We start from the raw sequence: 55016 nt of genomic DNA on the forward strand, positions 1-55016 counted from the left end.
TGGTCGGCGCCTTCGCCCTCGGCCTTGAGCGTCACCACGGTTCCCTTGGCAGCGCCGAGGCCCATGAGCGACAGGATGCTGCCGGCGTTCAGGTCGGCGCCACCGGCGACGGCGATCGTCACGGGGATCTTCTTCTCCTGGACCGCCTGCACGAAGAGCTTCGCGGGTCGCGCGTGCAGTCCGGAGCTGCTGGCGATGGTGGCCTGACGTTCTGCCATGGTGGTTCCTTCCGATGGGTGTATATCGATCATGCCGGAACGGCGGCGAGTTCCGGCGCTTCGGCGTCCTTCAGCTCCTTGCGGCCGACCCACTTCTTCAGCGCCACCACGATCAGAGCCGACACCACCGTGCCCGCGACGATCGAGATGAGGAAGCCCCAGATCGGGTTGATCGCGAAGAACACGAAGAGCCCGCCATGGGGGGCGTACGACTGCACCGAGAAGGCCATGCTGAGCGCGCCCGTGACAGCGCCGCCCACCATCGAGGCGGGGATGACGCGCAGCGGATCTGCGGCGGCGAACGGGATCGCACCCTCGCTGATGAACGACGCACCGAGCAGCCACGCCGCAACGCCGTTCTCGCGCTCGACAGGGGTGAACTCCTTGCGCGCGAGAACCGTGGAGGCGAGAGCCATGGCGAGCGGGGGCACCATACCTGCCGACATGACAGCCGCCATGATCAGGTACGGGGCGGTGTTGTCCACCGTGGCGGCGGCGAGTCCGGCCGTCGCGAAGGCGTAGGCGACCTTGTTGACCGGTCCGCCGAGGTCGAAGCACATCATGAGCCCGAGGATGACTCCGAGGAGCACGGCGCCGACGCCGCTCTGCGACATCGAGGTGAGCCAGTCGGTCAGCACGGTCATGAGCGCGGCGATCGGGCGACCGAGGAAGAGCACCATGAGTCCCGAGGCGAAGATCGATCCGAGGAGCGGGATGATCACGACGGGCATGAGCCCCCGCAGGAAGCGAGGCGCATTCAGGCGGCCGAGCCACCAGGCGATGAAACCGGCGAGCAGACCGCCGATGATGCCGCCGATGAAACCGGCGTTCATCAGCACGGCGACCGCACCCGCGACGAATCCGGGGGCGATACCCGGGCGGTCGGCGATCGCGAACGCGATGTAACCGGCGAGGGCGGAGACGAGGAAGCCCATCGACGTCGCACCGATCATGAACGCCACCGAGCCGAGGTACTGCCCGAGGGGTCCGAGCGGCGAGGTGATGTCGGTCGTCGGCAGGTCCCACAACGAGTTCTGGGTGATGACCGTCGCGGCGTTCGTGGTGACCTCGAAGCCGCCGAGCAGGAAGCCGAGCGCGATGAGCAGACCGCCGCCCGCGACGAACGGGATCATGTAGCTCACACCGGTGAGCAGGATGCGCTGGATGCGCGCACCCCACGACACCGGGGCGGTATCGGCTGCGGAGGTCGTCGCCTCGCCCGTCACGCGCGCGGCGTTCGGGTTCTTCGACGCGGCGATCGCTTCGGCGATGAGCTGCTTGGGCTGCTCGATGCCTCGCTTCACTCCGGAGCGCACGACCGGCTTACCGGCGAAACGCTGCGGTTCGCGCACGTCGACGTCCGTGGCGAAGATGACCGCATCGGCGTTGTCGATGACGCTCTGCGGGAGGGCCTTGTAGCCGCTGGAACCCTGCGGCTCGACGATCAGGTCGACGCCCTCCTCCTTGCCCGCCGCCGTCAGAGCGTCGGCCGCCATGAAGGTGTGCGCGATGCCCGTGGCGCACGCGGTCACCGCGACGATCCGGGCCGGCGTGGATCCCGTCGACGACGTCTGCGTGCGCGCTTCCGCGCGGGTCGCCGCCGGTGCGGGCTCGACCGCCGGGGCGGGCGCGGGCTCGATCGCGGCGCTCACGATACCGACGGCTTCCTCGGGCGTGGACGCCGACCGCAGGCCCGCCATGAAGTCGGGGTTCATGAGGCTCCGAGCCAGCTGCGACAGCACGGCGAGGTGCGCCTCGTCGGCCCCCGCGGGGGCGGCGATGAGGAACACGATGTCGGCCGGGCCGTCGGGGGCGCCGAAGTCGACCCCGGGCTTCAGCCGCGCGAAGGCGAGCGTGGGCTCGGTCACCGACGCGCTGCGCGCGTGGGGAATGCCGATGCCGCCGGGGAGACCGGTCTCGTCCTTCTCCTCGCGCGCCCAGGCGTCGGCGAAGAGCTCGTCGGCGTCACGCGCCCGGCCGTTCGCGACGACCCGTTCGGCGAGGGCCCGGATGACGTCGGCTTTGCCGTCGCCCAGCGGCTCGTCGAGGCTGACGAGCTCAGGTGTGATGATGCGGGACATGTCATGACCTCCGTGGTCAGGGGTGGATCAGGTTGTGGGGAGGAGAGGGACGACCCGGACGCTGCCGGGAGGCAGGTCTGCGGGGGTGGGCGCCTGGGTTCCGGGCAGCATCGCGGCGGCGGCACCGTACGCGACCGCGTTGGCGAGTCGCTCGGCGGGCGCCCCGCCGGCGACATCGGCGAGGAGGTACCCCGCCAGCGAGCTGTCGCCCGCACCGACGGTGCTGGCCACCGTGATCTTCGGAGCGACGGCGCGCAGCACATCGTCGCCGGTGACCAGGAGGGCTCCCGCACCGCCGAGGGTGACGAGGGCCGCACCGACGTTCGAGGGGACGACCGTGCGCGCCCGCCGCACGGCCTCCGCGACGAGATCGACGTCGTCCGAGGGGTCTTCGCGGACGAGCGCGGCGAGCTCTTCGTCGTTCGGTTTGATCAGGTCGGGACGCCCGTCGCGGACGACGGCCTCGAGCGCGGCTCCGGAGGCGTCCACGGCGATGCGCGGGGCGCGATCGCCCCATGCCTCGCGCACGGCGCGGATGACGTCGGTGTAGAACGTCGCGCCCGCACCGGGAGGAACCGATCCGGCCAGCACGAGCCAGTCGGCGTCGGCGCAGGCCTCGACGACCGCCGACGTGAGCTCGGCGGCGCCGGCAGCATCCATCACCGGCCCCGGCAGATTGATCTTGGTCGTCGTGCCGGCCGGGTCGGTGACCGTCAGGTTCGCACGCACGCGCCCCGCAGAGGCGACCGCTCGGACGGGGATGCCGGTGGTCGCGAGCAGCTCGCTGTAGGGATCGTGGTCGCCGACGGGGACGACGGCGAGCGTGGCGCGGCCGGCGGCCGCGATGACCCGCGCGACGTTGACGCCTTTGCCCCCGGCGTCCTCCCGTGCGTCGTTCGCGGACTGCACCTCCCCGACTTCGAGCGGTGCCGCCAGCGTGACGGCACGATCGATCGACGGGTTCGCGGTGAGAGTGACGATCATGCGACCCACACCTCCGCACCGGCGTCGCCGAGGGCGTTCGCGAGTCGACTGTCGGGAGCCGCATCGGAGACGAGATCGTCGATGTCGGTGAGCCCGCCGAACCGGACGAGGAGCTCTGCTCCGAACTTCTCCGCGTCGGTCACGACGACCACTCGCCGCGCCGCCGCGATGATGGCGGCCTTCACGGCCGCTTCATCGGGATCGGGGGTGCTCAGTCCGAAGCCCTCGCTGAGGCCGTTCGTACCGACGAAGGCGACGTCGGGTCGCAGGTGCGAGATCGCGTTGACCGTCTCCGCACCGACCGCGGCGGCCGTCAGACCGCGGATGCGCCCGCCGATGACGGTGAGTCCGAGGTCGGACCCCGCGAGATCGTGCGCGATCGTCATCGAGTGCGTGACGATCTCGGCACCGCCGCGGGAGTTCGCGAGATGGATCGGGAGCGCGGACGCGACGGCAGCGACGGTCGTTCCTGCGTCGAGGTAGACCGATCCGCGGAATCCGGCGTCGAGCAGCGCGGCCGCCCGCCGGCCGATGGCTTGCTTCGCATCGCCCTTGCGCAGCGCACGTTCCGAGACCGGGGTCTCGACGGTGCTCCCGCGATCGGTCGCGACGGCGCCGCCGTGGACGCGACGAAGGGTACCCGCCTCTTCGAGGAGCGCGAGGTCGCGACGGATCGTCTCGGTCGTCACACCGAAGCGAGCAGACAGATCCACCACGCCGACGCGGCCTTCTTCACGCAGCAGTCGCTCGACGAGCTCTTGTCGCTCCATTGCGTACATCGTGGTCCTCCCGATGGAATTCCCACACAGTACAACAGATACGCAGGTAAAGCCACACTCAGGTGACGAAGGCGACGACGGCCGAGCTCAGTCCTGAACTCCGATCGCCGCGCGTTGCTGCACGAGCGGGCACGCGAAGGCATCCCGCTCCCCCAGCCCCACGCGGTTGATGTAACGCGTGACGATGGCGTAGGAGGCGAAGAGCCCGACGCTCGTGTACGGCACTCCCTTCTCCGCGCAATACGCCGCGATCAACGGCGCGGCCTTGCGCAGATGGGGCCGCGGCATGGACGGGAACAGGTGGTGCTCGATCTGGTAGTTGAGACCCCCGAGCAGCACGTCGACGAACCTTCCGCCACGGACGTTGCGACTCATCAGCACCTGGCGCCGAAGGAAGTCGAGGGTCACGGTGCGCGGCACGATCGGCATCCCCTTATGGTTCGGCGCGAACGACACACCCATGTAGAAGCCGAACAGTCCGAGCTGGACGACGAGGAAGACGGCGGCGATCCCGGGGGAGAGGACGAGGAAGACGATCGCAGCGAAGCCCCCGAGCCGCACGACGAGGAAGGCGATCTCGACCCAGCGACGGGCGAGGTGTTCGCGGGTCGTGACTCGACGCACCCCCGACGCATGCAACGAGACACCCTCCAGCAGCAGGATCGGGAAGAAGAAGACCCCCTGATGCGAGCGGAGCCAGCGCACGATCGGCCCCCTCGGAATCGCCGCCTTCTCCGCCGTCACAGCGATGACCGGAAGGTCGATGTCGGGGTCGGCGTCGATCTTGTTCGGATTCGCGTGGTGCCGCGTGTGCTTGTGCTGCCACCAGCCGTAGCTCATGCCGACGAACAGGTCGCCGAGGATGAGGCAGATCCAATCGTTCCACTTGCCGGAGACGAAGATCTGACGGTGCGCGGCATCGTGACCGAGGAAGGCGATCTGCGTGAAGAGGATGGCGAAGCCGGCCGCGGTGAACAGCTGCCACCACGTGTCGCCGATGAAGAAGAACGCCACGATGAACCCGGCGAGGATCACCGGTGCGAGCACGAGCTTCGTCCAGTAATAGCCGTAGCGGCGTCGGAGGAGCCCGCTCTCACGGACCCGCTGTGCGAGTTCGGTGAACTCGCTGGTTCCTCGGCCCGCGCGGTCGCGGAGCGGGGAGGGACTGACCGTTCGTATGCCGGTCATGAGGGATCCCGTGGGCGTCAGGCGGCCGTGAAGCGCGTCGGGCGCAGCCTCTCCGGGGAGATATCCGAGGTGTTCATGAGGGAACGGTACGCCCACAGCCTGGGCGCCTCACAGGATTGGCGGCGCGCACGCCCTCCACGAACGAAAAAACCCCGCCTGAGCGGGGATTTTCATAAAGCTGGGGTACCTGGACTCGAACCAAGAACAACGGTACCAGAAACCGCCGTGTTGCCAATTACACCATACCCCACCAGGCTGCGACCTAAGCCGTGCCGAGGATCAACTCTAGCCGACGGCGGCGGTCGCGCCAAACCGAGACGCTACTGCGCCAGGTGATCCACCAGTGCGCCGAGACGCCGGATCGACTCGGCCTTGCCGAGCAGCTCCATCGACTCGAAGAGCGGAGGCGAGATCCGGCGCCCCGTCAGCGCGACGCGCGGAGGACCGTAGGCCACCCGCGGTTTCAGCCCGAGTTCGTCCACCAGCGCGTGCGACAGGGCCTCCTGCACCCCCGCGGCGGTGAACTCCTCCGCCGGAACGAGCTCGAGCGCACCGACGCACGCCACAAGCACGTCACCGGCGTTCGCGGGCAGACCCTTGAGTGCGTCCTCCTGGTAGGAGATCTCGTCGGTGAAGAGGAACCCGAGCATGCCCGGCACTTCACCGAGCATCTGCACGCGCTCCTGAACCAGAGGAGCGGACGCCGCGATCTTCGCGGTCTCCTCGGGAGTCGGGATCGCATCGATCACACCCGCCTGGGCGAGGTAGGGCACGATCCTCTCGGCGAAGTCCGAAGCATCCAGCATGCGGATGTGGTCGCCGTTGATGGACTCGGCCTTCTTCTGGTCGAACCGGGCCGGGTTCGGGTTGACGTCGGCGATGTCGAAGGCCGCGACGAGCTCGTCGAGCGAGAAGACGTCACGATCCGGAGCGATGGACCATCCGAGGAGAGCCAGGTAGTTCAGAAGCCCTTCGTGGATGAACCCCTTCTCACGCTGGAGGAAGAGGTCTGCCTTCGGGTCGCGCTTGGAGAGCTTCTTGTTTCCCTCCTCGCCCAGAACGAGCGGCATATGGCCGAAGCGCGGCATGAAGTCGGTGACGCCCGCCTCGAGGAGAGCCCTGTACAGCGACAACTGGCGGGCGGTCGACGGCATCAGATCCTCGCCGCGGATGACGTGCGTGATCCCCATGAGGGCATCGTCGACGGGGTTCACGAAGGTGTAGAGCGGCACTCCCCCGGCGCGGACGATCACGAAGTCGGGGAACGATCCGGCGGGGAAGGTCACCTCGCCGCGGATCAGGTCGACGTAGGTGAGGTCTTCGTCGGGCACCCGCAGCCGCCAGGCGGGCTCGCGTCCCTCCGCGCGGAACGCGGCCTTCTGCTCGTCGCTGAGCGTGCGGTCGTAGTTGTCGTAGCCGAGCTGCTTGGCGCGCCCGTTGGCGGCGTTGCGCTCGTCGATCTCCTCGGCCGTCGAGTAGCTCTCGTACACGACGCCGGCTTCGACGAGCTTCGCCAGCACGTCACGGTAGATGTCGTGGCGCTGCGACTGCCGATAAGGAGCGTGCGGGCCGCCGACCTCGACGCCCTCGTCCCAGTCGATCCGCAGCCAGCGGAGCGCGTCGAGGAGCTGCGCGTAGCTCTCCTCGCTGTCGCGCGCGGCGTCGGTGTCTTCGATGCGGAAGATGAGCTTGCCGCCGTGGTGCCGGGCGTACGCCCAGTTGAACAGAGCCGTGCGGACGAGGCCGACGTGCGGCAGGCCGGTGGGGCTCGGGCAGAAGCGGACGCGGACGTCGGCTCCCGTGGCGGTCGTGGTGCGGGGATCGGGTGTAGACATCGCCCTCCAGCCTAGTCGCGCGAGGGGCGCCCCCATCGAGCGAGCACCGTCACCAGCGCGACGAGCACCAGTGCGCACCACGCCAGTCCGTCGTAGCCGATCGTGGCCAGAGCGACGCCGGCGAGCACCGAGCCGACGGCTGCGCTGAGAGTCATGACCGTATCGCTGAGCCCCTGTCGGCGCGGGCGCCGATCGGTGGGCGTTGATTCGGTTAGGAGCGCGGCACCGGCGACGGTCGCAGCACTCCAGCCGAGGCCGAGGAGCAGGAGAGCGACGGTCACCCCCACCTGCGAGTGGGTGAACAGCGCCGCGCACACGAGGGATGCGGCGAGGATCGCCTGCCCGAGCAGAACGACGGGCAGCCTTCCGACACGATCGGCGAGCCACCCGAACAGCGGCGACAGGCCGTACATGCCGAAGACGTGGACGGCGATGGTGATGCCGACGGTCGCAGTCACCGCGCCGTCCGGCGACATGTGAGCCAGGTGCACCGGGGTCATCGCCATCACCGACGCCATCACCACGTGGCTGCCGGCAACGGCGAAGATCGCGTACCGCGCGACGCGCGGGCGGTCGACTGCGTCGATCCGCGTGGCCCCCGCTCCCCCGGAGCGCTCCAGCCTCTGCGCCCACAGCAGCGGGTCGGGCCGCAGGGCGACGAGGTACAGCGCGAGTGCGGCCGCCTGCGCGCCGAAGGAGAACAGGTACGAACCGGTGAGCTCGGGCATGCCGAGAATCCGGCCGAGGCTCTCACCCGGACCGACGAGCAACGGCCCGGCGACGCCGCCGACGGTCGTCGCCCAGACGACGACGGACAGGTCGCGCGCGCGCCTGCGGTCGGTGGCGAGATCGGTGGCCGCGAACCGGGACTGCAGATTCCCGGCGTTACCCATCCCGATGAGGACGACGCCCGCCAGCAGAAGCGGGAACGACCTGACGACCGCCGACGTCACGACGATCGCGATCCCGATGAGGGCGAGCGCATTGCCGAGGGTCAGCGCGAGTCGCCGCCCGCGCCGGGCCGCCAGACGAGCCAGGGGGATCGCAGCGAGGGCAGCACCCAGGGTGACCGACGCCGTCGCAAAGCCCGACAGGCCGTCCTGGCCCGAGAGATCGGCCGCCAGCAGAGCGCCGAGCGATACGGTCGCGCCGAACGCCACACCTCCGAGCACCTGCCCGGTCGCGAGCACGCGCACCGTCCGGCGCTGTGCGCGCTCGATGTCTCCCGTGAGCGGCGTCGCCGCCGCTGCGCTCACGCGTCGCGCGCGGGGTTCCGGAGGATGCCGAGGCCCGTGATCTCGACCTCGACCACGTCGCCGGCTCCGAACGCACCGATCCCGGCCGGGGTGCCGGTGAGGATCACGTCGCCGGGGAGCAGGGTGAACGCCGCCGAGGCGTAGGCGATGACGTCGGGGATCGAGTGGATCATGTCCGAGATCGGCGCCTGCTGCACGACGTCGCCGTTCAGGCGCGTCGTCAGAGTGGCGGATGCCGCGTCGAACTCCGTCTCGATGGCGGGACCCAGCGGGCAGAAGGTGTCGAAGCCCTTGGCCCGAGCCCACTGGCCGTCGCTCTTCTGCAGGTCGCGGGCGGTGACGTCGTTGGCGATCGTGTACCCGAAGACGTAGTCGAGCGCCTGGGCCGCCGGTACGTTCTTGGCGATGCGTCCGATGACCACGGCGAGCTCGCCTTCGTAATCGGTTCGCTCGGACTGCGGTGGACGGACGATCGAGTCGTTGGGGCCGATCACCGCGGTGTTCGGCTTGAAGAAGAGCAACGGCTCCTTCGGAGCCTCACCGCCCATCTCCGCCGCGTGATCGGCGTAGTTCTTGCCGACGCACACGACCTTCGAGCGGGGGATCACCGGTGCGAGAAGGGCGACGTCGGCGACGGGCACGCGCTCCCCCGTGGTCTCGTACCCGGCGAACATCGGATCGCCCGCGAGGACGACGAGCTCCGTCCCGTCGACGATGCCGTAGCGAATGGCGTCCTGGTGGCTGAAGCGTGCGATTCTCACGCGCCCAGCCTACCCAGCCCCGCGGGAGGGCCGAAGACCCCCGGCGCAGGTCAGGCGTCGAGGCGCAGCATCCAGCCGTGCTTGTCTTCGGCGCGACCGTACTGGATGTCGGTGAGCTCCTGTCGCAGCTCGAGGGCGAGGGTGCCCGTCGGCTGCTCGTCGAAGAAGTCGCGGCCCTTGAGCACCCCGATCGGGGTGACGACGGCGGCGGTGCCGCAGGCGAACACCTCGGCGATCTCACCGGATGCGACGCCCTCGCGCCACTCGGTGAGAGAGACCGCGCGCCCCTCGACCTTGTGACCGCGATCGATGGCGAGCTGCAGGATCGAGTCGCGCGTGATGCCCTCGAGGATCGACTCGGACTGCGGCGTGACGATGCGGCCGTCCTTGTAGACGAAGACGATGTTCATTCCGCCGAGTTCCTCGACGTTGCGTGCCTCGTCGAGGAAGACGACCTGGTCGCACTCGTGCTCGTAGGCCTCCGCCTGCGGCAGCAGGCTGGCGGCGTAGTTGCCACCGGTCTTCGCCGCACCCGTTCCGCCCTTACCGGCGCGGGCGTAGTCCTCGCTGAGCCAGATCGACACCGGCTTCACACCGCCGGTGAAGTAGGCCCCCGCGGGGCTGGCGATCACGTAGTAGTTGACCTTGTGCGCGGGCCGCACTCCGAGGAACGCCTCCTTGGCGAACATGAACGGACGCAGGTACAGACTCTGGTCGGCACCCGAGGGCACCCATGCTCCGTCGGCGGCGATGAGTTCGCGCAGCGACTGGATGAAGTACGGCGCGGGCAGCTCGGGAAGCGCGAGGCGTCGAGCGCTGCGCTGGAGGCGGCGGGCGTTCTGGTCGGGGCGGAAGGTGTGGATCGACCCGTCGGCGTGGCGGTACGCCTTGATGCCCTCGAAGACCTCCTGGCCGTAGTGCAGGACGGCTGCGGCCGGGTCGAGGGCGATCGGGCCGTACGGCGAGACGCGCGGGCGGTGCCATCCGCCGCCGACCGACCAGCAGATGTCGACCATGTGATCGGTGAAGCTCTTGCCGAAGCCCGGGTCGGCGAGGATCGCCTCGCGCTCCGAGTCGCTCTTGGCGTTCAGATTGCGGCGCACGAGGAACTCGAGCGGGTCGAGGCCGGTGTCGAGATCGGTGTCGATGGTAGTCATGTGACGTCTGCTTTCATGCCGGGGTACCGCGGCGGAGATCGGCGGGCGGACCCGCGCATTCAGGTTACGCCCGCAGGCGTTCGACGATGGCGTCGCCGATCTGCATCGTGGTGCGAGGAGAGTCGTCCCTCGCCGCGATATCGTCCTCGGCCGCGCGGGTGACGCGGGCGGCCTGCTCGGCGAGCCCGAGGTGATCGAGCAGAAGCGAGACGGAGAGGATCGCGGCCGTGGGATCGGCCTTGTGCTGTCCTGCGATATCGGGCGCTGATCCGTGAACGGGCTCGAACATCGAAGGGAACGCGCCGTCGGGGTTGATGTTCCCCGATGCGGCGAGACCGATGCCACCGGTGACGGCGCCGGCCAGGTCGGTGAGGATGTCTCCGAAGAGGTTGTCGGTGACGATCACGTCGAAGCGGCCCGGGTTCGTGACCAGGAAGATCGTCGCCGCGTCGACGTGCAGGTAGTCTACGGCCACGTCCGGGTGCTCGGCCCCGACGGCATCGACCAGGCGCTTCCAGAGGCTGCCCGAATTCACCAGCACGTTCGTCTTGTGCACGAGCGTCAGTTTCTTCCGGCGGCGCTCGGCGAGCTCGAACGCATAACGCACGACGCGCTCGACACCGAAGGCGGTGTTCACGGAGGTCTCGTTCGCGATCTCATGCGGCGTACCGACACGGATCGAACCGCCGTTGCCGACGTACGGCCCCTCGGTCCCCTCGCGCACGACCACGAAGTCGATGTCGCCGGGCTCGGCGAGCGGCCCGGGAGCCCCGGGGTAGAGCTTGGACGGGCGGAGGTTGACGTAGTGGTCGAGCGCGAAGCGCAGACGCAGCAGCAGGCCGCGCTCGATGTTGGCGTCCTTGAGGCGCGGGTCTCCGGGGGTGCCCCCCACCGCGCCCAGGAGGATGGCGTCGTGCGACGCGATCGCGGCGAGGTCGGCGTCGGTGAGGGTGTCACCGGTCTCGAGGAAACGCCCCGCTCCCAGGGCGAACCGCGTGCGTTCGAACGTGACGCCGGAGCCGGCGGTCACCGCATCCAGCACCTTCTCCGCCTCGGCGATGACCTCGGGACCGATTCCGTCACCGGGGATCACGGCGAGCTTCACGACACGCGACGGCGTAGTTTCCACGGGGGTGTGCTCCTTCGACAGGGAGCCGCGCCCCTCAGCCCTTGCGGCTGCGGGACGGTGCGGCTTTCGACCCCTTCAGAGTAGTAGCCGCCACGACGCCTGCCACGACGATGAGCGCAGCGCCGATGAGGGAGGTCACGACCACGCCCGAGTCGAACGCGTGCGCCGCCGCCTGACGCAGAGCCTCCGCGATCTCGGGCGAGAGCCCGTCGGCCGCGCTCATGGCACCGGCGAGCGTCTCGCGCGCCGCGTCACCCGCCTCGGACGGAAGACCCGCCGGCAGCACGAGCTGGGCACGATAGGCAGCAGTGAGGATGCCTCCGAGCACGGCCGTGCCGAGCACCGCGCCGAGTTCGTACGCCGTCTCCGACACCGCGCTCGCGGCTCCGGCCTTCTCCCCCGGCGCACTGGCGAGGATCAGCTCGTTGCTGACGGTCTCTGCCGCGCCGATGCCGAGCCCGAGCGCGGCGAACGCGGCGATCAGCAGACCGAGCTCCGCCGTGGACACGGCGACCAGGACGTATCCGAGTGCCGAGAACGACAGTGCGATCGGCACGATGATCCGCGGCGGGAACCGCTTCGCGATCGGCACGACCACCAGACCCGACACGATCATCGCCGCGAGTCCGGGGACGAGCGCGAAGCCCGATTCCATGGGGCTCAGGCCGACGATCAGCTGAAGGTGCTGGGCGACGAAGTAGAGGAACCCGACGAGCCCGACGACGCTGAGGAGGTTCACCACGATGGCGCCGCTGAAGGTGCCGCGCCGGAAGAGCGACATGTCGAGCATCGGCGTCGTCAGCCGCTTCTGCCGGCGCACGAAGAGGGCGCCGAAGGCAAGACCGATCACGAACAGAACCGGAACGGCCGGAACGAGCCCTTCGACCGCGAACTCCTTGATGCCGTAGACGATCGGCACCATGGTCGCCAGTGACAGAAGGACGCTCAGCAGATCGAATCGGCCCGGGTTCGGGTCACGGCTCTCGGGGACGAGGATCGGCGCGAGGACGAGCAGCGGGATCAGCACGGGCACCGACAGGAGGAAGACCGAGCCCCATTCGAAGTGCTCGAGCAGGAAGCCGCCGACGATCGGGCCGAGGGCCGACCCCGCGGAGAAGCCTGCCGCCCAGATGGCGATGGCGATGCGCCGCTGATCGCGGTTCGCGAAGATCGTGCGCAGGAGCGACAGGGTCGAGGGCATGAGCATGGCGCCGAAGACGCCCATCCCTGCACGTGCGGCGATGAGCAGCGCGGCAGTAGGGGCGAAGGCGGCCAGCACCGAGACGACCCCGAAGCCGGTGGCGCCGATCAGCAGCATCCGACGCCGCCCGAACCGGTCGCCGAGCGTGCCCATCGTGACGAGCAGCGCGGCGAGCACGAGGGCGTACGAGTCGACGATCCAGAGCTGCTCGATGCTCGTCGGGGCGAGATCGGAGGCGATCGACGGCAGCGCGAAGCTCAGCACCGTGTTGTCGACGGAGACCAGGATCACCGGGAGCATCAGCACCGCGAGTGCGAGCCATCCGCGCCAGCTGGCGCGGGGCACGTCCAGGGTCGAGGTGGGCTGGGTGAGGGTGGAGCTGGCCATGGGTGTTCGTTTCCGTTTCTAAACCGTCTAGCCGGTATAGTATCAGAGGATCGTCACCGCCCCCTAGCTACGATCGGAACCATGAGCCGCCCACCCCGTGCCCGCGAAAGCGTTCTCGACGCCTTCGCCCGCATCCTCTCCGACGACGGGGAGCGTGCGGCCACCATGGACGCGACCGCGCGGGAAGCCGGGGTCTCGAAGGGCGGGCTGCTCTACCACTTCGGGTCGAAGGAAGCGCTCGAAGCCGGGCTCATGGAGCGCATGGAGGCGCTCGCCGTCGACGACATCGAGGAGATCAAGCGCGCACCCGAGGGCCCGGTCGCCGCATTCATGCGCACGTCGATCCACACCGGATCCGTGCTCGATCAGGCGATCGTGGCCGTCTCACGCCTCGCCCAGAACGGCAGCGCCCCCGCCGTCGAGGCGCTCCGTCGCGTTCGCGTGCTCTGGGAGGAGGCCCTGCGGCCGCTGGCGAAGGACGAGACCGCGCTGCAGCTCATCCTGCTCGTGAGCGACGGCCTCTACTTCAACAACGCCCTCACGGTCGGATCGGTCCCCGGGCCGCAGCTGGACGCCGACGACATCGCCGCGCTGATCCGGCTGGTCGAAGCGTCCACCACCCCCGACGCCGCCGCTCGCTAGCGACGACGCCGGAACGGCGGATGCTGCGTGGCGCAGCGCGCGGCTCAGGCCTCGGTGATCTCGATCTGACGGAACAGGTCGGCGCCCACGGCCTCGCCCATCTCGGCGAGCAGCTCGTCGGGCACGGGCGAATCGACGGTCAGCACCGAGAGGGCGCGCCCGCCGGCGTCGGCGTGGGCGACCTGGAGTCCCTCGATGTTGATGTCGACATCACCGAGGGCGCGCGCGTAGATCGCGACGATCCCCGGGCGATCGGCGTAACGCATCACGACGTGGTGACGCTCGATCGGCACCTCGATCTCGTAACCGTTGATCCCGACGATCTTCGGCACCATGCGGGTGCCGGCGAGCGTGCCCGAGACGGTGAGCACCGAGCCGTCGGACAGCGTGCCGCGGAGGGTCGTGAGGTTGCGGTAGAGCGGGCTCTCGGCCTCGACGACCAGACGGGTCTCGATGCCGCGCTGCTCGGCGAACAGCGGCGCGTTCACGTAGGAGACGGTCTCGCTCACGATGTTCGTGAGGATCCCCTTGAGAGCGGCGAGACGGTAGACGCTCACGTCGTAGCCGGCGAGCTCGCCGCGCACCTCGATCTCGAGGTTCGTCAGTGCGCCCTGCGCGAGGCCGGTGAAGAACTGCCCGAGCGACTCGACCAGAGCGATGCCGGGCCGCACGAACGGGTCGATCACACCGCCGGCGACGTTCACCGCGTCGGGCACGAGGTCGCCTTCGAGCGCGAGCTTGACCGACTTCGCGACCGAGACGCCCGCCTTCTCCTGGGCCTCGTCGGTGGAGGCTCCGAGGTGGGGCGTCACGACGACGTTGGGCAGGTCGAGCAGACGAGCCGCGGTGCCGCCGGCGACGGGAGGCTCGGTGGTGAAGACGTCGAGGCCCGCGCCGGCGATCTCTCCCGTCGTCAGCGCGACGAACAGTGCCTCCTCGTCGATGAGACCCCCGCGCGCGACGTTCACCACGTAGGCCGTCGGCTTCATGCGACGCAGCTGCTCGGTGCTGATCATGCCGGTGGTCTCGGCTGTCTTGGGCATGTGGATGGATACGAAATCACTCTGCTCCAGCAGCTCGTCGAGGCTCAGCAGCTCGACGTCCAGCTGCTGCGCGCGAGCGCTGGTGACATAGGGGTCGTAGGCGACGACGCGCACGTCGAACGCCTGCAGACGGGCGGCGATGAGCGCGCCGATGCGGCCGAGCCCGATGATGCCGACGGTCTTCTCGTAGAGCTCGGTGCCCGTGAACGAGCTGCGCTTCCAGGCGCCCGCCGCGAGCGACGCGTGCGCCGCGGGAATGTGACGGGCGAGGCTCAGGATGTGGCCGACCGTCAGCTCGGCCGCGGAGATGATGTTCGAGGTCGGGGCGTTGACGACCATGACCCCGGCCGTGGTCGCCGCTTTGATGTCGACGTTGTCGAGTCCGACGCCGGCACGCGCGACGACCTTCAGCTTCGGCGCGGCGGCAAGAGCCTCGGCGTCGACCTTCGTCGCGGAGCGCACCAGGATCGCGTGCGCATCGGCCAGAGCGGCCAGAAGCGCGGAGCGGTCGGTGCCGTCGACGTTGCGGATGTCGAAGTCGGGCCCGAGGGCCTCGACCGTGGCGGGAGAGAGTTCTTCGGCGATGAGGACGACGGGCTTCGTCACAGACAGATCCTTCGGCGGTACGCGAGTGCGGTGGATGCGGCGGACCGTCGGTCGCACGACCGAGGGCACGGGTTCGGCCAGCTTATCGTGGCCCGACACCCACGCCCGATCGTGTGACGGGCCGCTCGATTCCGTCGGCAGGGGCGACGTGCGTCAGCCCAGCAGCTCCGCGCCCTTCGTCGCCGCGTACGCCAGCACGTTGAACCAGAACACCGCCGACAGCCCGAGCCCCGTCAGGAGCACGAGCGCGAACTGACCGGCGCGGCGACGGTACCCGACGGCGAACGCGACCCCGAAGGCCAGGAGAGGGAAGACGGCTGCCGAGAGCAGCAGCGCCCACCCCGCGACGTTGATCCCCAGCGGCCCGGTCGCCTGCGACACCAGCAGCCCCACCGCGTTCCAGACGATGTACGCGTAGAGCAGACCGAAAGCGCCCGCGATGGCAACGACCATCCACGTCGGGTTCCGGCGCATCGTCGGCGACTCTTCGACAGCGGTCATACGCCGACTCCCGTCTGCAGGAAGGGCCACGGAACAACGAGCACGAGCCCGATGAGAAGGGCGACGAAGCGCACCCAGGTGCGCGACCCGCGCGTCAGCAGGAACGCGGTGAGGAACCAGATCGGTCCGGCCAGCGTCGCGCCCCAGGTTCCCGCCGCGTACATCACGGGGTCTACGAGGAGTCCCGAGACCGCCTGGAGTCGCAGCCCCGCGATGAACCATCCGATCGCGAAGAAGATGTAGGCGCCCGCGATCAGACCGATCGAGACGAGCGCGACGTTCCCCATGCCGGCCTGTTCGGCGGACCGCTCGGGTTCGACCTCCACGAGCTCCACCGGCTCGGGTTCGGCCGCCGCTCGCGCCGGCTGCTCCCCGGCGGCGGCGGGCGCAGCATCCGGGACCGGCTCGTCGATCGGCGATCGGGACGTGTCGACGCCGATGTCGAGCGTGGGGTCGTCGTCTCCGTCCCAGCTCAGGGCGTCATCGTCACGGCGGCTGGTCACTCCCCCAGCGTAATGCGCGGGCTCGCGTCAGATGCCCGACACCGCCACGCGGATGGCGTCGATCTCCTCCCGTACCCGCCGGCCTCGCTCGCCGACCTCGTCGACGCTCACGAGCGGCGCGTCGTCGTCTCCCTCGGACGCGTGCTTACGCGCCAGACGGACGTTCGCGTGGAGGTTGATCAGCGCCGCGCCGAGTCCGGCGGCCAACGCTTCGGCGGCAACGCCCGTGTCGGCGACCACGCTCGGGTTGCCGACGTCGGCGACCACCCGCAGCTCGGCGGACAGCGCGATTCCGACCTCGGCGAGCTCTGCGGACGACACGGATGCTGCGACGGCTTCGCGGTGCAGCGGGATGCTGCGATCGGGATCGCGCGAGGCGAGGGCGGCGCCGAGCGCGCGCGAGCGGATGCCGTCGTCGTTGGCCGCGCGGAGCGCTCTTTCGCGCAGCTCCGCAACCCGCTCGCCCGCCGCGACGGCGGCCGGCTCGTCGGGCGTGTAGCCGCACACCATGTGGAGCAGTGCCGCGGCGAGCCCCATCATCACCCCGGCAGCCGATCCTCCGCCCGGGGCCCCGGTGGGCTCGGCGAGCTTCGCCAACCAGGTGTCGAGGGCGATCGATGTGGGTACGTCTCCGTCGGCGTTCATCCGGCCACCCTAAACGGCGAGACCCGCCCCCCGCAGCGAGACCTCGACGTGAAGTCGGGGTCTCGCCGAGAAGAACGGGTCTCGTAGTCGACCGGCGAGATCAGCGCGCAGCGCTGCCTTCGGTGATCGCGAAAGCGATCACGTCAGACGACCCTGCCTCCGGCGAGGTCAGCGCGCAGCGCTGCCCGCGATGATCGCGAAAGCGATCACGTCAGACGACGTTGCCTCCGGCGAGGTCAGCGCGCAGCGCTGCCCTCGGTGTAATCGGTGTCGGTCTGCTTCCAGGCGAAGAGAGAACGCAGCTCCTTGCCCGTGGCCTCGATCGGGTGCCCGGCGGCCTTCTCGCGGAGGGCGAGGAACTCGGGGGCTCCGGCGTCCTGGTCGTCGATGAAGCGCTTCGCGAACGCACCCGACTGGATGTCGGCGAGAACGGCCTGCATGTTCTCCTTGACGTGCGCGTCGATCACGCGCGGGCCGGAGACGTAGTCGCCGTACTCGGCCGTGTCGGAGACCGACCAGCGCTGCTTGGCGATGCCACCCTCCCACATGAGGTCGACGATGAGCTTGAGTTCGTGGAGCACCTCGAAGTAAGCGATCTCCGGCTGGTAGCCGGCCTCGCTGAGGGTCTCGAAGCCGTACTGCACGAGCTGCGAGACGCCGCCGCAGAGCACGGCCTGCTCGCCGAACAGGTCGGTCTCGGTCTCTTCGGTGAAGGTGGTCTTGATGACGCCGGCGCGGGTGCCGCCGATCGCCTTCGCGTACGACTTGGCGATGTCCCACGCCTGGCCAGACGCGTCGTTCTCGACGGCGATGATGTCGGGGATGCCGCGGCCGGCGACGAACTCGCGCCGGACCGTGTGACCGGGAGCCTTGGGGGCGACGAGGATCACGTCGACGCCCTCGGGGGCGTCGATGTAGCCGAAGCGGATGTTGAACCCGTGCGCGAACGCGAGGGTCTTGCCGGGGGTCAGCTTGTCCTTGATCGACTCGCTGAAGATCGACCGCTGGTGCTGGTCGGGCGCGAGGATCATGATCAGGTCGGCCCACTCGGCCGCGTCGGCGACGGACTTGACCTCGAAGCCGTCCTCCTGAGCCTTCGGAGCGGACTTCGAGCCGTCCTTGAGCGCGATGACGACGTCGACGCCCGAGTCGCGCAGGTTCTGCGCGTGGGCGTGGCCCTGCGAGCCGTAGCCGACGACCGCGACCTTCTTGCTCTGGATGAGCGACAGGTCGGCGTCGTCGTCGTAGAAGATCTCTGCCATTTCGGTGTTTCTCCTTGTTTGAGGAATGCGTCGCTGAGCGAGTGTCAGCGAAACGAAGGGGGATGTGTCAGCCGCGCAGGACGCGTTCGGTGATGCTCTTGCCCCCGCGACCGATGGCGAGGAGCCCGGACTGGGCCTGCTCCTTGATGCCGAACGGTTCGAGTGCACGCAGGAAGGCCTCGACCTTGCCGTGGTCGCCGGTGATCTCGGCCACGATCGCGTCGGGGGCGTAGTCGACGACCGAGGCGCGGAAGAGCGCGACGACCTCGAGCACGTTCGACCGGGTGGCGTTGTCGGCGCGCACCTTCACGAGCATGTGCTCGCGCTGCACGGATGCTGCGGGGTCGAGCTCGACGATCTTGATGACGTTGATGAGCTTGTTCAGCTGCTTCGTCACCTGCTCGAGCGGGAGCCCTTCGACGTCGACGACGACGGTGATGCGGGAGAGGCCGTCGACCTCGGTCACGCCCACCGCGAGCGACTCGATGTTGAACCCGCGACGGGCGAACAGCCCCGCCACGCGGGTGAGCAGGCCCGGCTTGTCCTCGACGAGGAGGCTCAGCACGTGTCTTGCCATGACGATCCCCTCAGTCTTCCTGGTCGAACGCCGGAGCGTGTTCGCGGGCGTACTGGACGTAGCTGTTGCTGACGCCCTGCGGCACCATCGGCCACACCATCGAGTCGGCGCTCACGACGAAGTCGATCACGACGGGGCGATCGTTCGTCTCGAGCGCCAGCTTGATCGCTGCATCCACCTCGTCTTCCCGTTCGACGCGGATCGCGAGGCAGCCGTAGGCCTCGGCGAGCTTCACGAAGTCGGGAATGCGGGCGCTGCCGTGCCCGGTGTTCAGGTCGGTGTTGGAGTACCGGCCGTCGTAGAACAGCGTCTGCCACTGCCGCACCATGCCGAGCGACGAGTTGTTGATGATCGCGACCTTGATCGGGATGTTGTTGATCGTGCAGGTGGCGAGCTCCTGATTGGTCATCTGGAAGCATCCGTCGCCGTCGATCGCCCAGACCACGCGGTCGGGTTCGGCGACCTTCGCGCCCATCGCCGCCGGGACGGAGTAGCCCATCGTTCCGGCTCCACCGGAGTTGAGCCAGGAGTTGGGCCGCTCGTACTTGATGAACTGCGCCGACCACATCTGGTGCTGTCCGACGCCCGCGGCGTAGATGCCCTCGGGACCGGTCAGTTCGCCGATGCGCTGGATCACGTGCTGCGGGGCGAGGAGGCCGTCGGTCGTCGGCGCGTACCCGAGGGGGAACTCCGCCTTCAGGCCGTCGAGGAACGACCACCACTCTTCGGTGTCGGGCTTGGTGTCACCGGCGGCAGTGCGGAAAGCCGACTCGAGATCGACGAGGACGTCCTTGAGGTCTCCCACGATCGGCACGTCCGCCGCGCGGATCTTGGAGATCTCGGCGGGGTCGATGTCGACGTGCACCACCTGGGCGTGCGGTGCGAAGAGCGCGGCCTTGCCGGTCACGCGGTCATCGAACCGCGCGCCGAGCGAGACGAGCAGGTCGGCTTCCTGCAGCGCGAGCACCGCGGGGACCGTTCCGTGCATGCCCGGCATGCCGAGCTGCTGCGGGTGCGAGTCGGGGAACGCCCCGCGGGCCATCAGCGTCGTGACGACGGGCGCACCGGTGGCCTCGGCGAGAGCCAGCAGCTCTTCCGACGCGCGGGAGCGGATGACGCCGCCGCCCACGTACAGCACGGGCTTCTTGGCGGTGGCCAGCAGCTGGGCCGCGGCCTGGATCTGCTTGCCGTGCGCTTTGGTTACCGGACGGTAGCCGGGAAGGTCGATCTTCGGCGGCCAGACGAACGGTGCCTCGGCCTGCTGGGCATCCTTCGTGATGTCGACGAGCACCGGCCCGGGGCGGCCTGTGCCGGCGATCTCGAAGGCGGCCGCGATGGCGCCGGGGATCTCCGACGCATCCTTCACCAGGATCGAGTGCTTGGTGATCGGCATCGTGATGCCGACGATGTCGGCTTCCTGGAAGGCGTCGGTCCCCATCAGGGTCGAGAACACCTGTCCGGTGATGCAGACGATCGGCACCGAGTCCATGTAGGCGTCGGCGATCGCGGTGACGAGGTTCGTCGCACCGGGGCCCGACGTCGCGATCGCGACGCCGGTGCGTCCGGATGCTGAGGCGTAGCCCTCCGCGGCGTGACCGGCACCCTGCTCGTGGCGCACGAGGATGTGGCGGATCTCGGAGGTGTCCATGAGCGGGTCGTAGACGGGGAGGATCGCGCCGCCGGGCAGGCCGAAGACGTCGGTGACGCCCAGCAGTTCGAGCGAGCGGACGACGGCTTGCGCGCCCGTGATGATGGGCGCAGCCGCGGCGGCTGAGCGGGCGGGTGGCCGGGGTACGGCCGTGGTTGAGTCGGCAGACATGGTGAAGCTCCTCGGAGCGGGGATGGGGGCGGGCCGTCAGCCCGTGACGGCGCCGCGAGCGGCGGACTGCACGAGCTTCGAGTACTTGGCCAGGACGCCACGGGTATAGCGCGGGGGAAGCGGCTCCCAGCCAGAACGGCGGGAGCTCAGCTCGGTCTCGTCGACGAGTAGGTCGAGAGTGCGAGCCGCGATATCGACCCGTATCAGATCACCATCGCGCACGAAGGCGATGGGACCAGCGTCCACCGCTTCGGGTGCTATGTGGCCGATGCACAGGCCGGTTGTGCCGCCTGAGAATCGTCCGTCCGTCAAGAGTAGTACATCCTTGCCGAGCCCGGCTCCCTTGATGGCGGCCGTGATGGCGAGCATCTCGCGCATACCGGGGCCGCCCTTGGGGCCCTCGTAGCGGATGACCACGACGTCGCCGGCGTGGATCTCTCCGGCCTCCAGCGCGTCCATCGCGCCGCGCTCGCGCTCGAAGACGCGGGCAGGGCCTTCAAATACGTCGGCGTCGAACCCGGCCGACTTCACGACCGCGCCCTCGGGGGCGATCGTGCCGTGCAGGATCGTGATCCCGCCGCTCTCGTGGATCGGGTTGTCGAACGTGTGGATGACGGTGCCGTCGATCGGGTCGGGGTCGAGCTCGCGGAGGTTCTCGGCGAGCGTCTTGCCCGTCACCGTCAGCGCGTCGCCGTGTAGCAGTCCCTCATCGAGCATCGCCTTCATGATCACCGGGATGCCGCCGTGCCGGTCGACGTCGTTCATGACGTACTTGCCGAACGGCTTCATGTCGGCCACGTGCGGCGTCTTGTCGCCGATGCGGTTGAAGTCGTGGAGCGACAGTTCGACCTCGGCCTCGTTCGCGATCGCGAGGAGGTGGAGGACGACGTTCGTCGATCCGCCGAGCGCCATCGCCAGGGCGATCGCGTTCTCGAAAGCTTCCTTGGTCAAGATGTCGCGCGTGGTGATGCCCTGGCGCAGCAGGTTGACGACGGCCTCGCCCGAGCGGTGCGCGAAGTAGTCGCGTCGACGGTCGGCCGACGGCGGGGCAGCCGACCCGGGCAGGCTGAGACCCAGGGCCTCGGCCACCGAGGCCATCGTGTTGGCGGTGTACATACCGCCGCACGCACCTTCGCCCGGCGCGATCGCGCACTCGATGCGCTTGAGATCGGCTTCGCTCATCTTGCCCGCGAGGCACGCGCCGACCGCCTCGAACGAGTCGATGATCGTGACGTCCTTCTCGGTGCCGTCGCTGAGCTTCACCCAACCCGGGGCGATGGAGCCCGCGTAGAGGAAGACGCTGGACAGGTCGAGGCGGGCACTCGCCATCAGCATGCCCGGGATCGACTTGTCGCAGCCGGCGAGCAGCACCGACCCGTCGAGGCGCTCGGCCATCATGACGGTCTCGACCGAGTCGGCGATGACCTCGCGCGAGACGAGCGAGAAGTGCATGCCCTCGTGACCCATCGAGATGCCGTCCGACACCGAGATGGTTCCGAACTGGAGCGGGTAGCCGCCCCCGGCGTGGACGCCTTCCTTGGCGCCCTGGGCGAGCCGGTCGAGGCTCAGGTTGCAGGGGGTGATCTCGTTCCAGCTCGACGCGATGCCGATCTGGGGCTTGTCCCAGTCGGCGTCGCCCATGCCCACGGCACGGAGCATTCCGCGCGACGTGGTGGCTTCGATGCCGTCGGTCACCACGCGGCTGCGGGGTTTGATGTCGATGGAGTTGTCGGGGTGGGCCATATCCGCAGTCTATTCCGGGCGCGCGGCCCGCCGACGCGCCAGGTCGTCCAGCAGCGCGGCGAACGCGGGGATGTCGGAGACCGATACGGTCGCGGCCGTCTCGTTCGTGCCCACGTGGACGCCGAGATCGCCGTCCGACAGGCTGCGCAGAGCGTCTTCGTCGGTGACATCGTCTCCGGCGAACAGCACGGCCGTCGATCCCGTCTGCTCGCGGAGCGCGGCGACCGCGGAATCCTTGCCCTCGTGGCGGAAGGCGAACTCGACGATGTTCTGACCCGTTCGGCGGCGCCACGTCGGAGCCTCCGCGGCCATGATTGCGTCGACGGCGTCGTTCGCGGCGGCTCGGGTCGCGGCGTCGTCCGCTTTGCGCGTATGAACGGCGAAGCCGAAGGTCTTCGGCTCGATCCAGACACCGGGGCGCTCGGCGACCGCGGCCTCGGCCTCGGCGAACAGCCGGTCGCGGAGGCGGACGTCGTCCGACTCCTCCTGCGGCTCGATGGCCCCCTCCCCCGGGCGCCAGTACTCGGCACCGTGCGATCCGGCGAGCAACCACGGCGAGTCGTCGCCGTGCTCCGAGATGACGCGGAGGTCGGACAGGCTGCGACCGGAGACGAGCGCGACCGTCGTGTCGGGCAGCGCCGCCAAGGTCTCCAGGGCAGAGCGGGCGGCGGGCAGCATCCGCGACTGCATCGGGTCGTCGGCGTGCGGTGAGATCGTGCCGTCGAAGTCGAGGGCGACGAGGAGGCGGGGCGTCGCCGCGAGAGCGTCGAGCGGTGCGTCGTAGGTCGGCATGATCGTCACTCCACCACCGATCCGGGGCCGTGGAAGACGGCCAGGGCCTCGAGGAACTCGCGTGACCAGTCCTCGACGTCGTGCTCGCGCACCCGACGCCGCAGGGCGCGCATACGCCGCCCCTGCTCAGCCGCCGGCATGTCGATCGCGCGCATGATGGCGTCCTTCAGCCCGCCGATGTCGTGCGGGTTGATGTGGATGGCGCTGCCGAGCTCGTCGGCGGCACCCGCGAACTCGCTCAGGACGAGAACCCCGCGGTTGTCGACGCGGCTGGCGACGTACTCCTTCGCGACGAGGTTCATCCCGTCGCGCAGTGCCGTGACGAGCATCACATCGGCGGCGAGGTACAGCGCGACCATCTCTTCGCGCGGATACGCCTGGTGCAGGTATCTGATGGCGGTGTGGCCCATCGTGTCGTAGTCGCCGTTGACGCGGCCGACGGCCAGCTCGATCTCGTCGCGCAGCTGCACGTACGCCTCGACCCGCTCGCGGCTCGGACTGGCGACCTGGACGAGCGTCACGTCGTCGACCGACACGCGACCGTCTTCGAGCAGCTCGCCGAACGCTTTCAGGCGGTGCCGGATGCCCTTCGTGTAGTCGAGACGGTCGACCCCCAGGAGGATCTTCTTCGGGTTTCCGAGGCTCTCGCGGATCTCGACCGCACGCGCCTGGATCTCGGGCCGCTGTGCGAGCTCGATGTAGGAATCGGCGTCGATGGAGATCGGGAACGCCTTCGCCAGGGCGCGGCGCGTTCCGCCCTGACCGTCGGGCACCGTGATGCCCGACGCCTTCGTCTCGTACCTGAGCTGCCGGCGAACGGCACGGGCGAAGTTGCCCGCGTCGGCCACCCGCTGGAAGCCGATGACGTCGGCGCCGAGCAGCCCCTCGAGCACCTGCCGACGCCACGGCAGCTGCGAATACAGGCCGTACGCCGGGAACGGGATGTGGTGGAAGTAGCCGATGGTGAGGTCGGGGCGCGCTTCGCGCAGCATCCGCGGCACGAGCTGCAACTGGTAGTCCTGCACCCAGACGATCGCGTTCTCGTCGGCTGCCTCCGCGGCCGCCTCGGCGAAACGCCGGTTCACCCGCACGTATGCATCCCACCATTGACGGCGGTACCGAGGGGCGGCGATCACGTCGTGGTACAGGGGCCAGATCGTGTCGTTGGAGAACCCCTCGTAGTAGTTCTCGATGTCGTCCGCGGTCAGCATGACCGGCACCAGGTGCGATCCCTCGAATTCGAAGGGCTCCAGCTCGACGTCGGGCTGACCGGCCCACCCGACCCAGGCTCCGTCGGCCTTGCGCATCACCGGCTCGAGGGCCGTCACCAGACCTCCGGGCGACCGGCGCCACGGCTCGTCATCACCCGACCGATCGACGGGAAGTCGGTTTGCGACGACGACGAAATCGGCCTTGGTCACGGAAATTCTCCTCGCTGGGCGGAATCCCAGGCTAACAGCGGGAGGAAGACGGCCCCGGCGGATGCCTGTCAAGCCTGCGTCGGGTACGCTCCCCGCCCCGGTAGCGTGAGGGTCATGCGCAAGTACATCTTCGGAACCGGTCTCCTGAGCGCCATCACGAGCGGACTCACGCTCTTTCGGAGCCTGCGCAGCAACGAGCCGTTCACATGGCGGACGGCGCTGGGCTGGCTGAGCTGGGGAATCACCCTCGCCCTGGCGATCGGCGCGGTGGTCGACACCCGCCGTTCGGCCCGCGGCAAGCTCATCGCCGGCGACTCGCCGCTGTCGAAGGGCGAGCAGAAGCGCCTGCTCAAGGAGCGCGTGAAGCGGTAGCCCATACCAAGGTTATATATCCGCGTTATGCTTATTGCATGACGCGTGCAGAAGACATCCAGCGGCTGATCATCGCCGCGAGCGCACTCACCCGCATGGCGGCGCTCACCCTCGACAACGAGACTCCATCGGCGCAGTGGCGCACCCTCAAGCTCCTTCGCGACCAGGGTCCGCTCCGAGTCGGCGAGCTCGCGGTGCTCAGCCGCATCTCGCAGCCCGGGATGACGCGCCTGGTCGGCCAGATGGTCGATGCCGGCCTCCTCGAGCGGGCGCCGGATGCTGCGGATTCCCGTGCGACCGTCGTCTCTGCGACGGACGCCGGTGACGACGCGCTCGACGCGTGGCTCGCGCGGCTGCAGGACGCGCTCCTGCCATTCTTCTCCGACCTCGACGACGACGACTGGGAGGCCGTCCGACGGACGGCGGATCTCATCTCACGCAAGACCGCGATGTCGGAGGCCGTGCGATGAGCGCCGCCCCCACCACGAGCGTCTGGCGACAGCCCGCCCAGGTCTGGGCTGTCGCGTTCGCCTGCGTCGTCGCCTTCATGGGAATCGGTCTCGTCGACCCGATCCTCCCGGCCATCGCCGATTCGCTGCAGGCGAGCCCCGTCGAGACCGAGCTGCTCTTCACGAGCTACCTCCTGGTCACCGGGCTCGCGATGCTCGTCACCAGCTGGGTGTCGAGCCGTATCGGCGCGAAGCGCACCCTGCTCGTCGGGCTGGCGCTCATCGTCGTGTTCGCCCTGCTGTGCGCGTTGAGCGGCAGTGTCGAGGCGGTCATCGGATTCCGCGCCGGCTGGGGTCTGGGCAACGCGCTGTTCATCTCGACGGCGCTCGCGACGATCGTCGGCTCCGCGAGCGGAGGCAGCGCCGCGGCGATCATCCTCTACGAGGCAGCCCTGGGGCTGGGCATCGCTATCGGGCCGCTCCTGGGGGGCCTCCTCGGGGAGGTCAGCTGGCGCGGGCCGTTCTTCGGCGTCGTCGCCCTCATGGCGATCGCGTTCATCGCCGTGCTGCTCCTCCTCCGGGGGAAAGAGGCCAAGCCCACGCCGACGCGACTCTCGGCACCGATCCGCGCTCTGCGGCAGCCGCCTCTCGCCGTGCTGGCGATCACCGCGCTCTTCTACAACATCGCCTTCTTCGTGCTGCTGGCCTTCTCGCCGTTCCCCCTGGGCTTCGGCGCCATGGGGATCGGCTTCACGTTCTTCGGGTGGGGCGTGGCCCTTGCGGTCACCGGCGTCTGGGTCGCCCCGCTGCTCCTGCGGACGATGCGCCGCACGACCGCGATGCTGATCGTGCTGCCGCTCCTCGCCGTCGACCTCGTGGTCGCCGGGTTCGTGGCCGGCTCGCCCGCGGCGCTCGTGACCTGCATCATCGTCGGCGGCCTGCTGCTCGGTCTCATGAACACGGTGCTCACCGAGTCGGTGATGGAGGCGACCGACCTCCCCCGCTCGGTCGCCAGCTCCGCGTACTCGGCGGTGCGCTTCCTCGGAGGAGCCGCCGCTCCCCCGCTCGCCGCACTGCTCTGGCACGCGTTCAACGTCAGCGTTCCGTACTGGTTCGCCGCCGCATCCATCGCTCTCGCCATCGTCACCCTGTTCGTCGGTCGCGGCGCTCTGGCACGGATCGACGAGCGCGAAGCGGATGCTGCGGAGGAAGGCGCAGCGATCCTCGTCGGCGACGCCGCCTGACGCTCGCCCGATCAACACTCCGGGGCTCCGGTCCACCTCGTGCTGCGGCATTCCGAGGTGGATCGGAGCCCTTTCGCGTTGATTCGAAGACCGAACCCGGGAGCGCCGGCCTGCCCCGAAAAGCGAAAAAGCCCCGGAAACTGGCGAGAGTTTCCGAGGCTGATCCGTGCACCCCCTCGGACTTGAACCGAGAACCCACTGATTAAGAGTCAGTTGCTCTGCCGATTGAGCTAGAGGTGCGTGGAGCGCCGGGGTGGAGCCCGGCGAACCGAGGGTTTACATTACCAGTCCTTACCGCTCCCCGCGAATCGAGGTCGCCTCGCCGGTATCGTGGAGCCTGTGTCCCCCACCGAGGTTTCTTCCCCCGTGCCCGGCAGTACCTTCGCAGACGACCTCTCGCTCGCCCTCCGGATCGCGGATGCCGCGGATGCGGTGTCGATGAGCCGCTTCGACGCGGCCGACCTCGACGTGCAGACGAAAGCCGACGATTCCGCGGTCACCGAGGCGGACCTCGCGACCGAGCGGGCCATCCGCGACCTCTTGGCTGCGGAGCGCCCCGACGACGGGGTGTTCGGAGAAGAGTTCGGCGTCTCGGGCAGCTCGACCCGTCAGTGGATCATCGATCCGATCGACGGCACCTCGAACTACCTGAAGGGCATTCCCGTGTGGGCCACCCTGATCGCCCTCGCGGTCGACGGCGTGCCTCGGGTGGGCGTCGTGAGCTCACCGTCGCTCGGACGCCGCTGGTGGGCCGCTGAGGGCGGCGGAGCATGGACGAACACCCCGGAGGGCGACAGCCGCCGCATCCACGTCTCGACGGTCGACACGGTTGAGAAGGCGAGCGTCAGTTTCCAGAGCATCGAGCAGTGGGATGCGGCGGGCAAGCTCCCCGCGTTGCTGCGGCTCTCGCGCGCCGTCTGGCGCGACCGCGGGTACGGCGATGCCCTGCCCTACATGTGGCTGGCTGAGGGCCGGCTCGAGTTCGTCGCCGAATTCGGCGTCAAGGAGTACGACCTCGCCGCGCTCGTGCCGGTCATCCACGAGGCCGGCGGAAGATTCACCTCCTTCGATGGCGAGGACAGCCTCGCGGCACGGTCGTCGCTCGCGACGAACGGCGTGCTGCACGCGGACTTCCTCGATCTGATCCACACCGACGGAGCGGACGCCGCTTCATGACCGCCGTGCGGCGCAGCATCCTCGCAACGCTCTCGCTCGGGGCGACCTCCCTGGTACTCGCGGCGTGTGTCGCGGCTCCCGCGGCCACCCCGACCACCCCTCCGCCGTCGAGTTCGCCCAGCACTCCCCCGGCGGCCTCGCCTCAGCCGAGCGCGAGCGCGACATCGGACGCCGACGCGACGTGCGCGTCGATCCTCCCCGCACCGACCGTGGCCGACTTCGAGGAGCTCGGCTGGACGGCCCAGGAAGGACCCTTCTACGCCGGCGGCGTCGAGCTGGCGGACGGGATCCAGTGCACGTGGGGCGACTACTCGGTCGCGACCGATCACGTGCAGATCTACGGCTGGGCTCCGATCACCGACGCCGCCGCCTCCACGGCGAAGAACGAGCTGCTGTCGGGTGGATGGCGCAGCGAAGAGAGCGCGGACGGCCTGTACATCACCGAGAGCGCCGACACCGCCATCGCGACCGATGCCGAGGGGTACGGGATCACCTACCTCTTCGGCGACGGATGGGTCACGATCTCCGACACCAAGCAGGGCCTGCTGCTCATCGAGCGCCCCGCGAGCTGACGATCCCGGATGCGGGGGACGGCGTCGCCCTGCGCGCTTCCGGCGCCCGGTGCAGCCACGGCGCGCGATACATCCACGGAGCCACGCGCTGCACGAGATGGTGCAGCGCGAGGGCGGCGGCGACCACGATCGCGGTCACCGCGACCGGGTAGACCGACGAGACCAGCGGGTTGCCGAAGATCGCTTGAGCGACCTCCCGCGGGAGCAGTCCGATCAGAGCGTCGACGGCGATAGCGAGGGGCAGCTGCACGACGTAGATCGGCAGGGTGCGGCGGCCCACCCATACCGTCGACCGCGGGAGCAGTCCCTGCGCCTCGAGAAGCTTCAACAGCGACACCACCGCCGTGACCCCGGCCACCGTCGAGAGCAGCAGGTAATTGGTCCACAGCATCCGACTCTCGGCGTCGTGCATCGCGTTCACGCCCGCCATCAGACCAAGGGCCCCGGCGAGGACGAGAGGGGCGCTGCCACGGATGCTGCGCAGCAGACCCGGCGCGTAGGCACCGAGCAGGAAGAACACGAGGTACTCGGGCATCGGCGTGCGGTCGAAGAAATCCGGCAGCCGGTCGGTGAAGGCCGACCATGACACCCACGCCGCGCCCGCCAGAGCGACGGGGGCGATGCGCGCGCCCGCCTTCGCGATCGTGAAGTACGCGGCGAGAGCGACGAGGAACCACAGGTTGTTCGGGGCGTACGTCAGCTGCGCGGCGAGCTCGCGCACGGTCGAGGCGGCCGCTGTGCCGGCGTGAGGGACGAGGAGGAAGAACAGCGTCTGCGCAAGCAGCCACACGGCGTACAGGTAATACAGACTCAGCGTGCGGGTGCGCAGCACCGTGCCCCACGGACGTGCGATGGCGCTCGCGGCGAAGTACCCGGCGATGAGGAAGAACAACGGCATGCGCACCGGGAGCAGCAGGTCGCGGAACTCGATCCACGCGCTCTGCGCCGGCCCCCACATCGTCCAGGTGGTCTCCGGACCCTCCTGCAAGAACACGTGCCCGAGCACCACGGCGAGGATCGCGAGCCCTCGGGCACTGTCAGCCCAGAGTTCGCGGCGCGCGGGGAGGATCATGCGTCTCGTTCCTGTCGCAGCCTCAGCGGGGCGACATGTCGGATGGAGCGCGGCGGCGGCGGCACGCGAAGAACGACGGACCGGGGGGACGGTCGTTCATGATTTTCCCATAGTTCGCACGGGGCGCTCGTCCGTCGACTCGGGATCACCCTCGCGTCGGAGGGCAGGCCGCTCAGCGGTAGGGGTTCACGGCGTCGGCCGCCGCCTCCCGATCCGCGCCCGCCGCGTGGCCCTGATCCCATGCGTCTCCGCGAGCTTCCAGGTCGCGCGAGAGCGCGTCGGTGTCGAGAATGCGACGGGCCAGCCGCACCCACTCCCCCCAATGGGCTTCGACGGCCGCACCATCGGACTGCGCTCGCACCTCCCACCTCTCCGGGGCGGTGCTGGGCGCGATGGACAACCCGCCGACGCTGAGACGGTCACGACGCGGATCGGACATGGCACGACCTTTCTGATTCGCTATCAGCCTCAGACTGATAATCGGCGAATATCAGCTCTCAGCTGATACGAAGACCCTCGGGGGTGGCGCCCACGGCCCACAAGAGGCCCGCCGACGCAAGCGCGATGGCCCAGCTCGCCATGCTGCCGACGAGGAAGTACTCGGCCTGCGTGCCGCCGGCGTTGTCCTTCTGGATCTCGGGGAAGCGCACGATGCCCTTGGCGGCGATGAAGGCGGCCAGCAGAGCGACGGCGCTCGTGAAGATCAGGCCGACGACGAACAGGCGCTCGAGGGGTCCGATGAGACGGCCCCCTCGCAGCTGCTTCGTCATCACCGCCGGCTCGGGCGGCGCCGGGCGACGGAGCCGTGCGATGAGCCCGCGCCGAGGGACCGGAGCCGTCACGGCGACGACCGACGTATCGGAGCGCTCGCTCTGAAGGGCGACCCGCACGACGATGTTGGCCGATTCGAGCAGGAAGCATGCGACACCCACGGCGAGCACGGTCTTGCCGACCGTGGCCGACCCGGCCGCCTCCCCCGCCATCCACCCCTCGGCACTGGCGGGCGCCCAGACGACGAACGCAACGACCGCGATCGAGAGACCGACCACGGGCCAGAAACTCGCGATCGCCGCATCCTTCGTGCTCGGCATGAGTGCCAACCAGGCCAGTGCGATCACTACAAGCGTGATCGCCAGGGGCCACGTGACGACGGCTGTACCGAGCCCCGCGACGAGGAGCACCACGACGACGCTGGCCCCGATGCGCGCGGACCGCGAGCCGCGACCGAGAAACTGCCGCGCGAGATCGGCCACACCGACGCTGAGGAGAAGAAGGCCCGCGGCGATCATCGCAGAGCCTCCGGGAGGTTCGCGGTCAGCTCCTGGAGTCCGAGCGACAGCGCGGCCGAGCCTGCGCGGGCGAGAGCCTGCGAGACGGCCGACTGGGTGATCCCCTCGTCCGCCGCGAGGGACTCCTGCGAGCGACCGAGCCAGGTGCCGTAGGTCAGGCGGCGCGCCCTTTCCCCCATTCCTCCGACGATGTGGTCTTTCGTGACGAGGTAGGCATTGACCGACGATAGGAACGCGGTCGTCTCCGCGGACTCCGCATCGCCGCTCGATATCCACGCGCGTGCGCGCGGGACCCTCGATTCTTCCCATCGGTGGACCGTCTCGATCGCGCGCCGCGCGGCCCACCATCCCGGGCCGTCCTCGATCGCGTGATCGGCGCCCGAGGTGACCGCGCGCACTTCCCCGGCGCCGATGCCGAACCTCAGCTCCGCATCGGTCGGAAGGCGCAGCTGCAGCAGCGTGAGCGCGAGCAGGGCCGTCGCGAGATCCGCGTACACGCCCTGGAACTCATCCCCCACCGTGGGGACCAGGGCGCGCACGGCTGGGGCGAACTCCTCCACCTCGCGCACCGCACCCTCGATGGTCAGCTGAGCGCGACCGCGGTCGGCCAACCTCCTCGAGCCGACGATGTCGGCGATGACGGCGAACTGCATGACATAAGCCTATAGCTGATTCTAGGTAAATATAAGAGATGAACTAATGTCCCGCGCACGGTCAAGACGCCGATGCCGACCCAGGAAGATGGAGTCATGGCCACGTTCACGATCCGCGGAGAGGTGGTGCGCAGCATCCCCTCGTTCTACGACGAGCTCAACCGCCTCTTCATGGCAGACGAGAAGTGGACGCTCGGCCCCAGCCTCGACGCACTGAACGATCTGCTCTACGGCGGGATCGGCGCTCTCCACGGCGACGACGAGATCCGGGTGGTCTGGTCGGATCACGCCCTCAGCCGCGAGGCGCTCGGTCGCGAGACCACGGCCGCGCACTACCGCGAGAAGCTCCGGCGTCCCGAGATGTTCTCGCAGAGCCACTTCAGCGGCCTCCTCGCACAGTTGGAGGCTGGATCCGGACAGACCTACTTCGACATCATCCTCGAGATCTTCGCCCAGCACCCCCGCATCGAGCTCGTGCTCGCCTGAGGGCGTCGACGTCAGTCCTTGGTGAGGTCTTCGGCGAACATCACGATGATGCCGCTCGGGCCACGCAGATACGTGAGCTTGTAGACGTTCTGATAGTTGGCGACGCCTCGGAGCGGGTGGTAGCCGTGCTGCGCGGCGATCGCGAGCGACTCGTCGATGTCGTCGACCGAGAACGCGACCCGGTGCATTCCGATCTCGTTGGGAAGGGTGGGCTCGGTCTCGATCGCTTCGGGATGGATGTACTCGAAGAGTTCGAGGCGGCCGAAGCCGTCGGGTGTCTGCAGCATCGCGATGCGCGCGTGGTTGCCGTCGAGCCCGACCGCCGTGTCCGCCCATTCACCGGTCACCGTGTCGCGGCCGATGACGGTGAGGCCGAGGTCGGTGAAGAAAGCGATCGTCGCGTCGAGATCGCGCACGGCGATCCCCACGTTCTCCAGTGCGATGCCCATGCAGCGGATGCTACCGAGTCTCACCGGCCGGGTGAATGGGCGGATGCTGCGCGTCGACACGCCTGCGGTCTCGCCACGCCTTCCACGCCCCGGTCGACCAGAGCGCCCAGATGACGAGCAGCGGTTGGAACAGGAGCCGGATGCCGCGTGCGAGATCGGTGTCGAGCCCGAATGCGTCGGTGCCGCGAACGAACTGCTCGATGTTGCCCGGGAACACCGCGACGAAGAACGCGGCGACGACCCACCCGATCGGAACCCGCCAGCGCGGCAGCAGCACCAGGGAGAGCCCCAGCACGATCTCCACCACACCGGATGCCACCACCACGAGGTCGACGGGCAACGGAAGCCACGCCGGCACCTGCGCGACGAACGACTGGCGCGCGAAGGTCAGGTGGCCTACGCCCGCGAAGACGAGCCCGGCCCCCAGCAGCCAGCGGGCGATGGTGCGAAGAGGACTCATGTGCCGAGCGTAGGCGCACGGAGGATCCGTTCGTCCGCCCCGCGGATCACGAAGGCCACAGCGACGAGCGCGATGACGATCGCTGCGACCTCGAGCACACCGCTGAGGGCCGCCAGCGGCCCCGGGGTGCCGTGCCCGACGCCGAACGTCGAGAAGTCCCATAGGCCGTGCAGCACCATGGCCGAGAGGAGGCTGCCCGTCACGCGCCGGAGGATGTAGAAGATCGTGCCGGCTCCGAAGGCGAAGACGACCTGCCGCAGTGTCGAGACGGAATCCTGACCGCTGAACGCGTTGACGAGGTGCATGAGTCCGAAGAGGGCCGACGTGAGGAACCACACCCACGCCTCGGAGAGTCGGCTGCGCAGACCCACGAGCAGCAGACCCCGCGTGGTGAGCTCCTCCGTGAAACCGACGAGCAGCAGAACGACGGATGCTGCGAAGAACGCGGCGTCGTACGAGCCCCAGTCCGTCGACGCAAGATTCGCGACGAGGGCCACCGCCATGATGACCGGCGCGATGATCGGCCACCTGTGAGCCGCACGATGGCGGTCTCGAAGCGCCGGGCGCCACCACCCGAGCAGCGTCGTGGTGATGGCGAGGAGGACCGCGCCGACGATGAGCGACAGCCCGGCGCCGAGGAACAGGTTGCTGCCGCTGTCACCGAGATCGGTGTAGGGAATCCCCGTGGCCTGCTGGACGCCGAAGACGACGGCGATGTAGGCGAGGTAGATGACCAACCCGATCCACACGCGGGGGTGGACTCGGTACTGACCTGACGTGTGGAGGGTCATGCGATTCTCCCCGAGAGTGCGGTGGCAGATGAGTCGGCCGTCGCACGAGCGTGCTCACCCGCGCGACGGTCGACGATGATCAGTGGCGGAAGAACTCGTTCGCCCGCTTTGTGTAGAGCAGAGCGATGCCGACGAGAGCGACCAGACCCGAAATGATCGGCCCGACGAGGTTGGCCGGATTCGCCGCCAGGGCGAAGATCGCCGTGAGCAACGACAGGGCGAACGAGATGGTGACGAGGATGCGCGCGACGTTGCTTCCGCTGAAGAGGAAGAAGGCGACGACGAAGGAAATCAGTCCGACGACGATCGCGATCCACGCCGCTTCCGTGCCGACGCCGTTCGGGCTCAGAACGCGCGTCAGGACGAGGATCCCGGAAATGATCTGCGCCGCCGCGCCGATCCACGCGAGCACCGCGATGAGGACGACGCCTCCGGGACGCTGACCGGCCATCACGACTTCCCTCCATCCGCGTCGACGGCCGCCGATCCGTCGGCCTCGACCTCGCCCAGAAGATCCTTCAGGCCGAGGCCCCCGATGTTCTGCGCTTCGACCTCGAGTGTCGTCCCTGTCGTCGTGTCGGTCAGACCGATGACCAGAACGGTGCCACGCCGGTGCTTGGTGACCTCGAGGTGTTCGCGCTCGATGTGGGCGACCGGGTGCAGGTGCTTCCATCCGCCGACCAGTCCGGTGCTCGTGCGACCGAGGACGTACAGGCGCTTCGGCGACAGAGCCAAGACGAGGGAGGGGTAACTGCCCTTCGAGGCCGCGTTTACTCTCTCGCCGATCATGCCGCCCGCGACGCCCCACGCCGTGGTGTTGCTCCCACCACCGGCGACTCCGGCTGCCGCACCCAGCACGCCGGCGAAGGTCGAGCCTCGCGGCATGACGACCGCGACGTCGAGCACCTCATCGTCGGGGATGACTGACTGAGCGCCCTCACGGGCATGTTCTTCTCTCGACATTCGCGCCGCTCCAATCCGATCGACCGCCGACACGAATGGCCGGACACCGGGCCTTGGCACGAGGCTAACGGAAAGTAGGACAATCCTGAGCAAACTTTTCGGGGTTGACTTCGCGCGGGTCGCGGAAGTTCGCCTGCTTCAATGAGAGGGAGGGGGAACGAGGATGGACGCGAGCGCGCTGAACCGGGCGATGGATCTGCTGGGGCAGTTCAGCGACCGGTTGACGCATGTCTTCGACGACGCATTCGGCACGAGGTGGGCCGAGATCGAGGACATTCTCGCGATTGCCGAGATTCTGACGGGCCGCTTCGTGACGACCCGGCTGCTGGCCGACACCAGTGGACTGGACCGTCGAGCGATCTCTCGCATGGTCGCCCGCCTACGCTCGGAAGAGTTGGTCACGACACGACCATCCGCGGCCGACAAGCGCGCCGTAGAAGTCGTCCTGACCGACCGCGGCGAGCGGCAAGCGGCAGTATTGCGCGCCTCTCTCGACGACTTCTTCCGAGCGAGTTCGGAGATCGCGAGCCAGATCGCTCATGGGCTGCAACCGTCGTCCCGCCCACCGCTCAAAGGTGCTCCGGCCGACCCTGTCGATCTGCTCCGACGGGTCTGCGAGGCGGGTGCGGCGCTGGTGAACACGATGCCCGGCGCGGCGACCCAGGGGCAGCTGGCCGCTCGCCAGCGAGCGGCCCTCGTGCAGATCGTGTCGCAGGGTGGTGCACGCCCGAACGACCTGTCTCCCGCCCTCGGGGTATCCCGGGCGGGCGTGGCCTACATCATCGACCAGCTCTGCGCGAAGGGATTCGTCTCGCGACGCCGAGGCACCGTGCCCGAGGACCGCCGCGCCGTTGTTCTGGAGGCCACCGCCGATGGGGTCCGGGCCGTGCAGGCGGTGATGGCCGGAATTGAAGGTCAGCGAGAGAGCCTGGCGAACCTGTTCGGCGAAGTCGCACACTGGCGAGAGCTCGTCGTGGAAGCCGAACCGCTCGGCCTAGCGACGAACGCGGGCGGTTGAGTGGTTCGCGATCGGCAGACGCTTCACTGCATGAAAAAAGGGCCCCCGTGTCGCGGAGTTCCGCGACCCAGGGGCCCTTTCGCGTGACAGCGGTGCAGTGGAGATGGGGGGAATCGAACCCCCGTCCATCACTGGGAAAGTGCGGTTTCTCCGGGCGCAGTCTGTGCAGACGTTCTACTCGGCTCCGACCTTTGTCACAGACACCCAAGTCGACGAGCCCAGCCCCGGAAAAGTCCCGCGTGACGTCGAGGCGCCGTCACGCAGCTAGTCCCCTAAATGACGCCGGGATCCGTAGCGGGAACACCTACGGTCCGACGGACTATCGGGCTCGCTTATGCAGCGAGGGCGAAGTCAGTGCGCTTGGTTTCGGCACTTATTGGTTTGCAAGGAGCGTTAACGAGATAACCCTGCATCCTCGGCCCGCTTCACGCAGAATCACAAGCAATGTCGAAACCGATCATCCCCGTGGTCCTCCGTCGGAGGGACCGCTGTCACACTGTGGAGTTGCCAACTCGGCCACCGAAGCACCCGAGCCCTACAGACTATAACGGTTCGAGCCCCGACGCATTCCCGGGCCGGCGGCCCACGCTCACCCATAGACCCGTCGCCTACGATGTAAGGGTGCCCTCACCTACTCGTCGACCCGCCGCCGCCCAGACCACCCTCCAGGTGATCGAGACGATCCGGCTCACGCCCGGACTCGTGCGGGTGGTTCTCGGAGGTACGGAACTGACTGACTTCCCCGACCGCCCCGACACCGACAAGTACGCGAAGCTCTTCTTCCCGCCGGCCGGGAGCACTCTGCGGCCGCCGTACGACCTCGCGACACTGCGCGACGAGGTCGCGTTCGACGAGCTGCCCACGGTCCGCACCTACACGATCCGCCGTGTCGACCTCGACCGTGGCGTGATGGAGATCGACTTCGTCGTGCACGGCGACACGGGAGTCGCTGGCCCCTGGGCCGCGAACGCACAGCCGGGCGACGAGCTCACGATGTCCGCCCCGGGCGGAGGCTTCTCGCCCGATCCGGAGGCCGACAGCATCCTGCTCATCGGCGACGAGTCGGCGATTCCCGCCATCTCCGCCGCGCTCGAGTCGCTGCGCGATGACGCGCACGTCACCGTTCTGCTGGAATCCCGCTCCGCCGAGCACCGCGCAGATCTGCCCGACTCCCCCGCGAGGGTGACCTGGATCGACGAAGACCACGACGCCCCGGGTGCACAGCTCGTCGACGCCGTTGCCGCCCTCGAATGGCCCGCCGGACGCGTGCAGGTCTTCGCCCACGGCGAGCGGGGCGCGATGAAGGCCCTGCGTCCGATCCTCATCGAGCGCGGCGTCGACCGCTCCGACCTCTCGCTCTCCGCGTACTGGGCCGCCGGACGCACCGAAGACGCGTTCCAGGCCGAGAAGCGCCTGCCCGTCGGCCAGATCTTCCCCGCCTGACACCCAGCCACGTCGGAGGATCGCGCCTTCGTCGGAAGATTCGGAACGGATGCTCCGACGCAGGCACGATTCTCCGACCGCCGTTTCGCGCACCCGCACAGACGGAGCCCTTAGGCTCGGCGCATGAGCGAGGTCGTCATCACCGTCCGAGGCGAGCAGGAGCGCCGGGTCGCTCCCGAGCGGGCCGTCGTGCAGCTGTCCGTGAGAGCGGACGGGCCCGAACGCGGACCCGTCGTCGAGCGTGTGAACGCTGCAGCGGCGCCGATACGCGACGGACTCGACGCCCACCAGCGCTCCGGCGAAGTCGCCGAGTGGTCGAGCGGTCGTGTTTCGGTCTGGTCGGAGCGCCCGTGGAACAACGAGGGACGCCAGCTTCCGCCGGTGCACCACGCGTCGGTCGACATCTCTGCGTCGTTCTCCGACTTCACCGCGCTGTCGTGGTGGTTGGGCGAGACCGCCGACGCAGACGAGGTGCAGGTCGCGTCGATCTCCTGGCAGCTCACGCCTACTACCCGCGCCATCGTCGAGCGCGACGTCGCCTCCGACGCTGTGCGCGTGGCGGTCACCCGCGCCGAGGCCTATGCCGAAGCCATCGGCCTGGGCACGGTCGACCCGATCGAGATCGCCGACGTCGGGCTTCTCGCCGGAAACGCGGAGGCTGCCGCGTCGGCTCCGCGCATGATGCGGATGGCAGCGTCGGATGCTGCGGGCCCGGCTCTCGCTCTCCAACCGGCCGACATCGTGGTCGGCGCGGCAGTGGAGGCCCGGTTCCGCGCGTCGTAGCGACTACTCGCCGGTGCGGTTGCGCGTGCGCATCGCGCGCTCGGCCTCGCGCTTGTCTTCGCGCTCGCGGATCGTCTGGCGCTTCTCGAACTCGCGCTTACCCTTGGCGACGGCGATCTCGACCTTCGCGCGCCCGTCGAGGAAGTAGAGCTTCAGCGGTACGAGCGTGTACCCGCCCGCGGAGATCGCGTGCGAGAGCTTGACGATCTCCTCCTTGTGCAGGAGGAGCTTGCGCACGCGCTTGGCGGAGTGGTTCGTCCAGTGGCCCTGCGAGTACTCGGGGATGTTCACGGCGTCGAGGAACGCCTCGCCCCCGTTGATGTAGGCGTAGCCGTCGCTGAGGTTCGCCCGCCCCTGGCGGAGCGATTTCACCTCGGTGCCGGTGAGCACGAGGCCCGCCTCGTACGTCTTCTCGATGGCGTACTCGTGACGCGCGCGACGGTTGGTCGCGACGACCTTCTCGCCTTGTTCGCGGGGCATGGCAACCTCCTCCGGCTGTCGGGCTCATGCAAGCCCATCAGTCTACAAGGCCGCCGCCGACCTCAGGTGCGCAGCCAGCGCCTGATGGCGAAGCCGGCCGACAGCGCGGCCAGCACGACACCCACCACTACGATCACGGGGATGACGATCGCCAGGTCTCCCGGACCGACCCACGCGGTGATGAAGGTCACCCGATCGCGCAGGTAGTCCTCGACTCCGAAGGTGACGATGCCCCACATCGTGACGCTCGCAAGCGCCGAACCGATGAGCGCCGCGAGCACGCCTTCGAGCACGAACGGGGTCTGGATGAACCGGTTGGATGCTCCGACGAGTCGCATGATGCCGATCTCCCGCCTCCGGGCGAAGGCCGACAGGCGGATGGTCGTCGCGATGAGGAGGACGGCGGCGATGAGCATGAGCGCCGCGATGCCGATCGCGATGTAGCTCGCGATCGTGAGGGCTGAGAACAACGGCTCGAGGTACTGCATCTGGTCCTGCACCTCCTCGACGCCCGCGTAGCCGCCGAAGGCCTCGGCGATGACGTCGGACTGCCCCTGGTCGACGAGGTTGATCGAGAACGTCGCACTGACCTGGTCGGGGGTGAGGATCGAGGAGTACTGCTCGCCGACGACGGCGATGGTGCGGTCGTACGCCTGCTGATTCGTCTCGAACGTGTAGTCGCGGATGTACGGGGCGAGGGTGCCGCCGTCGAGGGCCGCGGTGACGGCGTCGATCTGCTCCTGGGTCGCGAGACCGTCGGCGCAGGTATCGGTCTCCGACACCGACGAGCACATGTAGACGGCGACCTGGGCGCGATCGGACCAGAAGTCCTGCATCTTGCCGATCTGCATCTGCATGAGCATGGCGGCGCCGACGAATGTCAACGAGACGAAGGTCACCAGCACAACGGAGATGACCATCGAGGCGTTGCGGCGAAGACCGGTGAAGGCCTCGCCGAGGATGAGTCCGATCCTCACGAGGTGGGCCCCACTTCATCGTCGCGACGATTGCCGCTGAGACCGAGGCGGTCGGCGAGTCCGAGTTCGTCGATCTCGGCGGCACCTTCGGCCCGTTGGGTGTAGGCCGGTTCGGGCGTCTGCTCGGCGATCACGGGGGCCATCGCCTCTTCCGCTGCTGGAGTGAGGCGCTCTGCCGCCTCCTCCAACGCGGCGCCGGCAGCGGGATCGATCTGGGCCACCTCGCGCTGCACCTCGAGCACGGCGGTGAGGGCCGCGACCGCTGCCGCGCCCTTCTCGACCTCGGGGGCGAGCCGGGGAAGACCCGACGTGTCGCCGTAGCCGCCGTGACGCTCGTCGCGCACCATCTCGCCGTTCTGCAGCTCGATCACGCGGCGCTGCATCTGATCGACGAAGCCGGCCTCGTGCGTGGCCATGACGACCGTGGTGCCGCCGGCGTTGATGCGTGCGAGCAACTGCATGATGTCGATCGAGGTCGCCGGGTCGAGGTTTCCGGTGGGCTCGTCGGCGAGCAGCACCTGCGGGCGGTTGACGAGTGCACGCGCGATGGCGACGCGCTGCTGCTCGCCGCCCGAGAGCTCGTGTGGAAGGCGCTTCTCCTTGCCGGCGAGACCGACCAGGGCGAGGGCCTCGGGTACGGCCTGCGAGATGAAGCCGCGGGAGGCGCCCGTCACCTGCAAAGTGAAGGCGACGTTCTGGAAGACGGTCTTCGTCGGGAGCAGCCGGAAGTCCTGGAAGACGGCCCCGACGTGGCGGCGGAAGTAGGGCACCTTGCGGTTGGAGAGCGTGCGGAGGTCTCTGCCGAGGACGACGACGCGTCCCTTGCTCGGCGTCTCTTCGCGCAGGATCAGACGCAGGCACGAGGACTTCCCCGAACCCGACTGACCGACGAGGAAGACGAACTCTCCGCGCTGCACCTCGAAGTCGACCTCGTTGAGGGCGGGCTTGGAGGTGCCGCGATACCGTTTGCTGACATTCTCGAACCGGATCATGGCGCAAGAAGCCTAAGCGGCTCCCCCACCGCATCCTGTCGTGACGCGCCCGCCGCGCAGCATCCGTTCACCGGAACCGCGAGACTTCATCGCACGCACGACACTGCACGCGGCGCTCGAATTCTCACGCGCGCGTTGGAGTCTCGCGGTCGCGAGCGGCGCGGCGCGCCGAACTCGCGGGTCAGTCGTCGTCGGTCTTGCGCTTGCGCCAGCGGATTCCCGCGGCGATCAGGCCGTCGAGGTCGCCATCGAAGACGGATGCGGGGTTGCCGACCTCGTAGCCGGTGCGCAGGTCTTTGACGAGCTGCTGCCCGTAGAGGAAGTACGAGCGCATCTGGTCGCCCCAGCTCGCGGTGATCGTACCGGCGAGCTCCTTCTTCTTCGCAGCCTCTTCTTCGCGCTGCAGGAGCATGAGGCGCGTCTGCAACACGCGCATGGCGGCCGCACGGTTCTGGATCTGCGACTTCTCGTTCTGCATCGACACGACGAGGCCGGTCGGGAGGTGGGTGATGCGCACCGCGGAGTCGGTCGTGTTGACCGACTGGCCACCGGGACCCGACGAGCGGAAGACGTCGACGCGGATGTCGCCCTCGGGCACCTCGACTTCCTGTGCCTCCTCCATCACCGGGATGACCTCGACCGCGGCGAAGCTCGTCTGCCGCTTGTCGGCGGAGCCGAAGGGGCTGATACGGGCGAGGCGGTGCGTACCGGCCTCGACGCTCAGGGTTCCGAAGGCGTACGGCACGTCCACCTCGAAGGTGGCCGACTTGATGCCCGCGCCCTCGGCGTAGGAGGTGTCCATGACCTTCACGGGGTACTTGTGGCGCTCGGCCCAGCGCAGGTACATGCGCAGCAGCATCTCGGCGAAATCGGTCGCGTCGTCGCCGCCGGCGCCGGAACGGATCGTGACGACCGCGGAGCGCGGGTCGTACTCGCCGTCGAGGAGCGTCTGCACCTCGAGCGAGTTGATCACCTTCGTCAGGTCGGCGAGCTCTTTGCGAGCCTCGGCCGCCGACTCCTCGTCTTCGGCCTCGAGGGCGAGCTCGACGAGCACCTCGAGATCGTCGAGGCGCGCCTCCACGTCGGAGATGCGCTTGAGCTCGGACTGACGGTGGCTCAGCGCGCTCGTCACCTTCTGCGCCTTGTCGACGTCGTCCCAGAGGTCGGGGGCGCCGGCCTCCTCGCTGAGGCGTGCGATGTCGGCGGTGAGCGCGTCGACGTCCACCACGGCGCGGATGTCGCCGAAGGTGGAGCGCAGCGCCTGGATGTCGGCGGCAAGATCGAGTTCGAGCATGGCTCCCCAGCCTACCGTCCTCCGTCCGCCGGTATCCGGCGCCGGGCGGCATCGACCGACGCTGGGAGACCCGGGCGTATGTTGGAAGCGACATGGCAGACGACTCCCCCCGCCGCATCCTCGTCCGCTTCGCCCCGATGATCTACGGCCCGACGCTGTTGTTCGCTATCGGCGAGGGGGCGGTCATCCCGCTCATCCCGATCATCGCGTCGCGTCTGGGCGCCGATATCGCCGTCGCCGCGCTCGTCGCCTCCGCGCTCGTCGTCGGCCAGCTCTGCGGCAACATCCCCGCCGGCTGGGCGGTAGCCCGGTTCGGGGAGCGCATCACGATGGGCGTCGCCGGAGCCGTGGCCCTCGTCGCGACGATCTGCCTCGCGCTCGCGCCGACACTGCTGCTCTTCGCGGCGGCCGTCTTCGTGATCGGGCTGTGCGCGGCCGCCTTCGGACTCGCGCGCCACTCGTTCATGACGACACGCGTGCCCCTGTCGTTCCGCGCACGGGCGCTGTCGCTGCTCGGCGGCACGTTCCGCCTCGGCATGTTCGTGGGGCCGTTCATCGCGGCCGTGCTCCTCACCGTCTTCGGCGACGAGAGCGCGGCGATCTGGTTCTTCGGCGTCTGCCTCGTGGCGACCGTGCTGCTCGTGCTGCTGGGGCCCGATCCCGAACTGGCGCTGACGAGGAACGGGTCGGATGCTGCGGCGCCGGAGCCGCGCGAAGACACCGGCGAGCCCGTGACCGGCTCGATTCCGCTCCCGGCGTCCGCCTCCGGACAGCAGCGGGTGGGCGTGTTCCGCACCATGTGGCGGCACCGCGATGTGCTCGCGCGTCTGGGGCTCGCGGCCGCGTCGCTGTCGGCTCTGCGTTCGGCGCGCCAGGTGGTGCTACCGCTGTGGGGCGTCTCGATCGGACTCGACGCGCAGACCATCGCGCTCGTCGTCGGCATCTCCGGAGCGATCGACTTCGCGCTGTTCTACGCCAGCGGTCAGGTCATGGACAGATTCGGACGGCTATGGGCGGCCCTGCCCGCCATGGTGCTCATGGGTGCGGGATTCTTCGCGCTCTCGATCACTCACGACCTGACGAATGCGAGCATGTGGTTCGCGATGTTCGCCGCCGTGCTGGGAGTCGGCAACGGACTCTCGAGCGGCATCCTCCTCACGCTCGGCGCGGACGTCGCGCCTCCCACCGACCCGGCGCCCTTCCTGGGGTCGTGGCGAACCCTGACCGATGCCGGCGGAGCGATCGCGCCGCTCCTGATCTCCGGGATCGCCGCCGTGCTGTCGCTGTCGTTCGCGGCGGGGGCGATGGGCGTCATCGGACTCTTCGGTGCGCTCGGGTTCATCCGCTGGGTGCCGCGGTTCGTGCCGCGCGCGAAGTAAGCGAGCCGGTCAGCCGAGCGGCGGCTCGGGGGTCACCAGCGCCAGACGCTTCCGGCGCGCGACCGCGGCGAGGATCGCGATGACGATGGCGAGCATGACGATCGGGAGAAGCAGGACGGGGCTTCCCACTCCCGCGGACCGGTCGAAGCCCGCATCCATCGAGCCGGTGAACGCAGAGACGGCGAGCAGGAAGATGTTGTTGGCGGTGTGGATCGCGATGCCGCTCTCGAGGCCGCCCGTGAGCTGGGCGAGGATCGACAGTCCGACGCCGAACAGGAAGTAATAGGCGATCAGCCACGGGTCGGCAGCGAAGTGCACGGCCGAGAAGATCGACGCGCTCACGACCGTTCCCATGATGAGCGCCCAGCGCGGCGAGCGCAGCCACGAGCCGGCCGCCCGCTGCACCACGCCACGGAACATGTACTCCTCGGCTGCCGCCTGCAAGGGTGTGGTGAGCACGATCACGGCGAGGAAGGCGAGTGCCGACGACGACATCTCGATGCGGTAGGCGGGGTCGAGCAGGTTGAGGCCGGCGAAAGCCAGGTAGAAGGGCGCGGCGATGGCCGTGGAGATCCACAACCACCGCCACCGGAACCCCGGGCGCAGCGAGTGGAAGAATCCCATTCGGACCCCGCTGACGAAACGGTGGGCGATGATCGACAGCGCCGCGGCCGCGACGATGCTGAGGTTCGTCGCGAGCAACACGACCGGGGTCATGACGATCAGTCCCGACGCAAGGTCATGGGCATCCTGCGCGCCGATCACGAGATCGACGATCGCCGCGACGAGGCCACCGATCGTGGTGAACAGCAGGATGCCGACGATCACGATGAGGATGCTGAGCAGGCCCTTCCACCACCGGGTGCGGGGTGTGCGGTAGCTCGATCCGAAGGGCAGACCCGGCAGCGGGCTGCGCGGGTCGGGCATCGGGGCTCTCGCCGGAATGTACGCGCCGGGCGCCCCGCTCGGCCACGCCTGCGCGGGAGGTACGGCGGGCGCAGCGACAACGTCGTGGGGATCTTCGGCCATGCCTCGATCGTAACGAGCGCGTCACGCCCTCTCGCGCGGCCGTTGCCGAGCTACAGCAGCGCGGTGCGACTGGTCGCGGTCGCTCCCAGAGGCACGCCGTCGGGTACGAAGAGCGACACGACCGGAGGGTGCCACACCCCTGTCACGGTCACTCGGGCCGAGACGCCGTCGGGAGTCGTGGCCTCGACCACTGTCATGGCCTCCCCCATCGCGTCGACGACCTCCTCCGCCTGCGCGCGGACGTCGTCGTCGGTCAGCACGGCGGTTGCGCGGCCGTCGGTGACCGTGAGGGTGAATCCGTCGGCACCGGCGAGCGCCGCAGCATCCGCCGCGCTGTCGAGGCGCTTCTGCGCGAGGTAGAGCGATGTGGCGTTGGCGCAGATGAGCACGAGCGCCAGGGCGAGCAGCGCGTAGCCCAGCGTGAGCAGCAGCACGCTTCCGTCGTCGTCGAGTCGACGCGTCATGACGTCGCTCCCCAGAACCGGGAGACCTTCTGCACCGCGACCGCCTCCACGGGGAGGCGCGCCAGCCGGTCGAGACCGAACACCGGCGGAGCCAGCGGCAGCGCTACGGCTGTGCGCACCGTCACCACCACCGTCGTACCTGCAGACGGACAGCTGGATGCTGCGCCCGGACAGTCGATCTCGATATCCACCGCGTCTGCATCGAGCCCGTACTCGTCGACGACTGTCGCGAGCACCGTCTGGGCGCGCGCGTCAGCGTCGGCGGCATCGACTGCCGTCGATATCGCGCGGGCGATGTGCCGGGCTCCCGCTTCGGCTCCGAGCGACTGATGTTGCACCATGCCGAGCGCGACCACCAGGTAGACGGTCGGGACCAGCAGCAGAAGTCCGACGAAGACGAACTCGATCGCCGCTGATCCCTCGTCATCGGCGGCGAGTGCGCGTCGAAGGCGCTCACCCCAGTGACTCGCTCGGCGCATCAGCGGTCACCTCCAGTGCTCGCGAACTTCCCCACAGCCCGAGGAGCGGCAGGGTCGTACGCACCGTGACGCGAACCGTCTCGCCGTGCTCGACCGCTGTCACGTCTTCGGCGTACGAGGTCGCCACCGCGCGACCGATGAGATCGCGGGTGCGGGCGGCGCCGTCGGCGAGTGACGTGTCAGCGAGCGCCGCGTGGAAGGCCCCCTCGACCGCGGCGTCGTGCACCACATTGCGCACGTAGACGGCGAGGGCCAACTGCAGCACGGCGACCGTCAAAAGCGTCAACAGGCCGCCGACCAGCACGAACTCGACGGGGCTCGAACCCTCCTCGTCGTCGAGGGCCCGCCTGAGCCTCCGCACCTCAGAGTCCGGAGACGCGCGAGATCGCCTGCTCGAACAGTTGGGCCAGCGCAGGCCCGGCGAGCGCCCAGATCACCACCACGAGCCCCGCGGTCATGAGCGTGATCAGCACCCACCCGGGCACGTCACCGGCCTCGTCGTCGAGCGCGTCTCCCCAGGCGGTGCGCAGTCTGCGTGCGAGCACCTTCGGTGCATCCATGTCGTCTCTCCTTCCGAGCGTCTGTGGTCAGCCGATTCCGAGCCGCAGCATGAAGATTCCCGGGAACACCGCGAACAGCACGCTCAGCGGGAGGATCAGGAAGACCAGCGGCACGAGCATGAGGATCTCCTTTCGCCCCGCCTGTTCGATCAGCGTGCGCTTGGCGTCTTCGCGCGCATCGGAGGCCTGAGCCTGCAGCACGGCGGCGAGCGGGGCGCCGCGATCGAGCGCGGCCACGACGTGGTCGATCGATCGCGAGACGGCAGGGATGCGGATGCGGCGACTCAGCGCGGTGAGCGCTTCGGGCAGCGGCGACCCCGTCCCGACGTCGAGCACTGTGCGGCGGAACTCCGCGGTCAGCTCGCCGGAGCCGATCTCTCCCACCCGCCGGAGCGAGTCGAGGATGCCCTCGCCCGCGGCGAGGCAGAGCGCCAGGAAGTCGAGCACCGTGGGGAGCTCCTCCTCCATCCGCCGCACGCGAGCACGCGCTGCCCCCGTGAGCCGGGCATCGCATGCCACCGCGGCGGCCACGGTCGTCACGACGGGTACGAGACCCGCCGGTGGCGTGAGCGTCCCGGCCAGGGCCAAGAGCACCACGCTGAGCCCGCCCGCTCCGAGCCCGACGAGCGCCCAGACCACCTGGCGCGCGCGGAACCCCGCAGCATCCGTCACCCAGCCGGCCTGGTCGAGGCGGTGCTGCACGGCGTCCGCCCCACCGGCCAGGCGACCGAGCCGAGCGAGCGCCTCATCCCACGTGCCGCGCAGTCCGGCGGTCGGGGGCTGGGCGGGGCCGAGCCCGCGCGGGTCGACGACGTCGCGGATGTAAGGAGTGACACGGCGTGACAGGCTCGGCGCGCTGACGCGCGGGGCGAGTGAGACCAGGAGACACACTCCCACTCCGAACGCGCAGCCGAGGAGGACAGCGAGCGCCGTCTCGGTGAGCAGCCCAGGGCTCACCCGAACCACCGCCGAGGTTCCGGAAGCCGACCGATGCGCAGCATCACCCGGAACGCCACCACCGACACCACCGCACCGGCCAGGATGAGCCCGACCCCTTCGCCGCTGGCATAGGCGCGAGACCCCTCGGGGCGCAGCGCCAACAGCACGAGGATCACCCAGGGCGCGACGACGCCGAGCACGGCAGCGCCGCGGATCCAGGACTGCTTCGCCTCGACCTCGCCGCGGAGGGCGGCGTCGGCGCGCACCGAGCCGGCGAGCGCACGCAGCACCACGGTCAGCTCGGTGCCCCCGACCTGACGTGCCATCCGCAGGGTTTCGATGATGCGGTCGGCGACGGGGTCGGACAACGCCGTCTTCAGCCGGGTGGCACTCGAGTCGAAGTGACCGGATGCTGCCATGTCGCTGCCGAATGCGGCGAACGCGGGCCGAAGCGGGGGCGGGGCGGAGAACGCCAGGCTGGCCACGGCGTCGGGCAACGACATGCCCGCCCGCACCGACGCGATCAGCAGATCGCACACGTCGGGCCAGAGCGCACGCCGGGTGCGCAGCAGTCGGGTGCGCCGAGCGCGCAGCCACACCAGCGGCGCGACGGCGGCGGCAACGCCCGCGATGACGCTCAGGACGGGCACGGCCGTCACCAGCCACACGATGGCCGCCGCGAGCAATGCGAAGACCGTGCCCAGCACGACGACGACACGCGGTCGCACCGACGCGAACCCCGCCGACTCGAGAAGCCGCAGAAGTGCGCCGTCCGGCTCTGGATCTCCCGGCGCCTGTCCGCCCGGCCAGAGCCAGGGTGCCGCCGCGAGCAGCATCCCCCCGGCGAGCAGCGCCCCCAGGACGAGTGTCACGATCTCCCCGCCCGATAAAGCGACCGCACCTCGGCGGCATCCCCGACCAGTCGCCCGGTCGGTGTGACGATCTCGAGCACCCGTCTGCGGCCGCGCGCATCGCGCCCGCAGTGCGCGACGAGATGCACCGACCGGGCCACGGCCGACAGCACGAACTGCGCGTCGATGTTCCGCCCGGCCAGGAGCGGCAGGGCGGCGAGCTTAGCCAGCGCCTCTGCCGCGGAGTTCGCGTGGATCGTGGCCGCCCCCGGCACACCCGTATTGAGAGCGAGCAGCAGATCGAGGGCTTCGGCGTCGCGCACCTCGCCGACGACGACGCGATCGGGGCGCATGCGCAGCGCCTCCTTCACCAGGCGCCGAAGCGTCACTTCTCCCCCGCCCTCGAGACTCGGCTGGCGCCCCTGCAACGCGACGAGGTCGGGTGCATCGATGGCGAGTTCGAACGTCTCCTCCACCGTCACGATGCGCTGCGAGCGGGCGGAAGCAGCGACGAGCGCTGCGAGGAGCGTCGTCTTTCCCGCGTGGGTCGGCCCCGACACGAGGATGCTGCGCCCCTGCCGCATCGCATCGACGAGCAGGTCGGCGGCCTCCGGTGCAAGCGATCCCGTCTCCACGAGACGCCCGACGTCACGGAAGGCCGGGAGGAATTTCCGGATGTTGACGGCCCAGTGCTGCCGCGTGATGTCGGGGATTACGACGTGGAGCCGCGACCCGTCGGGAAGCGACGCGTCGACGAACGGCTGGCTGAGATCCACGCGGCGACCGCTCGAGTGCAGCATCCGCTCGACCAGATCCCTCACCGCGCCGTCGGTGAGGCAGACCGGCACCCGCTCTGCCACGCCTCCCCGCGCGACGAAGACCCGGTCGGGGGCGTTGAGCCACACCTCCTCGACGGTCGGATCGTCGAGGTACGCCTGCAGCGGCCCGTATCCCGTGAGCTGGGCGAGCACCTCCCGTACGCAGGCCCCCTCGTCGTCGAGAGGGGCGAACCCCCTCGCGAGCGCGAAGTCGTTGTGCCGTCGCACCTCGGAGCGGATCACCCGCTCCGCGTACCCCGGATCGCGTGTCGGATCGCTCTCGTCGGCGCGCAACCGCTCGCGCACACGCTCCACGACCGCGGCGGTCGCGGTGTCGGAAGCGATGGCCAGGCTCACGCCCAGCATCCTGGCAACAATGCGGCCCACGGCGGTCGAGGTTGTCCACAGCACGCATACATCTCGTCAGATCGGGTGAAAGGGCCTGCACAACCGGTAGGACATCCCGACGCGAGCACCCAGGACGAGCAACCTTCGCGTCATGCTGGCATCGTTAGCGCGGTCACAGCTGACGCTAGCCTCGACGCATGAGCCGGCCACCCGCGAACAGACAGCGAAGAGTTCACTTCGTGGGAGCCCTGGTCTTCACCACCTTGTTCGCAGCACCCGCCGCACTCGCCGGAGTCAGTGCGCTGACCGTCAGCTACACGCCCTTCCAATGGGCCATCATCGGGTTCCTCGTACTCTCCGCAGCGCTGTCTGCTGCGGGCGAGATCTGGGAGGTGCGAAGGCTTCGGCGAGATGACGACGGCCGTTGACGGGTTACCGCCGGGCCATCCCCGACGATGCAGCAGGGTCCGGGAGAGCAGGCGGCTTCACTTCCGACCGCCGGGATGTCATTCCATGACGATGACCGCGCGCCCGGTGATCTCGCCGCGAGCGAGGGCCTGGAACGCCTCGTCGACATCGGCGAGCGCGTAGCGCCGCGTCACGAGACGGTCGGCGTCGAATCCGCCGCCCGCCGCCAGCTCGACGACGGCGGGGAGGTCCTCACGGGTGCGGGCACCGAACGAACCCGTGATCGTGTAGCCGCGGCGCACCAGCGGTGTGATCTCGACGTCGGCGGTGGCGCTGCCCGCGGCGATCCCGATCGCGACCATCCGTCCGCCGTCGGCCAGCAGCGAGACGGCCTGGCGGAAGGTCTCGGGGCGACCGAGGGCCTCGAACGCCACGTCGACCCCGCGCCCGTCGGTGATCTCCCGCACGGCGGCCACGACATCGTTCTCGCGTGAGTTGACGGCGTGCGTCGCTCCCAGCGCGAGTGCGGCGTCGAGCTTGTCGTCCGCGACGTCGATGGCGATGACGGGGTATGCCCCCGCGGCCACGGCGACCTGGATCACTCCGCTGCCGATGCCGCCGACGGCCACCACGGCCGCGGACTGCCCCTCGCCCAGCGCACCCGCCCGGCGGACGGCACCGTAGGCGGTGAACGCCGCGCACCCGAGCACCGACGAGGTCACCGGATCGAGGTTCTCGGGCAGGCGGGCGAGAGCGGACAGCGGCACGACCGAGTACTCGGCCAAGCCGCCCATCGAGTACATCGCCAGGAACGATCCATCGCCGAGCCTCAATCTGCTCTCGCCGTCGTAGAGCGTTCCGCGCAGGCGGTTCTGGGCGAAGAAGTTCTCGCACATGTCGTCTCGGCCCTGCAGGCAGTACCGGCACTCGGTGCACGGCATGATGAACGCGCCCACGACGGTGTCGCCTTCCGACAGCCCGCGCGCGTCGGTCGTTCCTTCGCCGAGCGACACGATCGTTCCGGTGATCTCATGGCCGAGCACCGCCGGACGGGGAAATGCGACCTCGCCCTTCATGACGTGCAGATCGGTGTGGCAGACCCCGCACGCGATGATCTTCACGAGAGCCTCGCCCGCACGTGCGACGGGAACGGGTATGTCCATCACTTCCAGCGCTGCCGCGTCACCGCGCAGCACCGCCGCACGCATCGTCCGTTGGGCATCGACCATGGTCCACATCTCCTCGTCGAGAACTGTCTGACCACCAGTGTCTCAGGCCGCCTGAAGATTGGCCGGGCCTGCCTGAGGATGGGATCTCCCGGCGTCGATCCCGGACGGTCTCGGTGGCGTCGTTGGCCGTGAATTCACCCGCCATATGCGCGCCCACGCCTCATTTAGACTGATCGCACCCGCGGGAGTGGTGAAATCGGTAGACACGCAGGATTTAGGTTCCTGTGCCTTCGGGCGTGGGGGTTCAAGTCCCCCCTTCCGCACAACGGCCCCAGCGGCCGCCCCACCTATCGGCCCTACACCTCCGAGGCATCCGTGATCCAGCATTCCGCGCTCATCCCCTGGCTCGATCCGGCGGCGATCATCGACGCCGCGGGGCCCTGGGCCCTGCTCGTGGTGTGCCTGATCATCTTCGCCGAGACCGGCCTGCTGATCGGGTTCCTACTTCCCGGCGACACTCTGCTCGTCCTCGCCGGCCTTCTGTCGAACCCCACCACGCACCCTCCGCACGGCGTGTTCGGAGTGAACGTCTGGATCGTCGGCCTCCTGATCGGCTTGTCGGCGTTCGTCGGCGGCGAGGTCGGGTACCTCATAGGCCACAAGGCGGGGCCGGCGATCTTCGAGCGCAAGGATTCCGGCATCTTCAGCCGCAAGAACGTCGAGCGCACGAACGAGTTCTTCGAGCGGTTCGGCGCGGCCACCGTCATCCTCGCTCGCTTCGTGCCGATCGTCCGCACGTTCGCACCGATCGCCGCCGGCGTCGGCCACATGAACAAGTGGAAGTACACCCTCTACAACTTCATCGGTGCCGTGATCTGGGGTTTCGGCCTGACGATCTTCGGCTTCCTCATCAGCCTGATCCCCGGCGTGGGCGAGTTCGTCGCCGAGTACATCGACGTGTTCCTGCTCATCGCGGTCGCCGGCACCGCCCTCTTCATCGCCTTCAACTTCCTCCGCGAGCGCGCTCAGGCCAAGAAGGCCGAGCGCGCGGGCGACGCGGTGACCGACCACGCCGAGGCGCAGGCTCTCGCCCTCGACGAGGACGTCATCGAGCACGGACGCCACACCCCCACCGACGGCGACGCGCCGAAGGTCTGACGCAGCATCCGGGTCTAGGAAGCCTTCTTCTTCGCGGCGGGCTTCTTCGCGGCGGGTTTCTTGGCCGGCGCCTTCTTCTCCTCGCTCGACCCGCGCGCGGCCCGGCTGCGCTCGACGCTCGCGCGCAGGGCCTCCATGAGGTCGATGACCTCTCCCCCGTCGGACGCTTCTTCCTGCTCGCCGAACGTCGCCGCGGTGTCGAGCGCGTCGCCCTGCTCGAGCTTCGCGTCGATCAGCGTGCGGAGCTCGGCCTGGTAGTCGTCGGTGAACTCCTCCGGGTCGAAGTCCTTCGCGAAGCTCTCGACCAGCGATGCCGACATCTCGAGCTCTTTCGCCGAGATCCGCACCGATTCGTCGAGGGAGGAGAACGACGCTTCGCGCACCTCATCGGCCCACAGCAGCGTCTGCAGCACCAGCACGTCGCCGCGCACGCGAAGCGCGGCGAGGCGCGTCTTCTGACGGAGGGAGAAGCGCACGATCGCGGTGCGCTCGGTCTGCTCCAGGGTCTTGCGCAGGAGTACGTAGGCCTTGGGTGAGGTGGAGTCGGGCTCGAGGTAGTAAGCCTTGTCGAGGATGAGCGGGTCGACCTGCTCGCTCGGCACGAACTCCACCACGTCGATCTCGCGGCTCTTCTCCGACGGCAGCGCATCGAAGTCGTCCTTCGTGAGCACCACCGTCTGCTCGCCGTCGTCGTACGCCTTGTCGATGTCGGCGAACGGCACGACCTCGCCGTCGATCTCGCAGATGCGCTGGTAGCGGATGCGCCCGCCGTCCTTGTTGTGCACCTGGTGCAGCGAGACGTCGTGATCCTCGGTGGCCGAGTAGACCTTCACCGGCACGTTCACGAGCCCGAACGTCAACGCGCCTTTCCAAATCGCCCTCATGATCCCAGTGAACAGCAGTCACACCCGTCACGGCTATCCCCTTGCACTCGTCGGTGCGCACCGCACTAGCGTTGTGCCATGGCGGGCGGCGAGCAGACGGTGCGGATCGACGGCCGCCGCCTGCGCATCACGAACCTCGACAAGGTGCTCTATCCCGAGACGGGCACCACCAAGGGCGAGGTGATCGACTACTACAGTCGCGTCGCGCCGGTCCTGATCCCCCATGCCATCGGCCGTCCCGTCACGCGGAAGCGGTGGCCGGACGGCGTCGGCACCGACGACCACCCGGGGATGTCGTTCTTCGCGAAGGACCTCGAGGCCGGAGCACCGTCATGGATCGTTCGGCGCGCGATCGACCACTCCACCGGCGCGAAGGACTATCCGCTCGTCACGGAGCGCGCCACCCTGGTCTACCTCGCCCAGGTCGCCAGCCTCGAGCTGCACGTGCCGCAGTGGAGGTTCGCTCCCGACGGCGACAGGGGGCCGGCCGACCGTCTCGTGCTCGACCTCGACCCCGGACCCGGCACCGGACTCGCCGAGTGCGCCGAGGTCGCACGGTGGGCGAGGGCGATCCTCGGCGGCATGGGCCTCGAAGCTCTTCCGGTGACGAGCGGCAGCAAGGGGATCCACCTCTACGCACCGCTCCCGGGCGACCAGTCCAGCGACGCGATCACGGCGCTGGCGAAAGAGCTCGCGCGAGCGATCGAGGCCGACCACCCCGACCTCGTCATCAGCCAGATGTCCAAGGCCGCGCGCCCCGGCAAGGTCTTCATCGACTGGAGCCAGAACAACGGCGCGAAGACCACGATCGCCCCCTACTCCTTGCGTGGGGGCTCGCATCCGACGGTCGCCGCACCTCGCACGTGGGACGAGCTCGACGACCCCGCACTGCGCCACCTGCTGTTCGACGAGGTCCTCTCCCGCGTCGCGGACGCCGGCGACCCGATGGCCGACCTCGGCTTCCGCGCGGGTGCCCGGCATGCCGACACCGGTCCTCTGTCGGAGTACATCTCCATGCGCGCCGCCGGGAAGACGCCCGAACCGGTGCCGTCGAACCCGCTCGGGGCGACAGCATCCGAGGGCCTCCCCGTCTTCGTCATCCAGGAGCACCACGCCACGCGCCTGCACTGGGACCTCAGGCTCGAGCGAGACGGAGTGCTCGCGAGCTGGGCGGTGCCCAAGGGCGTGCCCCCGAGCGCGAGCCGCAACAACCTCGCGGTGCAGACCGAGGACCACCCGATGGAGTACGCCGCGTTCTCGGGCTCGATCCCGGCGGGCGAGTACGGCGCGGGCACGATGACGATCTGGGACGAGGGCCGCTACGAGCTCGAGAAGTGGCGCGACGACGAGATCATCTTCACCCTCGAGGGCCGTGCGGGTGGTCCTCTCGGACGCGTGCGCCTCGCGCTCATCCGCACCGACGGGGCCGGGGCGAAATCGACGTGGCTTCTGCATCGGATGAAGACGGATGCGGCGGGGCGGCCCCAGCCCGAAGGCCAACCCGTCGTGCCCATCGACGAGACAGAAGACGACGAGCAGCCGCTCGACCACGGACCGACGGAGCAGGCGACTCCCCCGGCTGCGGAACTCGCTCCCATGATCGCGACCGCGGCGACGCGCGGCCTGGCGCGCGACGCGGCACGGCGCTGGGCGATCGACGGTCACCCGTGGGTGGAGATGAAGTGGGACGGCGTCCGCGCCATCGGGCTGTGGGACGGATCGCGTCTGCGGCTGCGCGCCCGCAGCGGCGCCGACATCACCGCGAAGTACCCCGAGCTCAGCGCAGCCGACCTGGGGCTCGGGCCCGACCCCGCGGTCGTCGACGGCGAGATCGTCGCCCTCGACGAGAAGGGCCGTCCGAGCTTCCCGCTCCTGCAGGCGCGCATGAACCTGCAGAAGCCGCGCGAGATCGCTCGGGAGGCGCCCCGCACCCCGGTGAAGCTCTACCTGTTCGACGTGCTGTCGTTCCGCGGTGAGGACACCGCAGGGTCGCCCCTGGCCGAGCGCCGCCGCATCCTCGAGTCCCTCGCCGACCGGGCGCACGACCCGGTGGTGCTGCCCCCCGTCTTCGACGACCTCGACGCCGCCCTCGAGACGAGCGAGCTGTTCGGCCTCGAAGGAGTGATGCTGAAAGACCCTCGGTCGCGATACCGCCGCGGCGTGCGGTCGGAGGAGTGGCTCAAGGTCAAGCTCACCCGCACGCAGGAGGTCGTGATCGGCGGGATCCGCCCCGGCAAGGGCGGACGCTCGGGCTCGATCGGATCGTTGCTCGTCGGCATACCCGGACCCGCCGGCCTCGCCTACTCGGGGCGGGTCGGCTCGGGGTTCAGCGAGTCGACGATCGCCCGCCTCGAAGAGGTGCTGCTGCCGCTGCGCACCACCACGGTGCCCTTCGTCGACGTGCCGTCCGCCGACGCCTCCGATGCCCTGTGGGTGCGACCCCTGCTCGTCGGCGAGGTGGAGTTCGCGGAGTTCACGCCGGGCGGCATCCTCCGCCAGGCGCGCTGGCGGGGCCTCCGACCCGACAAGCGCCCCGACGAGGTCGTCCGCGAGTCGTGAGCTCAGGCGTGGCGGGCGTCATCGTGCTCGACGTGCCCCGCTGGCTCCAGCTGGAAGGTCGAGTGCTCGACGTCGAAGTGCGTCGCGAGGCACCCCTGCAGCTCGTGCAGGATGCCGCCGGCGCGACCGCCGCGGAAATCGTCGTCGTCGACGACGACGTGGGCGCTCATGACCGGGGCGCCCCGGGTGAGCTGCCAGACGTGCACGTCGTGGACATCGACGACCCCGGGGGTCGAGAGGATGTGCTGGCGGATCTCGCTCACCTGCATCCCCTTCGGCGTCCCCTCGCTGAGCACCGAGGCGACCTCGCGCAGCAGACCGATGGCGCGCGGCACGATCATGGCGGCGATGAGGAGCGATGCGACGGCGTCGGCCTGCATCCACCCGGTGAAGAGGATCACGACCGCGGCGATGATGACCGCCGCCGACCCGAGCAGGTCGCCCAGCACCTCGAGGTACGCGCCGCGTACGTTGATGC

General features: G+C 69.1%; 59 protein-coding genes, 3 tRNA genes and 1 other RNA gene (2 of these 63 only partly in view). 15 read left to right on the top strand and 48 right to left on the bottom strand.

The window, feature by feature from the left end; all coding sequences use genetic code 11:
• The 12 genes from FVP77_RS07930 to FVP77_RS07985 all read right to left on the bottom strand — a co-directional run.
• Window positions 1–218: the 5' portion of an HPr family phosphocarrier protein gene (locus FVP77_RS07930; RefSeq protein WP_116646326.1), read on the bottom strand. Its footprint begins 52 nt before the window's first position; only the first 218 of its 270 coding nucleotides appear in the window; its start codon is at window positions 216–218; its stop codon lies off the left edge, out of view.
• Between the two features lie 29 nt (window positions 219–247).
• A complete protein-coding gene (locus FVP77_RS07935; RefSeq protein ID WP_147893984.1) occupies window positions 248–2299 on the bottom strand; it encodes a PTS fructose transporter subunit IIABC in 2052 nt (683 codons plus the stop codon).
• A 27-nt stretch (window positions 2300–2326) separates the two neighbouring features.
• Window positions 2327–3283 (bottom strand): 1-phosphofructokinase family hexose kinase, encoded by a 957-nt coding sequence (locus tag FVP77_RS07940; protein WP_147893985.1) that lies wholly within the window; start codon window positions 3281–3283, stop codon window positions 2327–2329.
• Window positions 3280–4062 (bottom strand): DeoR/GlpR family DNA-binding transcription regulator, encoded by a 783-nt coding sequence (locus tag FVP77_RS07945; protein ID WP_147893986.1) that lies wholly within the window; start codon window positions 4060–4062, stop codon window positions 3280–3282. Before FVP77_RS07945 ends, FVP77_RS07940 begins: the two co-directional genes overlap by 4 nt.
• Window positions 4063–4149: 87 nt before the next feature.
• Complete coding sequence (locus FVP77_RS07950) at window positions 4150–5250, bottom strand: fatty acid desaturase family protein (protein WP_147893987.1); 1101 nt, start codon at window positions 5248–5250, stop codon at window positions 4150–4152.
• 178 nt (window positions 5251–5428) lie between these two features.
• Window positions 5429–5500, bottom strand: a tRNA-Gln gene (locus tag FVP77_RS07955).
• Between the two features lie 70 nt (window positions 5501–5570).
• Window positions 5571–7085 carry a glutamate--tRNA ligase gene (gene gltX, locus FVP77_RS07960; RefSeq protein ID WP_147893988.1) on the bottom strand — a complete coding sequence of 505 codons (1515 nt, stop codon included), beginning with the start codon at window positions 7083–7085 and terminating at the stop codon, window positions 5571–5573.
• A gap of 11 nt (window positions 7086–7096) precedes the next feature.
• Window positions 7097–8341 (bottom strand): MFS transporter, encoded by a 1245-nt coding sequence (locus FVP77_RS07965; protein WP_147893989.1) that lies wholly within the window; start codon window positions 8339–8341, stop codon window positions 7097–7099.
• Window positions 8338–9102: a fumarylacetoacetate hydrolase family protein gene (locus tag FVP77_RS07970; RefSeq protein ID WP_147893990.1), complete on the bottom strand. Its 765-nt coding sequence runs from the start codon at window positions 9100–9102 to the stop codon at window positions 8338–8340. Before FVP77_RS07970 ends, FVP77_RS07965 begins: the two co-directional genes overlap by 4 nt.
• Window positions 9103–9152: 50 nt before the next feature.
• A complete protein-coding gene (locus tag FVP77_RS07975) occupies window positions 9153–10259 on the bottom strand; it encodes a branched-chain amino acid aminotransferase (RefSeq protein ID WP_147893991.1) in 1107 nt (368 codons plus the stop codon).
• Between the two features lie 64 nt (window positions 10260–10323).
• On the bottom strand, window positions 10324–11388 hold the full coding sequence (locus FVP77_RS07980) for a 3-isopropylmalate dehydrogenase (protein ID WP_147893992.1): 1065 nt from the start codon (window positions 11386–11388) through the stop codon (window positions 10324–10326).
• A 34-nt stretch (window positions 11389–11422) separates the two neighbouring features.
• On the bottom strand, window positions 11423–12976 hold the full coding sequence (locus FVP77_RS07985) for an MFS transporter (protein ID WP_147893993.1): 1554 nt from the start codon (window positions 12974–12976) through the stop codon (window positions 11423–11425).
• 81 nt (window positions 12977–13057) lie between these two features.
• Between FVP77_RS07985 and FVP77_RS07990 the strand changes: the two genes are divergently transcribed.
• Window positions 13058–13618: a TetR/AcrR family transcriptional regulator gene (locus FVP77_RS07990; protein WP_147893994.1), complete on the top strand. Its 561-nt coding sequence runs from the start codon at window positions 13058–13060 to the stop codon at window positions 13616–13618.
• A gap of 44 nt (window positions 13619–13662) precedes the next feature.
• Here FVP77_RS07990 and serA read toward each other — a convergent pair whose 3' ends face one another.
• The 10 genes from serA to otsA form a co-directional block, all read right to left on the bottom strand.
• Window positions 13663–15267: a phosphoglycerate dehydrogenase gene (gene serA, locus FVP77_RS07995; RefSeq protein WP_147893995.1), complete on the bottom strand. Its 1605-nt coding sequence runs from the start codon at window positions 15265–15267 to the stop codon at window positions 13663–13665.
• Between the two features lie 153 nt (window positions 15268–15420).
• Complete coding sequence (locus FVP77_RS08000; protein ID WP_147893996.1) at window positions 15421–15768, bottom strand: bacitracin resistance protein; 348 nt, start codon at window positions 15766–15768, stop codon at window positions 15421–15423.
• Window positions 15765–16271, bottom strand: a complete 507-nt coding sequence (locus FVP77_RS08005) for a DNA polymerase III subunit gamma/tau (protein ID WP_147893997.1) — start codon at window positions 16269–16271, stop codon at window positions 15765–15767. Before FVP77_RS08005 ends, FVP77_RS08000 begins: the two co-directional genes overlap by 4 nt.
• 27 nt (window positions 16272–16298) lie before the next feature.
• Complete coding sequence (locus FVP77_RS08010) at window positions 16299–16916, bottom strand: cyclodeaminase/cyclohydrolase family protein (protein ID WP_147893998.1); 618 nt, start codon at window positions 16914–16916, stop codon at window positions 16299–16301.
• Window positions 16917–17152: 236 nt separating this feature from the next.
• Window positions 17153–18205, bottom strand: coding sequence for a ketol-acid reductoisomerase (gene ilvC / locus FVP77_RS08015; protein ID WP_281290324.1), 1053 nt, complete (start codon window positions 18203–18205; stop codon window positions 17153–17155).
• Between the two features lie 40 nt (window positions 18206–18245).
• Window positions 18246–18755: an acetolactate synthase small subunit gene (gene ilvN / locus FVP77_RS08020; RefSeq protein WP_116646309.1), complete on the bottom strand. Its 510-nt coding sequence runs from the start codon at window positions 18753–18755 to the stop codon at window positions 18246–18248.
• 10 nt (window positions 18756–18765) lie between these two features.
• Entirely contained in the window at window positions 18766–20574 is a 1809-nt protein-coding gene (locus tag FVP77_RS08025) for an acetolactate synthase large subunit (protein ID WP_147894000.1), read from the bottom strand.
• 36 nt (window positions 20575–20610) lie between these two features.
• Window positions 20611–22317, bottom strand: coding sequence for a dihydroxy-acid dehydratase (ilvD, locus tag FVP77_RS08030; protein ID WP_147894001.1), 1707 nt, complete (start codon window positions 22315–22317; stop codon window positions 20611–20613).
• A gap of 9 nt (window positions 22318–22326) precedes the next feature.
• The gene (otsB, locus tag FVP77_RS08035; protein WP_147894002.1) at window positions 22327–23109 is read right to left on the bottom strand and encodes a trehalose-phosphatase; all 783 of its coding nucleotides are present in this window, start codon (window positions 23107–23109) and stop codon (window positions 22327–22329) included.
• Between the two features lie 5 nt (window positions 23110–23114).
• Complete coding sequence (otsA, locus tag FVP77_RS08040; protein ID WP_147894003.1) at window positions 23115–24530, bottom strand: alpha,alpha-trehalose-phosphate synthase (UDP-forming); 1416 nt, start codon at window positions 24528–24530, stop codon at window positions 23115–23117.
• Window positions 24531–24644: 114 nt separating this feature from the next.
• Here otsA and FVP77_RS08045 point away from each other — a divergent pair, with 114 nt between their 5' ends.
• Genes FVP77_RS08045 through FVP77_RS08055 form a run of 3 tightly spaced genes read left to right on the top strand, consistent with a single transcriptional unit; the run spans window position 24645 to window position 26595 of the window.
• Window positions 24645–24902: a cytochrome c-type biogenesis protein gene (locus FVP77_RS08045; protein WP_147894004.1), complete on the top strand. Its 258-nt coding sequence runs from the start codon at window positions 24645–24647 to the stop codon at window positions 24900–24902.
• Between the two features lie 38 nt (window positions 24903–24940).
• Complete coding sequence (locus FVP77_RS08050) at window positions 24941–25372, top strand: MarR family winged helix-turn-helix transcriptional regulator (RefSeq protein WP_147894005.1); 432 nt, start codon at window positions 24941–24943, stop codon at window positions 25370–25372.
• Window positions 25369–26595, top strand: coding sequence for an MFS transporter (locus FVP77_RS08055; RefSeq protein ID WP_147894006.1), 1227 nt, complete (start codon window positions 25369–25371; stop codon window positions 26593–26595). The genes FVP77_RS08050 and FVP77_RS08055 overlap by 4 nt, the downstream gene beginning before the upstream one ends.
• 167 nt (window positions 26596–26762) lie before the next feature.
• Here the strand turns inward: FVP77_RS08055 and FVP77_RS08060 are convergent.
• Window positions 26763–26835: transfer RNA gene (locus FVP77_RS08060), tRNA-Lys, on the bottom strand.
• A 126-nt stretch (window positions 26836–26961) separates the two neighbouring features.
• Between FVP77_RS08060 and FVP77_RS08065 the strand changes: the two genes are divergently transcribed.
• Both FVP77_RS08065 and FVP77_RS08070 read left to right on the top strand, forming a co-directional pair.
• Entirely contained in the window at window positions 26962–27771 is an 810-nt protein-coding gene (locus FVP77_RS08065; protein ID WP_246134015.1) for an inositol monophosphatase family protein, read from the top strand.
• Entirely contained in the window at window positions 27768–28343 is a 576-nt protein-coding gene (locus tag FVP77_RS08070) for a hypothetical protein (protein ID WP_147894007.1), read from the top strand. The genes FVP77_RS08065 and FVP77_RS08070 overlap by 4 nt, the downstream gene beginning before the upstream one ends.
• On the opposite strand, the gene FVP77_RS08075 is transcribed toward FVP77_RS08070, so the two are convergent.
• The 4 genes from FVP77_RS08075 to FVP77_RS08090 all read right to left on the bottom strand — a co-directional run bounded on the left by FVP77_RS08075 (window position 28321) and on the right by FVP77_RS08090 (window position 31357).
• On the bottom strand, window positions 28321–29415 hold the full coding sequence (locus tag FVP77_RS08075) for an acyltransferase family protein (protein WP_147894008.1): 1095 nt from the start codon (window positions 29413–29415) through the stop codon (window positions 28321–28323). The two genes, FVP77_RS08070 and FVP77_RS08075, sit on opposite strands and share 23 nt — an antisense overlap.
• A gap of 172 nt (window positions 29416–29587) precedes the next feature.
• Window positions 29588–29854, bottom strand: a complete 267-nt coding sequence (locus FVP77_RS08080) for a hypothetical protein (RefSeq protein WP_147894009.1) — start codon at window positions 29852–29854, stop codon at window positions 29588–29590.
• A gap of 58 nt (window positions 29855–29912) precedes the next feature.
• On the bottom strand, window positions 29913–30704 hold the full coding sequence (locus tag FVP77_RS08085; RefSeq protein WP_147894010.1) for a hypothetical protein: 792 nt from the start codon (window positions 30702–30704) through the stop codon (window positions 29913–29915).
• Window positions 30701–31357, bottom strand: a complete 657-nt coding sequence (locus FVP77_RS08090; RefSeq protein WP_147894011.1) for a SatD family protein — start codon at window positions 31355–31357, stop codon at window positions 30701–30703. Before FVP77_RS08090 ends, FVP77_RS08085 begins: the two co-directional genes overlap by 4 nt.
• A gap of 96 nt (window positions 31358–31453) precedes the next feature.
• On the opposite strand from FVP77_RS08090, the gene FVP77_RS08095 reads away from it, so the two are divergent.
• Entirely contained in the window at window positions 31454–31843 is a 390-nt protein-coding gene (locus FVP77_RS08095; RefSeq protein ID WP_147894012.1) for a barstar family protein, read from the top strand.
• A gap of 11 nt (window positions 31844–31854) precedes the next feature.
• Here the strand turns inward: FVP77_RS08095 and FVP77_RS08100 are convergent, their stop codons facing one another.
• The 5 genes from FVP77_RS08100 to FVP77_RS08120 form a co-directional block, all read right to left on the bottom strand.
• Entirely contained in the window at window positions 31855–32292 is a 438-nt protein-coding gene (locus tag FVP77_RS08100) for a VOC family protein (protein ID WP_147894013.1), read from the bottom strand.
• A 10-nt stretch (window positions 32293–32302) separates the two neighbouring features.
• Entirely contained in the window at window positions 32303–32752 is a 450-nt protein-coding gene (locus tag FVP77_RS08105; RefSeq protein WP_147894014.1) for a DoxX family protein, read from the bottom strand.
• Window positions 32749–33543 carry a CPBP family intramembrane glutamic endopeptidase gene (locus FVP77_RS08110; RefSeq protein ID WP_147894015.1) on the bottom strand — a complete coding sequence of 265 codons (795 nt, stop codon included), beginning with the start codon at window positions 33541–33543 and terminating at the stop codon, window positions 32749–32751. The genes FVP77_RS08105 and FVP77_RS08110 overlap by 4 nt, the downstream gene beginning before the upstream one ends.
• 79 nt (window positions 33544–33622) lie before the next feature.
• Window positions 33623–33994 (bottom strand): hypothetical protein, encoded by a 372-nt coding sequence (locus FVP77_RS08115; RefSeq protein WP_147894016.1) that lies wholly within the window; start codon window positions 33992–33994, stop codon window positions 33623–33625.
• The gene (locus FVP77_RS08120; protein ID WP_147894017.1) at window positions 33994–34506 is read right to left on the bottom strand and encodes a hypothetical protein; all 513 of its coding nucleotides are present in this window, start codon (window positions 34504–34506) and stop codon (window positions 33994–33996) included. Before FVP77_RS08120 ends, FVP77_RS08115 begins: the two co-directional genes overlap by 1 nt.
• Window positions 34507–34669: 163 nt before the next feature.
• On the opposite strand from FVP77_RS08120, the gene FVP77_RS08125 reads away from it, so the two are divergent.
• Window positions 34670–35524: a MarR family winged helix-turn-helix transcriptional regulator gene (locus FVP77_RS08125; RefSeq protein WP_147894018.1), complete on the top strand. Its 855-nt coding sequence runs from the start codon at window positions 34670–34672 to the stop codon at window positions 35522–35524.
• Between the two features lie 95 nt (window positions 35525–35619).
• Here the strand turns inward: FVP77_RS08125 and ssrA are convergent.
• Window positions 35620–35989, bottom strand: a transfer-messenger RNA (tmRNA) gene (ssrA, locus tag FVP77_RS08130).
• Between the two features lie 156 nt (window positions 35990–36145).
• Here ssrA and FVP77_RS08135 point away from each other — a divergent pair.
• Both FVP77_RS08135 and FVP77_RS08140 read left to right on the top strand, forming a co-directional pair.
• On the top strand, window positions 36146–36967 hold the full coding sequence (locus FVP77_RS08135; RefSeq protein ID WP_147894019.1) for a siderophore-interacting protein: 822 nt from the start codon (window positions 36146–36148) through the stop codon (window positions 36965–36967).
• Between the two features lie 123 nt (window positions 36968–37090).
• Window positions 37091–37750 carry an SIMPL domain-containing protein gene (locus FVP77_RS08140; protein ID WP_147894020.1) on the top strand — a complete coding sequence of 220 codons (660 nt, stop codon included), beginning with the start codon at window positions 37091–37093 and terminating at the stop codon, window positions 37748–37750.
• A 3-nt stretch (window positions 37751–37753) separates the two neighbouring features.
• Here the strand turns inward: FVP77_RS08140 and smpB are convergent, their stop codons facing one another.
• From smpB to prfB, 4 genes are all read right to left on the bottom strand, one after another.
• Window positions 37754–38230, bottom strand: coding sequence for an SsrA-binding protein SmpB (gene smpB, locus FVP77_RS08145; RefSeq protein ID WP_147894021.1), 477 nt, complete (start codon window positions 38228–38230; stop codon window positions 37754–37756).
• Window positions 38231–38292: 62 nt separating this feature from the next.
• Window positions 38293–39207: a permease-like cell division protein FtsX gene (gene ftsX / locus FVP77_RS08150; protein ID WP_147894022.1), complete on the bottom strand. Its 915-nt coding sequence runs from the start codon at window positions 39205–39207 to the stop codon at window positions 38293–38295.
• Complete coding sequence (gene ftsE, locus FVP77_RS08155) at window positions 39204–40199, bottom strand: cell division ATP-binding protein FtsE (protein ID WP_147894023.1); 996 nt, start codon at window positions 40197–40199, stop codon at window positions 39204–39206. The genes ftsX and ftsE overlap by 4 nt, the downstream gene beginning before the upstream one ends.
• A gap of 181 nt (window positions 40200–40380) precedes the next feature.
• Window positions 40381–41493, bottom strand: a complete 1113-nt coding sequence (gene prfB / locus FVP77_RS08160; protein ID WP_147894024.1) for a peptide chain release factor 2 — start codon at window positions 41491–41493, stop codon at window positions 40381–40383.
• 92 nt (window positions 41494–41585) lie between these two features.
• Between prfB and FVP77_RS08165 the strand changes: the two genes are divergently transcribed.
• Window positions 41586–42872, top strand: a complete 1287-nt coding sequence (locus FVP77_RS08165; protein WP_147894025.1) for an MFS transporter — start codon at window positions 41586–41588, stop codon at window positions 42870–42872.
• A 9-nt stretch (window positions 42873–42881) separates the two neighbouring features.
• Here FVP77_RS08165 and FVP77_RS08170 read toward each other — a convergent pair whose 3' ends face one another.
• Genes FVP77_RS08170 through FVP77_RS08205 form a run of 8 tightly spaced genes read right to left on the bottom strand, consistent with a single transcriptional unit; the run spans window position 42882 to window position 48378 of the window.
• Complete coding sequence (locus FVP77_RS08170; RefSeq protein WP_147894026.1) at window positions 42882–43901, bottom strand: CPBP family intramembrane glutamic endopeptidase; 1020 nt, start codon at window positions 43899–43901, stop codon at window positions 42882–42884.
• Between the two features lie 50 nt (window positions 43902–43951).
• Entirely contained in the window at window positions 43952–44365 is a 414-nt protein-coding gene (locus FVP77_RS08175; RefSeq protein ID WP_147894027.1) for a pilus assembly protein TadG-related protein, read from the bottom strand.
• Window positions 44362–44844, bottom strand: coding sequence for a TadE/TadG family type IV pilus assembly protein (locus tag FVP77_RS08180; RefSeq protein ID WP_147894028.1), 483 nt, complete (start codon window positions 44842–44844; stop codon window positions 44362–44364). Before FVP77_RS08180 ends, FVP77_RS08175 begins: the two co-directional genes overlap by 4 nt.
• The gene (locus FVP77_RS08185) at window positions 44819–45205 is read right to left on the bottom strand and encodes a TadE/TadG family type IV pilus assembly protein (protein WP_147894029.1); all 387 of its coding nucleotides are present in this window, start codon (window positions 45203–45205) and stop codon (window positions 44819–44821) included. The genes FVP77_RS08180 and FVP77_RS08185 overlap by 26 nt, the downstream gene beginning before the upstream one ends.
• Before the next feature lies 1 nt (window position 45206).
• A complete protein-coding gene (locus FVP77_RS08190; RefSeq protein WP_147894030.1) occupies window positions 45207–45404 on the bottom strand; it encodes a hypothetical protein in 198 nt (65 codons plus the stop codon).
• A gap of 27 nt (window positions 45405–45431) precedes the next feature.
• A complete protein-coding gene (locus FVP77_RS08195) occupies window positions 45432–46361 on the bottom strand; it encodes a type II secretion system F family protein (protein ID WP_246134016.1) in 930 nt (309 codons plus the stop codon).
• Window positions 46358–47215 carry a type II secretion system F family protein gene (locus tag FVP77_RS08200; protein WP_147894031.1) on the bottom strand — a complete coding sequence of 286 codons (858 nt, stop codon included), beginning with the start codon at window positions 47213–47215 and terminating at the stop codon, window positions 46358–46360. Before FVP77_RS08200 ends, FVP77_RS08195 begins: the two co-directional genes overlap by 4 nt.
• Window positions 47212–48378 carry a TadA family conjugal transfer-associated ATPase gene (locus FVP77_RS08205; RefSeq protein WP_147894495.1) on the bottom strand — a complete coding sequence of 389 codons (1167 nt, stop codon included), beginning with the start codon at window positions 48376–48378 and terminating at the stop codon, window positions 47212–47214. Before FVP77_RS08205 ends, FVP77_RS08200 begins: the two co-directional genes overlap by 4 nt.
• A 221-nt stretch (window positions 48379–48599) precedes the next feature.
• On the opposite strand from FVP77_RS08205, the gene FVP77_RS08210 reads away from it, so the two are divergent.
• On the top strand, window positions 48600–48788 hold the full coding sequence (locus FVP77_RS08210; protein ID WP_147894032.1) for a hypothetical protein: 189 nt from the start codon (window positions 48600–48602) through the stop codon (window positions 48786–48788).
• Between the two features lie 78 nt (window positions 48789–48866).
• Here the strand turns inward: FVP77_RS08210 and FVP77_RS08215 are convergent, their stop codons facing one another.
• A complete protein-coding gene (locus tag FVP77_RS08215) occupies window positions 48867–49997 on the bottom strand; it encodes a zinc-binding dehydrogenase (RefSeq protein ID WP_246134018.1) in 1131 nt (376 codons plus the stop codon).
• A gap of 181 nt (window positions 49998–50178) precedes the next feature.
• On the opposite strand from FVP77_RS08215, the gene FVP77_RS08220 reads away from it, so the two are divergent.
• Both FVP77_RS08220 and FVP77_RS08225 read left to right on the top strand, forming a co-directional pair.
• Window positions 50179–50260 (top strand) — tRNA-Leu (locus FVP77_RS08220).
• Window positions 50261–50315: 55 nt separating this feature from the next.
• The gene (locus FVP77_RS08225) at window positions 50316–51095 is read left to right on the top strand and encodes a DedA family protein (protein WP_187266896.1); all 780 of its coding nucleotides are present in this window, start codon (window positions 50316–50318) and stop codon (window positions 51093–51095) included.
• 14 nt (window positions 51096–51109) lie between these two features.
• Here the strand turns inward: FVP77_RS08225 and ku are convergent, their stop codons facing one another.
• Window positions 51110–51979 carry a non-homologous end joining protein Ku gene (gene ku, locus FVP77_RS08230; protein ID WP_147894034.1) on the bottom strand — a complete coding sequence of 290 codons (870 nt, stop codon included), beginning with the start codon at window positions 51977–51979 and terminating at the stop codon, window positions 51110–51112.
• A gap of 78 nt (window positions 51980–52057) precedes the next feature.
• Here ku and FVP77_RS08235 point away from each other — a divergent pair, with 78 nt between their 5' ends.
• Complete coding sequence (locus tag FVP77_RS08235) at window positions 52058–54538, top strand: ATP-dependent DNA ligase (protein ID WP_147894035.1); 2481 nt, start codon at window positions 52058–52060, stop codon at window positions 54536–54538.
• A gap of 2 nt (window positions 54539–54540) precedes the next feature.
• Here FVP77_RS08235 and FVP77_RS08240 read toward each other — a convergent pair whose 3' ends face one another.
• A protein-coding gene (locus FVP77_RS08240; protein WP_147894036.1) for a cation diffusion facilitator family transporter crosses the window boundary here: on the bottom strand, window positions 54541–55016 show its 3' portion. It continues 448 nt past the right edge of the window; the window shows 476 of its 924 coding nt (coding positions 449–924); the start codon falls outside the window, past its right edge — the gene reads right to left on this strand; it ends in the stop codon at window positions 54541–54543.

Origin of the sequence: Microbacterium hatanonis, from assembly GCF_008017415.1 — a bacterium.
GTDB classification, from domain to species: Bacteria; Actinomycetota; Actinomycetes; order Actinomycetales; family Microbacteriaceae; genus Microbacterium; species Microbacterium hatanonis.

What these genes read in the sequence shown, in the direction of transcription:
- FVP77_RS08055 (WP_147894006.1), top strand. Translation starts at nt 25,369, where the DNA reads ATGAGCGCCGCCCCCACCACGAGCGTCTGGCGACAGCCCGCCCAGGTC.
- ilvN (WP_116646309.1), bottom strand. Translation starts at nt 18,755, where the DNA reads ATGGCAAGACACGTGCTGAGCCTCCTCGTCGAGGACAAGCCGGGCCTG.
- FVP77_RS08070 (WP_147894007.1), top strand. Translation starts at nt 27,768, where the DNA reads ATGACCGCCGTGCGGCGCAGCATCCTCGCAACGCTCTCGCTCGGGGCG.
- FVP77_RS08025 (WP_147894000.1), bottom strand. Translation starts at nt 20,574, where the DNA reads ATGTCTGCCGACTCAACCACGGCCGTACCCCGGCCACCCGCCCGCTCA.
- FVP77_RS08045 (WP_147894004.1), top strand. Translation starts at nt 24,645, where the DNA reads ATGCGCAAGTACATCTTCGGAACCGGTCTCCTGAGCGCCATCACGAGC.
- FVP77_RS07990 (WP_147893994.1), top strand. Translation starts at nt 13,058, where the DNA reads ATGAGCCGCCCACCCCGTGCCCGCGAAAGCGTTCTCGACGCCTTCGCC.
- FVP77_RS08165 (WP_147894025.1), top strand. Translation starts at nt 41,586, where the DNA reads ATGGCAGACGACTCCCCCCGCCGCATCCTCGTCCGCTTCGCCCCGATG.
- ilvD (WP_147894001.1), bottom strand. Translation starts at nt 22,317, where the DNA reads ATGGCCCACCCCGACAACTCCATCGACATCAAACCCCGCAGCCGCGTG.
- FVP77_RS07985 (WP_147893993.1), bottom strand. Translation starts at nt 12,976, where the DNA reads ATGGCCAGCTCCACCCTCACCCAGCCCACCTCGACCCTGGACGTGCCC.
- FVP77_RS08120 (WP_147894017.1), bottom strand. Translation starts at nt 34,506, where the DNA reads ATGTCGAGAGAAGAACATGCCCGTGAGGGCGCTCAGTCAGTCATCCCC.
- otsB (WP_147894002.1), bottom strand. Translation starts at nt 23,109, where the DNA reads ATGCCGACCTACGACGCACCGCTCGACGCTCTCGCGGCGACGCCCCGC.
- FVP77_RS07975 (WP_147893991.1), bottom strand. Translation starts at nt 10,259, where the DNA reads ATGACTACCATCGACACCGATCTCGACACCGGCCTCGACCCGCTCGAG.
- FVP77_RS08125 (WP_147894018.1), top strand. Translation starts at nt 34,670, where the DNA reads ATGGACGCGAGCGCGCTGAACCGGGCGATGGATCTGCTGGGGCAGTTC.
- FVP77_RS08140 (WP_147894020.1), top strand. Translation starts at nt 37,091, where the DNA reads ATGAGCGAGGTCGTCATCACCGTCCGAGGCGAGCAGGAGCGCCGGGTC.
- FVP77_RS08080 (WP_147894009.1), bottom strand. Translation starts at nt 29,854, where the DNA reads ATGTCCGATCCGCGTCGTGACCGTCTCAGCGTCGGCGGGTTGTCCATC.
- FVP77_RS08110 (WP_147894015.1), bottom strand. Translation starts at nt 33,543, where the DNA reads ATGACCCTCCACACGTCAGGTCAGTACCGAGTCCACCCCCGCGTGTGG.
- FVP77_RS08095 (WP_147894012.1), top strand. Translation starts at nt 31,454, where the DNA reads ATGGCCACGTTCACGATCCGCGGAGAGGTGGTGCGCAGCATCCCCTCG.
- gltX (WP_147893988.1), bottom strand. Translation starts at nt 7,085, where the DNA reads ATGTCTACACCCGATCCCCGCACCACGACCGCCACGGGAGCCGACGTC.
- FVP77_RS08215 (WP_246134018.1), bottom strand. Translation starts at nt 49,997, where the DNA reads ATGGTCGATGCCCAACGGACGATGCGTGCGGCGGTGCTGCGCGGTGAC.
- FVP77_RS07940 (WP_147893985.1), bottom strand. Translation starts at nt 3,283, where the DNA reads ATGATCGTCACTCTCACCGCGAACCCGTCGATCGATCGTGCCGTCACG.
- FVP77_RS08085 (WP_147894010.1), bottom strand. Translation starts at nt 30,704, where the DNA reads ATGATCGCCGCGGGCCTTCTTCTCCTCAGCGTCGGTGTGGCCGATCTC.
- ku (WP_147894034.1), bottom strand. Translation starts at nt 51,979, where the DNA reads ATGAGGGCGATTTGGAAAGGCGCGTTGACGTTCGGGCTCGTGAACGTG.
- FVP77_RS08105 (WP_147894014.1), bottom strand. Translation starts at nt 32,752, where the DNA reads ATGAGTCCTCTTCGCACCATCGCCCGCTGGCTGCTGGGGGCCGGGCTC.
- FVP77_RS08010 (WP_147893998.1), bottom strand. Translation starts at nt 16,916, where the DNA reads ATGAACGCCGACGGAGACGTACCCACATCGATCGCCCTCGACACCTGG.
- FVP77_RS08175 (WP_147894027.1), bottom strand. Translation starts at nt 44,365, where the DNA reads ATGACGCGTCGACTCGACGACGACGGAAGCGTGCTGCTGCTCACGCTG.
- FVP77_RS08050 (WP_147894005.1), top strand. Translation starts at nt 24,941, where the DNA reads ATGACGCGTGCAGAAGACATCCAGCGGCTGATCATCGCCGCGAGCGCA.
- FVP77_RS08115 (WP_147894016.1), bottom strand. Translation starts at nt 33,994, where the DNA reads ATGGCCGGTCAGCGTCCCGGAGGCGTCGTCCTCATCGCGGTGCTCGCG.
- FVP77_RS08090 (WP_147894011.1), bottom strand. Translation starts at nt 31,357, where the DNA reads ATGCAGTTCGCCGTCATCGCCGACATCGTCGGCTCGAGGAGGTTGGCC.
- prfB (WP_147894024.1), bottom strand. Translation starts at nt 41,493, where the DNA reads ATGCTCGAACTCGATCTTGCCGCCGACATCCAGGCGCTGCGCTCCACC.
- FVP77_RS08190 (WP_147894030.1), bottom strand. Translation starts at nt 45,404, where the DNA reads ATGGATGCACCGAAGGTGCTCGCACGCAGACTGCGCACCGCCTGGGGA.
- FVP77_RS07950 (WP_147893987.1), bottom strand. Translation starts at nt 5,250, where the DNA reads ATGACCGGCATACGAACGGTCAGTCCCTCCCCGCTCCGCGACCGCGCG.
- FVP77_RS08075 (WP_147894008.1), bottom strand. Translation starts at nt 29,415, where the DNA reads ATGATCCTCCCCGCGCGCCGCGAACTCTGGGCTGACAGTGCCCGAGGG.
- FVP77_RS08235 (WP_147894035.1), top strand. Translation starts at nt 52,058, where the DNA reads ATGGCGGGCGGCGAGCAGACGGTGCGGATCGACGGCCGCCGCCTGCGC.
- FVP77_RS08100 (WP_147894013.1), bottom strand. Translation starts at nt 32,292, where the DNA reads ATGGGCATCGCACTGGAGAACGTGGGGATCGCCGTGCGCGATCTCGAC.
- FVP77_RS07945 (WP_147893986.1), bottom strand. Translation starts at nt 4,062, where the DNA reads ATGTACGCAATGGAGCGACAAGAGCTCGTCGAGCGACTGCTGCGTGAA.
- FVP77_RS08205 (WP_147894495.1), bottom strand. Translation starts at nt 48,378, where the DNA reads ATGCTGGGCGTGAGCCTGGCCATCGCTTCCGACACCGCGACCGCCGCG.
- FVP77_RS08180 (WP_147894028.1), bottom strand. Translation starts at nt 44,844, where the DNA reads ATGCGCCGAGCGAGTCACTGGGGTGAGCGCCTTCGACGCGCACTCGCC.
- smpB (WP_147894021.1), bottom strand. Translation starts at nt 38,230, where the DNA reads ATGCCCCGCGAACAAGGCGAGAAGGTCGTCGCGACCAACCGTCGCGCG.
- ftsE (WP_147894023.1), bottom strand. Translation starts at nt 40,199, where the DNA reads ATGATCCGGTTCGAGAATGTCAGCAAACGGTATCGCGGCACCTCCAAG.
- FVP77_RS08170 (WP_147894026.1), bottom strand. Translation starts at nt 43,901, where the DNA reads ATGGCCGAAGATCCCCACGACGTTGTCGCTGCGCCCGCCGTACCTCCC.
- FVP77_RS07935 (WP_147893984.1), bottom strand. Translation starts at nt 2,299, where the DNA reads ATGTCCCGCATCATCACACCTGAGCTCGTCAGCCTCGACGAGCCGCTG.
- FVP77_RS08000 (WP_147893996.1), bottom strand. Translation starts at nt 15,768, where the DNA reads ATGACCGCTGTCGAAGAGTCGCCGACGATGCGCCGGAACCCGACGTGG.